Source organism: Deltaproteobacteria bacterium, assembly GCA_020845895.1.
GTDB lineage: Bacteria > Lernaellota > Lernaellaia > JACKCT01 > JACKCT01 > JADLEX01.
Map to the genome: position 1 here is coordinate 1 of JADLEX010000058.1, position 45,132 is coordinate 45,132.

Genomic DNA, 45,132 nt, shown 5'->3' on the forward strand with positions numbered 1-45,132 from the left:
ACAAGGACCTGTGGATGCTTCAGTCCGCCCTCAATGCGGGCGCGGAGCTTGACCGGAAAGAGGGCGTGGCGTAACCATGTTTAACCGAACCGCCGATCCACTTTCCACGGAGAATGGGACAGGCTCATGACGACCTATTCCCGCTGGGCAGCGCTTTTTCTTTTTACGTGTCTCGTGTCCGGTCCCTTCCTGGGCGGTTGCGGCGGCGGGGATGACGACGATTCGCCTTCATCGGACTTCGGCGAACCCGGTGATGACGACGCGCGGGACGATGACGTGGCCGATGACGATTCCACGGACGACGACGCGCTGGACGACGACACGACCGATGACGATTACGCGGACGACGACTCGCTCGACGACGACACGGCCGATGACGATACCGAGGATGACGATGCGGCCGACGACGATACGGGCCCTTGCGAACCCCGGCTTCATGCCTATGACGGATTTGAAGACTACCCCGTGGGCCTTTGGCGCGACCACGGCGACTGGCTGCTGGTGAGCGAGCAGGTCGAGGTGGAAAAGATCCGCCGCTTCGACTCGTCCCGGGGGTTGAAGGCGCTTCACGTCGGCGGGATGTGGCTCGCCGGGCTCGAAGACTCGAAATACATCTGGCAGGAGTTGATCGGATACGACCTTCCCACCGACACCTGCGATGTCTTCTGGATCGAGATCGACGGAAAGTCGTGGATCACCCCGGGCAACGGCGGCATCGCGGCATGCGTCGCGCCGCGGTTTGGCTACCCGGACAGCGACACGATCTGCGCCGGCACCGACATCCGTGCGTTTTGGACCAATTTCAAGCTGAAGATCGACAAGGTGAGCCGGACCGTGGACGTGTACGTGGACGACGAACTGCAGGGAACGACGGACATGGAGGCGGACTACCCCGTGTTCATGTTTCAGGGGGCGTCCGTCTGGGGCGGCTATTACGTCCCCCACATCGCCATGGACGAGTTTTCCATTTACGACGACGGCTACGAGCGCTGATCCGCATCGAGCCGCAGGCGGCCGCGCCACAAGCGGGAGCCCTCACCCCGGCTCGCGTTGCTCGCCACCCCTCTCCCGTCATGACGGGAGAGGGGCAGGGGTGAGGGCCGACGCCCGACTGTGCCTCGCCGAATCGCGTCGCTATAATCGCGGGCGATGGCGACCAACTCGACGATGACGCGCGTGCGGGCGCGGTTGCGCGGACTGTCCGCGCTCGGACTGCGTTTCCAGGTCATCGGGCTCATGACCGCGCTCACCGTGTTCCTCGTGCTCGCGCTGGGGAGCGTGTGGCTGCGTCTCATGGAACGCAACTTCGTGCGCATGAAATTCGAGACGGGCTCGGCCATTCACGCGTCGTTTCAGGCGATGATCGCGCTCGAATGGGAAGGGCGCACGAGCCTCGTCATCGGTGACGCGGACCGGCAGCGGCTGACCGAGATCGCGCTCAACTTCGCGAACCACAACACGCTCACCGAGATCTTCGTGGTGGACGCCGACCGCCGCATCGCCGGGCATGAGCGGTTCGATCTGCTGGGCGAACCGTACCACGACGAGGACTTCGACAAGGCTTTCGCCGGACTCACGATCGTCCACACCTTTTTGCCGTCGGACGCGGGCGGCGGCATCGATCCGGACGACCGCGTGCAGATCACCGCGCCGATTTTTTTGGGCAAGCACGTCGCGGGCGCGGTGCGTCTGGGCGTGCCGATGGGCGACGCGGCGGCGGCGCTGGCCGCCACGCGGCGCGTGCTGATTTTGTACACGATCCTCACGGCGATCCTGACGACGATCGTCGGCACGATCGCGCTGATGCGCCTCATCATCCGGCCCGTCTCGGAGCTCGCGGCGGCCACGGCGCGCATCACCGAGGGCGACTACGGCCACAAGATTCCCATCCGCTCCGAAAACGAAATCGGCGTGCTCGCCCGCGCGCTGGCCAATCTGCACCTCACGCTGCGCGACCGCGACCGCAAGGTCACCGAGCAGCGCACGCACCTGCGCAGCGCGGCCGAGCGGCTGGAGCGCGCCGAGGCCGAGGTGCTGCAGCAGGATCGTCTCGCGTATCTGGGGCGCGTGACGGCGGGGGTCGCGCACGAGGTCGGCAATCCGCTGGGCGCGATCAACAACTACCTCGGCGTGCTGTCGGGTTCGCCCGATCTGGCGGGCGAGGACGCGGAGATCGTCACGCGAATCCAGCGCGAGGTGGACCGCATCGACCGCATCATGCGCGAGCTGCTCGATTTTTCGCGCCCGCGCCGCGCGCAGCTCGTCCCGACGGATCTGGCCGAACTCGCGCGCGAGTGCGTGACGATTCTGCGCGACCAGCGGCAGGTGGACCGCGTAGCGCTCGACGTGTCGGAGCCACCCGCGCCGCTGCCCGAGGTGCAGGTCGATCGCGCGCAGCTCAAGCAGGTGCTGCTGAATGGGCTCATCAACGCACGCGACGCGATCGCGGCACGCGACGAGAGCGGATCGGGGCGCGTCGAGATCGCGTTCGAGGTCGCGCCGTTCACCGACACACTGCTGCTCGAATCGCGGCTGCCCGCGGCCGCGAACGGAGAGGACCGCGCGGCGTTTACCGATCTCGCGCGGCGCGGCATCGCGTTTTCGAGCCCGCCGCCGTTTGCGCGCGATGAGTCGCTCGTGATGGCGCACCTGCGCGACGACGGCCCCGGCCTCGGCGCCGAGCAGGCGCAGCGCGTGTTCGAGCCGTTCTTTACGACCAAGGAGCCGGGGCGCGGCACCGGGCTCGGACTGGCCATCTGCCAGCGAATCGTCGAGAATTTCGGCGGTGTGCTGCGTTTCGAGAGCCGCGACGCGGCGCGCGGCGCGCCGACGGGCACGGTGTTTTCGGTCGTGCTGCCGCTCGCGCGGCGCGAACGGGCACGTCCGGCGAATCTGAAGGACGACGTGCTCGCGATTCTGGGCGAACCGGAAGACGAACACACATCGGAATCGACGGGCGAACGTCCGTAACGGATCGAAGGAAATGACCAACAAGAACGGCCGGATTCTGGTGGTGGACGACGAGGAGCCGATGCGGCACAGCCTCGAAACGCTCCTGCGCCGACAGGGCTACGAAACGGTCTCGGCGACGGACGGGCAGGCGGGACTCGACACGCTCGAATCGGCGGGGCCCTTCGACGCGGTGCTGTGCGATTTGCGCATGCCGAACGTGGACGGCATGGAGTTCGTGCGCCGCGCGGTGGAATCCGGCCACGTCATGCCGATCGTCGTGATGAGCGCGTACGGCTCGATCGACAACGCGGTCGAGGCGATGCGCATGGGCGCGTACAGCTTCGTGTCCAAGCCATTCAAGCCGGGCGAGATCGCCGTGGTGCTCGGCAAGGCGCTCGCGCACGAGGCGCTGGTGGATGAAAACCGCCGCCTGCGCGAGGAGCAGCAACGGCAGAACACCTTCGAGGAGATGGTGGGGCGCGACGACCGGATGCGCGAGGTCTTCGACGCCGTCCAGAAGATCGCGCCGTACAAAACGAGCGTGCTCATCACCGGCGAATCGGGCACGGGCAAGGAACTCGTTGCGCGCTCGATCCACCGGCGGTCGGCGCGCGCGGGGGCGTTTGTCGCGGTGAACTGCGGGGCGATCCCCGAGAACCTGTTGGAATCGGAGCTGTTCGGCCACGTCAAGGGCGCGTTTACCGACGCGCGCTTCGACAAGGCGGGGCTGTTCGTCGAGGCCGACGGCGGCACGATGTTTCTCGACGAGATCGGCGAGATGCCCAAGCACCTGCAGGTGAAGCTGCTGCGCGCGCTGCAGGAGGAGGAAATCCGCCCGGTGGGTGGCGGGGTGTCGCGACTCGTGGACGTGCGCATCGTGGCGGCGACGCAGCTCCCTCCCGCGGACCTGGTGCGCGACACGCGGCTGCGCGAGGACCTTTATTACCGGCTCGCCGTGTTCCCGATCCACATTCCGCCGCTGCGCGACCGGCCGGGCGACATCCCGCTGCTCGTGGAGCACTTCGTGAAGGTGCATCGCGCCCGGATGGGGATCCGCGTGCAGGGCGTGCGCCAGAAGGCGTTGTCGGCGCTGATGGAATACAACTGGCCCGGCAACGTGCGGGAACTGGAGAACGTCATCGAGCGCGCGATGGTGCTCGCGGGTTCGGGGTACGTGGAGACCGAGCACCTGAGCGACGTGATCCGTCTGCGGCGCATCGTGAGCGACGCGGGGGTACCGGAACAGATGCCGCTCGCGGGCGGGGAGTTGTCGATCAAACAGAACTCGCGCTACCTGGAAGAGGTGGTCATCCGCAAGGCGCTGGCCAAAACGCGCGGCAACCGCACGACCGCGGCGAGGATGCTCGAGATCTCGCACCGGACGCTGCTGTACAAGATCCAAGAGTACCAGATCGACGACCTGTGACGGGTCCCGCGGCTCGAATCCGACCTCGACATGGGGAAAAGTCCCGCAAACGTGCTACGCAATAACTCACCCCGCTATGCAAAAAGATTCGGATTTTGGTGTTGCGCCCTGCATTTTCCCCTTGGAGATTGTGGAAAAATTCCCTACAATCACCGCACTTAGGTGAGGTGCGGGGTATCGGGGCACAGTTTTTGCTCAAAGCGCACGCGGAGGAATCTCATGATGTCTGACGACGAACGGAGCGAGCAGGTTCCCGGCAGCGCGGCGACCGCCGGAAAAAGCGGCGACGAGCGCGGCGGGATCATGCGCGGATTCAGCCTCATCGAGCTGCTCGTGGTCATCGCGATCATCTCGATACTCGTGGGCATCGGATTCCTCTCGATGCTGCACTACGGAATGGTCATCCGGGTCAATGCCTCGGCGCGGGACCTGGGCGGCCACATGCGGGTCGCGCGCGCGGAGGCGATCTCCAGCGGCACGCGCTATCTGTTCCGCTTCTCGCCGAGCCAGGCCTACCTCTACGGTCCCTCCAACGTCGGAGGCAACGGCTTCGCGGGATCGGTGAAGTCGAACCTGCTCCAGGAAGGCATCGTGTTCGGCGTGCTGTCGGCCTCGCCGGCGGTGCCCGGCCACCACTTTCCGCCGTGCGGAATCAACATTCACGGCGGCGGCGCGGCGGACTGCGCCACGCGAGACGTGCTGGTCAACCGCGACGGGACCTTCAACGTCGACGGCGTCGTGTACATGATTCCCGGTATCGACCAGGCCGGCACGGGCGTCCGCGACGATCGCCAACGCGCGGTGGACTGGTCGGCGTCGTCCGGCCGCGTGCGCGTCTGGCGTTACTTCGCGTCAATGCACGACTGGCGATAAGGAGGATGGCCTTGCGTCTTTCGACCCATCACGCCGCGGACCGTCGCCGGTCGAGCGGCTTTTCGCTCGTCGAAGTCATCGTGGCGATGTTCGTCCTCACGGTCGGCATCGCGGCGCTCATCCCGGCACTGAGCTTTAATATCAAGGCCAACCAGCGGGCGAAGTCGTACGGCATCGCCAACTTTCTGGCCGCGAAGCACATCGAAAAGATCCTGTCCTGGTCGCCTTATGAAAATCAAAGCGGCGTTTACGGGATCGAGTCGGACAACGCCGAGCTGTTCGGCAGTTTCCCGAATCAGATGACCCCCGGCGCGAACAACGTCTTCCAACTGACGTCCGAAGTCTTTCACAACGGCTACTCGGGCTCGACCGGCTGCAACGGCATCCGCTTCGCGTCGTCGGGCGGCTACTTCGCCGTGGATGAGGGCGAGTTGCTCACGGGGGCGGTGAATCAGGACGACTGTGCGTCGGGTTCTTACCGGGGCGAGGACTTCAAGATCGTGCGCGTCACGGTGAGCTGGGACGACCGTTTCGGCGGCCACAGCATCGAGCGTCAGGCGTACGTGACCAAGAACTGATCCGAGAACTGACGGGACCGCGGGTCCGCGCGCGAAGTCGATTCGCGACGCGAACGAAGGAGCGACAGATGGCGAAACGGCGCGATATGCGAACTTCGGCGAAGCGGACGGTGCGCGGGTTCGTGCATCCGCGGCGTGCGTCGGGGTACGCGCTGGTCTCGGCGATCCTCGTCATGTTTCTGATCACGCTTCTGGGCATTCTTGCGATGGTGGGGAGCACGAGCGAGCAAAAAGTGGTCGGCAACATCTCCGAGGAGATGCTCATGTCCACTTATGGCGAGCAGGGGCTCTCGCGCATCACCTCGCACCTTCATTACATGAACCAGGGTTTGTTCGGCGCGGTGCAGGGCGCGGATTTCGGCGACACCGCGACCCGTCAGGTTCTCAACCAGGTTCGCGCCCTCGACCTGTTCGGCTCCGGCGCGTCGCCTTCCCAGGATCAGAACTTCCGTATCGACGCATGGCTCGATCCGCAAAATTTCCAGGGCCCCTACGATCGAGGCACGTCGCGGCCCGTGGCCATCTCGGTCGTCGTGACGAACCTTCTGTCGGGCTTCACCAAGGCGTTTCGCGCGAAGGTGCAGCCGACCAGCATCTGGGATTTGGCGTACTTCTCGAAAAATCACATCCCCGAGGCCCGCGCGAGCTGGACCGCCGTGGAAAACTGCGCCGGGGATGCCTCGTCGTGGTACGGGTGCCAAGCGGTCTTTCACGAGGAAGACGGGATCATCGGCGACATCTATCTGCGCAACTCGAAGGTCAAGCCGGACAACGCGCGCTTTTTCGTGCGCGGCGCGCCCACGCTGCAGGGGCAGGTGAGCTGGAAGAACATCGAAGCGTTCGATTACGGCGACGGCGGCGCCTCGCTCAATCAGACCGCCGGCGGCAACACGTCCACGGCGGCGCTGCGAGCGGCGTGGGGCTTCCGCAGCTACGCCAAGGACATCGACATGTTCCCCATCGAGATGATAACGAACGGCGGCGACGCGCAGGGCTTTCGCGGTCGCGCCGATATCGTGCTGAAAAAGCGCACCAACCGCGTCTGGAAGATTGTCTTTCGTAACGACCTCGATGTGGATCAGGACGGCGATTACGAGCAGGATTCGGGCGTGTGGTCGCGTTACGACAACAAGATCGGTGCGAACGACGGTCAGCGCGACTCCAACGACCCCGGCGTCTTCCTGCTGTACAGCATCCCCTACACCACCGATCAGGATGTCCGCGCGGCGCACTGGGGCGATTCGATGTACCGCCGGCATCAGGCGATGACCGACGCGGACGTCGGCGGCGAGATCTGGTCGAGCGGCGCGGCGTGGAGTGGGACCGACGTCACGGGCCCCGGCAAGTGCTACGGCGTGCGTCACAACGGCGAAGCGCTTTTCGATATGAAGCCCGCGTTCGACCCCGAGGACATTCACTACGAAAACTCGTCCGTGGGATTCGACTTTCTCTTCACGCCGAGCGCGGGCGTTTCGCGTTCGACCTTCCCCGATGCGCTCGGTGGCTGCTCCGGGAACTCGACGGGCATCATCTACGTCGAGGGCGACGTGCTCGTCTCCGGCATCGTGGACGGCAACGTCACGATCGTGGCGGCGGGCAACATCATCCTCGACCACGAGGTGCAGTACGAGGAGCACCCGAAGACACAGATCTCGACCAACCCCAACGCGCCGATCGACATGCTGGGCCTTTTCGCCACCGGCAACATCATCATCCCGAACAGCTACCCCAACACGCTGCCGGACCCGTCGGTCTATCTGCTGCCCGACAAGGAGCCGCTGCGTTACATCTACTCCGACGACTGGAGCGACGCCGACACCTCGGTCGGCATCACGCTCTCCGGCCGCGGCAACTTCGATCACCCGTATCCGGGTGTCGCCGACGACGGAAACGAGGAGATCCACGCGGTGATGGTGAGTTTCGGGCGGCAGACGTGCACGTTCAGCGGCGTGACCGCCACGTGCGCCGAGCCGACGGAAGCCCAGCTTCGCAACTTCCGCACCGGCATTTACGCCCAGGCCCGCACCTCGGACAAGTTCTGGTATTCGAACCAGTTCTACGATTACGCGGGCGCGGGATTCAACTCGACCGGCAACGACTCGGGCTCGTTGACGATCTGGGGATCGATGATTCAGGAATGGCCGGGCCGAGTCGGGTACGACCACCCGACATCGAGCTGCACCGACGGCGTCGGCACCAACTGCCGCCACATGGGTCACGACATGGTGCTGTATCACGACGCCCGGCTGAAGTGGCAGCTCCCCGCCAACCCGTGGCACATGACGGATAACCCCAACGGCTCCATCCCCTTCGGCAATGCGTCGTGGGATGTCGTGGAATGGGAAAACATCGACCCGAGCGAAGCCTCCGTGGAGGTCTGGTGATGTCGATGCTGCCGATGAAGTCCTTGATGGCGGTTCTGCCGATCGGGCAAAGGAACAAGGGTCCTCGAATGATGCGCACGCACACGCTGACACCGCGGCTTTCCCGGAACGCTCAGAATCGCCGTCGGGTCGCCGGTCACGCCGGCTTCTCGATGGTCGAACTGCTCGTCGCGATCACGCTGACGGCGATTCTCGTCGCGGTGATCTACGCGCTGTTCGTATCATACGAGCGCGCGGTCATGACCGAGGAAGGCCGGATCGAAATCGCCCAGGGTTCGCGCGCCACGCTGTCGCGGCTCAAATCCGACATGGAACTCGTGGGTTCGAACGTCATGTTCGAAAAAGGCCAACCCGGCATGATCTACGCCGGGCCGTGGGAGATGATGTTCAACGGCGACGTGAGCGACACGCAGTTCGAGCTCACGAACGGCTCGACGTTGACGTATCCGTTCTCCGGCGGCGGCAAAACCTACACGGGCAAGTTCTACGACTCGCCGGCCGAGACCGTCCACTACTACATGTCGACGGGAACCTCCACCGCGTCGTCCGACATGGACTACTCCTCGCATACCGGGGATCGCGTCCTCGTCCGTCGTTTCAACGGCAATCCCAACAGCGAGGTCGCGGTCGGTTACGGCATGCTGCAGGACATCGACGGCAGCTCTCAGTATGCGTATCCCGACGGCGCGCGCGTCACACCGCTGTTTTCGTTCTGGGGCGATTTCGATTTCGACCCCGAGACGCCGCCCACTCTGTGGGGCGACTCGGACGGCAACGGTGCGCTGAGCGACGGTGAGATGCAGGCGCTCTATCAGGGGTCCTACTCGCACTCCTATGCGGGTCCATTCGGCTCGGTCAGCATCTCCGGCCTGGCACGCGGTGCGATGTATCTCAACAACGTGGCGGGCAGTCCATCCAACACGGAGGACGCGGACGGAGACGGCCAGCTCGACTACGGCGAGGATGTGAATCGCAACGGACGTCTCGACGTCAACTTGCTCGACTCGGCGATCACGCGCATCGATCTGAACGTGACGATGGTCGCGCAAAGGCAGGACAAGCAGGGCGCGGCCTTCATCCACAATTCTCCGTACAAGGAACACACGGTCCGCACGTCGGTCGATCCCCGCAACCTCGGCAAGCCGGTTGAGCGCGACTGCGCGGGCAACCCAGATCCGCCGACGGACGCGGTGGCCGCCGAGGAGGATTGCGGACGTGGCGTGTATGTGAGCTGGAACCAGTCGTCCGACGACGGCCTGAACGACAACGACGTGCTCTGGTACGAGATCTACCGTTCCACCAATGGCGGCACGCCGGCGTTCCACACCGTCGTGGCGGCGAATGGCGGCACCAACACCGCGGCGTGCGGCGGCAAGGATTACTGCTTCGTCGACGCGAACATCGAGCCCGGTGACACCTACATCTATTCGATCTACGCGGTGGACTGCGGCGATAACCACTCGACTGCCGTGACCACCGGTTCGACGACGCCCTCGCAGGAGCCCGTTCTGGAGCCGACAGATCTGACGGTCTGGGATTCCGGCTGTTACAAGAGTGCGCAGGACTTCGGCTCGATCACGCTTCGCTGGCACCGCTCGACGGGTTCCGGCGTGACTGAGTACTGGGTTTATCGATCCAACGGAAACGTCACGGACGAGATGATGTCGGTACCCATCGCCAAGATTTCGACCAGTCACGCGCAGCTCAACACGACCTGCTCGGCGGGAGCGACGTCGTACATCATGGCGGAATACCAGTGCCGCAACGCCAAGTACTATCGGTACAACGATTACTACGTCTGGCGCGACGAGCTCGACTCGCCGGGACGCAACGCGTCCTTGCCGCCCATCGATGGCGCGCAATTCGGCATCAAGACCGGCGGCTATAATCCGTCCTTCGACGAAAACAACATGATGCGTTACCAGTACGAAGTACGGGCCTACAACTCCAGCACCGAGTGCCTCTCCGATCCGCTCGATTACTTGAGCAACTGCGCTTACAACGAGGCCCAGTCCCTCAACTCCGAGGCGTCGAGCGACACGCCGAGTCGGTTCTCGCCCCCGTGGAATATCGAGATTCGCGACACGTCGCTCTACGACGGTTCCGACGTCGAGCCGGCGCTAACCGTTTCGTGGGACGCCTCGCCGAGCCAGTTTTGCGAAATCAGCGGCGCGGATGGGGATATTCCCGATCTGACGCGTTACTACGTCTACCGTTCCACAACCTATCTGGACTACGTGGTCGGAACCTGCCGTCTCCGCCACGCCTTGTTGAAAGAGGACGGCAGCGGCGTGATCGATGGGGGATTCCAGTTCTATTCCGCGGCGGGAATTCCCGCGAACGCCGTGGTGTTCAAGGGCGCGGCGGTCACGGCCGCGACGACGCTGAGCTACAGTTTCAAAGACCAGCAGTCGGCGCTTCAATCGGGGAATGCCTGGTACCTGAATATCGGCACCGAGGATCTCAAACCGGATACCGGGACGACGGTGGATTCGACCAACCACACGCTCAAGGTCATCGACCCGACGGTCGGCTATTGCTCGCCGTCCGAGTCGGTCTATGAGTACACGGTCGCCGCGGTCGCCACGAACGAAGGCGGAAACGGCGTTCCCCACCCGACGGATTGGTCCTTCGGTGCGGCATGCACCGAAAACGGCGTCTTCGACTGCGACTGCCCGGCGGTCATTCTGCCGCCATCCACTACCGAGTACTGCAACCTGCACGGCCCCATCACGGTCAACTGGACGTGGGATCAAGCACCGCCGTCGACTTCGACCATCAGACTGCTCGCCAAAGACGCGTTGAATCCGAATGCCGACTACTTCGTCGTCGACACCACGGTCTCCTGTACAGGCTCGAACTGTCTCGGCGACCACCAATACTCCGACCAGATCCCCGGCGTGACGTATGAGTACGCCGCCGAGGTGACGTGCCCTCTGCCCGAGGATTGCACGCGCATCGTCGACCTGAACCAGACCGAGGACGCAGGCTCGCCCTACGACTCGCACGTGTGCTTCAACAACGTGCCACCGGCGGGTTCGCCGTCGTGCCCGAGCGCCGTGGCGAACTGCGACACGGGCCTCACGTCGATCGAGCTGCGCGAGTGGCTCCAGAACTGCTCCACCACGGTGCAGACGAGCGAAAACGAGGTGTGGTGGAAGGTCGAGCGTTACTCCACCGACGATCCCAACGGCGCGTTCCCGACCAATCCCGAAAACGGCGATTGGGACGGCACCAAGTACACCGGTTACTGGCTGCGCGTCGGCGCGGGCGGCGCGTCCATCTGGCAGCCGTCCGGCTACGACTACTCGGCCTACGGCCTCGTCAACCTGCGCGGGCTGCTGAACCAGCAATACAGCGGCTCCGCGATGCGCTCGTACATGTTCTCGGAGTACCTGAACCCGACCCGCAAGTACAAATACGTCTTCACGATCATGGTCGAGCATCCGGCGGGCGGCGGGCACCCGAAACCCTCGTGCCAGCAGCCCTTCGGACCCAACGCCTACGGCACCGGCGGAGATCAGTGCGCGGGCGGTCTGTATCCGACGAACGACCCGTTCGTGGTCATCGTCGACTACATCAGCAAGGATCAGTGCTATCCGCCGACCGTCTCTCCGCAGGCCAGCAACGATGGCCCGGCGCTCAAGACCGCGGGTTATCCCTGGGAGACCGACACCTTCAACTGGACGGGCAACTGGGAGATTCTCGAAGAAGGCAGCAGCTTCGGCAAATATCGCCCATGGATGGGCCGCGAGTTCGTCTTCCTGCACTGGGAGCTCCACATCCACATCCCGTTGTCGTTTCTGGGCCTGCCCGACATCAACATCGACATCGTCTTCCACATCGGGTCCCACGTCTTCGAATACACGGCGGGCACCTACATCCGCACCGACTTCGACGGCCTGTTCGGTTCCGTCTTCCAGTGGCTCGCGGAGTGGCTCTTCGAGATCGGCTTCGACCTGTGCGACTGGTGTCTCGAAATCCTGCACGTCACGATCTTCTGCGTCACCGACTTCTGGTCGAGCTGTCACTCCGACCTGCTCCACCTGAAGCTGCTCAACATGCTGTGGTCGAACTTCAACACGGGCGTCTGCGCGGCGACCTCGCCGGGCGACAACCAGGAGATCGAAGGCGACATCATGATGCAGATGCACATGCGCACCGACTCGCAGGACATGCGTCTGAACCCGACGTTCCGCGGAAAGTTCCGGCCGTCCGACAACGGCTTCAACATGCTCCAGACCGAGCTCGACTTCCGCGACCCCAACGTGCTGCGTACGCGTGTGCAGTACACCTACGAGGAGGACGTCAAGGAGTTCACGACGGCGTCGCACACGATCACCAACGCCGAGGACGACGACTGGTGGTCGGTCTTCTATCTGATCTGCACCAACCATATGCCCACCTCGGCCTATTACAACGAGACCTTCGTCGCCATGTGGGCCAGGCCCGATAACGCGCAGACCTGGGACTGGTACAACCAGTGGTGGGTGAACCCGCCGCGCTTCACCTGGAGCACCTACGGGCGCACCACGGCGGGCATCGGTTCGATCGACATGTCGGGAACCATTCCGGCGGGTTGCTCGGGCTACTGCTCCAACACCGGCGGCGGCACGTACCGGTGCAACGACGGCGCGCCGCTCCGGTGCGTCGTGTACCAACAGGGCAAGGTCGGCGTTTGGGCGGATCCTTTCATCGACTTCGGCGATCAGGATTCGTACTACGACAACGTCCGGATCAACGCTTACTGCGGCAAGTGCCCGCCCGACAACATCGGCACGTGGCTCGCCACGGCGTTCACGCCGGAATCGCCGGAGGACATTCGGGTCACCAAGTTCGGCGATCTCTGATCGCGCGCATCGCTCACGCGGCGCCTCCTTCATGAATCACGTGGAGGAGGCGCCTTTTTTTGTACGGGCACCGTCGCAAATTGGGCGAATTTGGTGAAAAACGTCGGAAAAATACGTCCGGCGCAAAAAACCCCTTGAATTTTCGCCGGATTCCGCCGATTTTCGGAACGGACCCTTGGAGAACGGGCGAGGTGCGGCGACGGAACCGGCGCAGGGGGAAACGCGCGGTTCAAACGGTGGGTGGACCGGTCGCCAATACTTAAACCCGTTTTGGAACAACGTGGGGACAAGGTGCTCAAATTCAAGGGTTTTTTCGTTTAGCTGGGTCTGCGTGCGGAGGAAAAATCGGGCTTGACACTGACCGGTTTTTTCGTAATCATGCCGCATCGCCAGTGTGGGTAAGCCCGGTCGAATCTGAATGAGGAGCCTGCATGCTGTTTTCACGGGGGAAGAGCGTACTGGGCTTGGATATCGGCTCGAGTTCGATCAAGATTGCGGAACTCAAGGAAACCAAGACGGGCCTCCAACTCGCCAATTTCGGCGTCGAACCCCTCCCGCCCGAGTCCATCGTCGATTCGACGATCATGAACGCCCCCGCGGTCGTCGGTGCGATCCGCAAGCTCATCACGGCCAACCAGATCAAGACGCGCGACGTGGCGACCTCGGTGTCCGGCCACTCGGTCATCATCCGCAAGATCACGCTGCCCCTGATGACCGACGAGGAAATTGCGAGCAACATCCAGTGGGAAGCCGAGCAGTACATCCCCTTCGACATCAACGAAGTCAGCATCGACTACCAGCGCCTCGAGGCCGTCTCCGAGGACCAGGGCAGCCAGGACGTGCTGCTGGTCGCGGTCAAGAAGGAGATGGTCAACGACTACATGGCCGTGATCAACGAGGCGGGCCTGAACCCCGTGGTCATGGACGTGGACGCCTTCGCCGTCCAGAACATGTACGAGGTCAACTACGAGATGCAGCGCGGCAAGGTGATCGCGCTGGTCAACCTCGGCGCGGGCGTCATCAACATCAACATCGTGCGCAACGGCAACTCGGTGTTCACCCGCGACATGTCCATCGGCGGGAACCACTTCACCGAGGAGATCCAGAAGCAGCTCGGCGTGGGTCACGAGGAAGCCGAGCAGATCAAGGTCTCCGGCGGGCAGGGCGCGCAGGCCGATCAGATCAAGGGCATCATCGAGAACCTCAGTTCGGCGATCGCCCTGGAAACGCAGCGCAGCCTCGACTTCTTCATGGCCACCAGTTCGCTCGGCCATATCTCCAAGGTGTTCCTCTCGGGCGGCTGCGCCAAGAACGCGCGCATCACGCAGATCATCGAGAGCCAGATCGGGATTCCGGTCGAGGTGGTTGATCCCTTCAAGAACATCCAGATCAATCCGAACAAGTTCGACATGGACTTCATTCGGGACGTCGCGCCGGCGTGCGCGGTCGTCGTCGGGCTTGCGCTGCGAAGGACGGGCGACAAATGATCAAAGTCAACCTGCTTCCCGAGCAAAGGGCCAAGGGGAAGGGCCTCCGCAAAAAGGCCGGGGGCGCCGCGAAGCCGAAGATCGAGATCCCGGTCGCGTGGATCCTGATCGGCCTCGCCGCCGTGCTGGGAACCATGGTCGTGCTCGGCCTCGTCCAGTGGACGCGCGAGAAGAAGGCCGACTCGATCATGCAGGAGACGATGGCGGTCGACGCGCAGATCAAAAAGCTCGGCGGCGACATCCAGAAGCTCGAGGAATACAAGCGTCAGAAGGACGACCTCGAGAAGAAACTCAACGTCATCCTCCAGCTCAAGGTCGCGCAGAAGGGTCCCGTGCACGTGCTCGATCAGATCGCGAGCGCGGTGCCGCCCCGGCTGTGGATCCAGGAGTTCGCGGAAAACGGATCGTCGATGACGGTCGTGGGGACGACGACGGACCACCAGCAGATCTCGGCATTCATGGACAATCTGGAAAAGTCGCCGTTCTTCAGCGGCGTGGAGCTGACAAGCGCGATGATCGGCGCCGCCAAGGGCGCGACCCCGGCGAACGTGGACGCGGGCCAGACGCTCAAGAGCTTCCAGCTCAGCGCGGCGGTCCAGATTCCGAAAGACCTGAAGTGACGCGCGCGATGACGGGCCTTCTGAGGGCAAGGGGCTGATCGATGGCGAACTCGAAGAAGATTCTCATCGTCGTTTTCCTCGTGGCCGCGGTTTGCGCCGCGTATCTGTTTTTCTTTCTCCTGCCCAAGAACGACGAGATCAAGCAGCTCGAGGACACGCTCGACAAGCGTCAGGACGAGCTGGCCGAGAAGCAGCGCATCGCCAAGGACTTGGACATGTTCAACCGCCAGGTCACCGAATTGAACGAGCGCCTGCAGGAGTCGCTCAAGCAGCTTCCGGAAGACAAGGAAATCGCGGAAATCCTCCGCCTGCTGTCGCGTCTCGCCGGTATCTCCGGCATCGAGATGACGAATTTCACGGTGGGTGCCGAGGCTCCGAAGTCGATGTATTCCGAAGTGCCGATCGAGCTTCAACTCATCGGCGGCTTCCACAACATCGCGATCTTCTTCGACAAGATCGGCAAGCAGGAACGCATCATCAACATCTCCAACGTCAAGGTCGGGCAGCCCAAGGTCGTGAACGGCGAAACGGTCGTCACCACCACCTGCACGGCCACGGCGTTCCGGTTCATGGCGCAGCCGCCGCCTCCTCCTCCGGGCGAGGCCAAGAAGGCGCCCGAGGCCAAGAAAGAAGAAGAACCCAAACCCGGCGCCAAGAAGCCGGGTGCGAAATGAGCAACCACGGGCTGCCGGCCGGAACCACGGTTTCGGAACGCACGGAGTCGCCACGATGTCGTTGAGCGCGAAACAACGAAAGCACCTGGTCGCGACGACCCTGCTGGGTCTCGCCTGCCTCGGCCTTTGCGTCGTCGTCTCGGCGTGCGGCGGTTCGGATTCCGAGCCCGCGGACGATTCGGCCAAAGCCGCCGCGAAGGACGGCGGAAAGACCGAGACGAAGACCGCCGAGCCCGCGAAGCCCGAGTCCCTCCTCGACAAGGCGGAAGAGAAGATCGAGCAGGCCGTGGCGAAATCCGGTGAGATCAAGGTCGAGGACGTGCTCAAGAAGAGCGAGGAGGCCGAGAAGGGCCCGCTCGACGAGTACGCCTACGATCCCATCAACAAGGTCGATCCCTTCGCCGCCTCGACCACCGAGGCGGAACTGCCGGCATCGGGCGGCGCCGACGAAAACATCCTCACGAAATACGAGATCCGCTATTTCCGGCTGGTGGGCGTCGTGCACGACGAGGCCCAGCCCCGCGCCATTTTCGAGGACCCCAAAGGCAAGTCCTACGTCGTCGCGGTCGGCACGCCGATCGGACGCAACCTCGGCGTGATCGACGCGATCCTGAACGATTCGGTGATCGTGACCGAAAAGCGCGTCGTGCCCGGATCGGACGGCGTGATCGAGACGGTTCCCCTGAACATCAAGTTGCACCCCGAACGCGAGCAGGAAGGCACCGCCGCGTCGAAGTAAGGAGGGCTCGGATGCGTGGACCCCATCTGAATCGGATGACGCCGGCCTCGTGGATCGCCGCGATCCTGCTGGCCGCGTTTCTGTGCCCGGCCGTCGCCTCGGCGCAGGAAGAGGGCTACGTCCCGCTTTCGGGCGAGTTTGCCGAGAAGCAGTACTTCGGCAAGAAGATCACGATGGACTATCAGGACGCCGAGATCAAAAGCGTTCTGCGCGTGATCTCCGAGGTGTCGGGGATGAACATCGTGACCGGCGATGACGTCGTCGGCAAGGTCACGATCAAGCTGCAGAACGTGCCGTGGGACCAGGCGCTCGACGTCATCCTGCAGACCAAGAAGCTCGGCATGATCCAGGAAGGCAACATCATCCGGGTCGCGCCGCAGCAAACCCTGCAGGCCGAGAGCACGCAGAAGCTTGCCTCCGAGCAGTCCAAGCTCATGCTCGAGGAACTGCTGCTCGAGATGGTGCCGGTTTCCTACGCCAACGCCGACGACCTCGTGAACCCGCTGCGCACCGTGCTCTCCTCGCGCGGCTTCGTCGCCGTCGACAAGCGCACAAACGTCATCGTCATCAAGGACATCAAGCAGAATCTCGAACAGGCGAAAAAGCTGATCGTCAACCTCGACACGCAGACGCCGCAGGTCATGATTCAGGCGCGCATCGTCGAGGCGAACACCGACTTCACCCGCGAGCTGGGCGTCAAGTGGGGCGGTTACTACGTCGCCGACGCGGCCCACGGCAACTCCACGGGCATGACCTTCCCCAACAGCGTGCGCGTCACGGGCGCGAACGCGCTGGGCGAGTCCACGCAAAACACGACGACCGCGACGGTCGGCTCCTCGCGGGCCGGCTCGGCGATTTCGACCCTCAACAACGCGAACTACGTCGTGAACCTGCCGGCGCCCATCGGCCTCGGCGCGGGCGGCGGCGTGGGCATCACGATGGGCTCCATCAACGACGTCGTGGCCCTCGACCTGCAACTCTCGGCGATGGAAAACCGCGGTGAAGGTCGGGTCATCAGCCAGCCCAAGATCGTGACCCTCGACAACAAGAAGGCCAACATCACGTCGGGCGTGAGCATTCCGTTCCAGATCCGTCAGCAGGGCGAAACATCACTGTCGTTCATCGAGGCGAACCTCAACCTGATCGTCACGCCGCACGTCACCAACGACAAGAGCATCGTGATGGTCATCGAGATCGCGAAGAACGCGCCGAACACGTCGATCCCGACGTCCACGGGCGATCCGGCCATCGACAAAAAGGAAGCCAAGACCGAGACCCTCGTGCGCAACGGCGAGACCACCGTCATCGGCGGTATCTTCTCGTCCGAGGAAAGCCGCACCGAGCTGTCGGTTCCCTGGCTGTCCAAGATTCCGGTGCTCGGCTTCTTCTTCCGCGACCGCAAGCAGACGAACAAGCGGTCCGAGCTGTTGATCTTCATCACGCCGCGCATTGTCCAGGACAAGCCGGTCGTGTGACGAATCGGGCGGTCCGGCGCGACGCGCCGGGCGGCCTCGCGAGTGAAGCGTGAGATCTTTGACATGGAAAGGCGCTCCCCAACCGCACCTCGCTTGGTTTGACGCCGGGCCGCTGGAGCGGGCGCGAGATCATCTCGCGCGGGAGATTCGCCGGGAAGCCGCGGGCGGACGGGTCGTGATCGTCACGAGCCGAAACGTCCACCGGCTGTACCGCGAACGCTTTTTCGTTCCGCTCGCCCGGGCGCTCGACGCGCCCGAACCGGTTCGCCTGCCGGACGGCGAGGATCGAAAGGGCGTCGCCGAGTGGACTTCGATCTTTGAAAATCTGCTGGCCAATCGAATCGATCGTCGCGACGTGATCGTCGCGGTGGGCGGCGGCGTCCTCACCGACGTTGCGGGCTTCGCCGCGGCGACCTTCAAGCGCGGCCTCGCGTGGATCAGCGTGCCCACCACCCTCACGGGGCAGGTGGACGCCGCGATCGGCGGGAAGACCGCGGTGGATTTCGGCGCGGCGAAGAACATGATCGGGGCGTTCTGGCAACCGCGCGCGGTGGCGCTGATTCCGGCGTTTCTCGAAACGTTGCCGGATCGGGAGATCCGCTGCGGGCTCGCCGAGGTCGTCAAGACGGGCTTGGGGCTCGATGCGCGGTTCTTCCGCTGGATCGAGCGGCACGTCGACGATCTGCGAAATCGCGATCAAACCGCGCTCTCCCGCGTGGTGCGCGTGTGCGCAGCCGCGAAGCTGCGGGTCGTCGCCGACGATCCTCTGGATCAGGGCGGACGCGCCGTCCTGAATCTGGGTCACACCGTCGGGCACGCGGCCGAGGCCGCCGGAAATTTCCGGCGCTGGAACCACGGTGAGTGCGTGGCGACGGGGATGGTGGTGATGGCAAGGCTCGCCGAGCGACGGGGTTATTTGACCGTCGCGGCGCGAACGCGTTTGGAACGCTTGATCGACGAACTCGACCTGCTGCCGCGGCGTTTGCCGAAACCGGAAGAGGTCGAATCGTTCCTTATGCTCGACAAGAAGAAGATTGGCCGGCGGATTGTCGCCGTGATCCCGGGTCCGATCGGAGAATTCCGATTGGAACCGCTGGATCCGAGGGAGTTGGTGGAAGCTCGATACTGGTCCGGGTTCCGCAAGACCGGGAGGAAGGTCTCATGAGAAAGTGGTTCATTTTGGTCGCGTTCGCCATGGTTCTCGGTTCGCTCGCGATCGTGGCTTCGTGCGGCGAGACCGATCCGGCCCAAGCCCCGGCGGGTGCGGGGATCGAGTTTGTCGCTGAGACGGGCGATGGCGAGGCGGTGGTCTTCACGTTGGATTATGGGACTCACGAGATCTGTGGTATCGAAATCCCAGACTCCTGCCAGGAAGCGTTTTACGCCAGAATGGAGCAATACTGCGTCGAGCCACACATGCAAAGATATCCAGACAAGACGCAGGCCGTGGCTGAAGCAGAATGCAAAGATCGAACGGTGTGGTGCGATTATACGCTCACGCCGATCAGCGAAGGCAGTTCCGAAACGTTGGGCGCTTTGGCTGCGATTTTCGAGGAAGGGGAGTGCGGGTACTACGAGCAGATCCTCGTCGCGATCGTGAGTCGTTCGTCCGGTTCTTCGGCGAGTACAGACGTCGTCGCTGGAGTGCCGCTCAACGGCGTCGAAGTGCGTTGGGTGACACAGGGTCCGCTCTTCGAACTCTATGAGTTGTCGGATGTCCCGGGCGAAATCCCGCCACTCGCCAATCCCTATATGGATGAGACTGATGACCGGGGAATTACGGAACTGAAGGTCCGCTTCCCGCTTCCGATCGCGGCCGGTTCTCAGATCGATCGAATCGTGACGGTCGACATCGGCGTGGATGTGGCGTCTTACAAGTTTACGGTGACGACCGAAGAGGGCGACACCAGTACGGGCGACGACGACGACGCGACCGACGACGACGCGGGTTGATCGCTCGATAGACTCGAAAACACGGCGGGCGCCCCTCGGGGCGCCCGTTGACGTTGGAGGCCGATCATCGTCGGCCCGTTACTTCTCATTCTCCTTCGCGGTCCATCGCCGCCGGGCGTCCTCCAGCCGGTCCAGTGTGCCGACGTCCGAACTGAATCCCCGGACCACGTAGCCGCCGACGGACAGGCCCGCGGCGATCGCGGCCGCGATGGCGTCCGTCAGGTAGAATTCGCCGTTCGCGCTCGGCGCGAGGTCGGAGATGAAGTCGAAGACGCGGGCATCGAGCAGGCAGATCCCGCGTTTGTTCAAATTCGTCGTGCTCGTTCCCTTCGGCGGCTTCTCGATGATGCGTTCGACGCGCCCGTCGCCGTTCAGATACACCGCCGCGCCTTCCCACGGATCGTCGATCTCGTCGCACATGATCGACCAGTCGAACCCGCCGTCGAGATGAAACTCCAAAAACTCGGTGTAGTTGCGCGCGTCGAGCACGAAGATGTCGCCGTACGCGAGAAAAAACGGCGTCGTCTGAACAGACATTTCCGCCTGGGCGAGCGCGTGCGCGGTGCCTTTTGCCTCGCCCTGACGCACGAAACTCGTCGCCACGTCCCAGCGCTCGCCGTCGGCGAAGTACGCCTCGACCTTCGCGGCGAGCCAGCCCGTCACGAAGACGACGTTGTCCACGCCCGCGGAGACGAACCCTCGCAGCACGTGTTCCGCAAGGGGCCAAGGGCCCACGCTGACGAGCGCCTTGGGGATCGCCTTTGTCAGCGGACGCAGACGCGTCCCCGGTCCAGCCGCCAGAATGACCCCGTCCATCGGCGCGTGTCCGTCCTTTCAAGTCTCAATGAAACGGAAATTGCCGTTTGATTCTTATACCACATCGCGACGTTCCGAGAACCCGTTGGACACTCACCGGCGCTTGCGTTGCGCCGATCACTTTCGGCCGCCGCGCGCGCGGTCTAAGATCGAAGGGAATCGCAACGCGGGATCGGCGGGCCGGTGTCGATTGGAATCCAAAACCTCTGGCGGATGGGCTACGGCACGCTGGGCTGGCACGTGGCAGGGCGGCGGCGTCCGCTGAACGTCATGCTGTCGCTCACCGACCGCTGCACCTACCTGTGCAACTACTGCCAGATTCCGCTGCGCAAGAGCCGCGAGATGACGCTCGAAGAGCTTCGCACGCTCTTCGGCCAGATGCGCGAGGCGGGCGTGGCGCGCCTTGGCCTGTGGGGCGGTGAGCCGCTGGTGCGCAAGGACATCGCCGAGATCCTTCGAAGCGCGAAGGAGCACGGATTCTACATCAGCGTGGACACCAACGGGCAACTCGCGTCGAAGCGTCTAGACGCGGTGCCGTACGCGGATCACTTCGTCGTCTCGCTCGACGGTCGCGAGGACGCGCACGACCGCAACCGCGTCGCCGGCGCGCACGCGGGCGCGATCGAGGGAATCCGCCTGCTCGCCGGCCGCACGCGGCTGTGGACGATCACCGTGCTCACGCGACACAACCTCGGCGACATCGACTATGTGCTCGATCTCGCGCGCACGCACGGCTTTTTGGCCACGTTTCAGGTGCTGCACCACAACGAGGTGCTCGGGTACAACTCGGGCGATCTCGCGCCCGCGGACGACGATCTGCGCGGCGCGGTGGCGCGCCTGATCGACGCCAAGGAGCGCGGCGCGCCGATCGCGAACACGGCGCACTACCTGCGCTACCTGCGCGCGTGGCCCGACTACGCGAAGCCCATGAGCCGCGAGCGCGTCGGCTGGCTGCCGTGCGTCGCGGGGGATCTGTTCGCGAACATCGACACCAACGGCGACCTGTACCCCTGCTCGCTCACCGTGGGGCTGGTCCCGAAAAAGAACGTGCTCGAAGTGGGTTTCGCCGAGGCATTCCGCGCGACCTCGCGCATGGGCTGCGAGTCGTGCGATGCGTCGTGCTACGTGGAATACAACCACCTGCACGCGCTGCACCCCGGCGCGATCGCCGATTTCACCGGCGCGGTGGCGCTCAGGAAGACGGCCCCGGCGGCGCCATGACGCCAGCCAGCCGCGCCACGCACGCGGCCGGCAACTCGATCTCATCCCCGTCCCACGGCCGCTCCAGGGCGCGCACAGCCTCCGGATGCGCGAAATCGTTGCGCAGGTCGGGATGCGGCGCTGAGAGAATTTCGATCGAAGTCCAGCGCACTCCCGGCGCGTCGACGCGCACGCGCACCGGACCGTGCCAGCGCCGCTGCGCCACCACCGCACCGATGGCGTCGCCGTCGCGCGCGGCCCACGCCTCGACGGTCGGGATTGCGCCGGTCGGCGGGATCGCGCCCAGTTTGCGCGTCGAGAACGTCGGGCCGATCGGCGTGACCGCGAGGCGTTCGCCGCGCAGCGCGGCGGCGAACATGCGCATGACGTGCCAGAGCGGGGTGACGACGACGCGCGACGCGTCCGCGCGAATGAGGCCGAGCACGTTGATCGCCTGGGCGAGATTGGCCATGCCCACGACCTCGGCGTGCTCGACGATGGCGCCCGCCATGCCCGCGAGCGCCACGGCGTCGCGCATGCGCCACCACGTCTTGTAGGTCTGCAAGACCCACCACCACAGGTTCCACTCGTCGAGCGCGATGCGCACGCGCCCGGCGAGGCCCGCGTCGCGGATCTGCGCGGCGACGAAGCGGATCTTGCGGGCGACCTCGACGCCCGCCGCGCACAGGCTCGCGTGGTTAGCCGCGCCGCCGCCGATGGGCCGCGCGAGGTAGAGCGGATTGTTCATGCTCGGCAGGTAGACGTGCAGCGCCAGATACGCCATGCGCTCGCCGACTTCGCCGAGAACGACCGGGTTCCATTCGGGCCACAGATCGCACGTGCCCACCGCCACGGGCGTGATGGATGCATCCGCCTCGCTCATCGCGGCGTGGAATTCGCGGTAGCGCCCGGCATAGGTCTTCGCGTCGCAGTGCCCGATCGACCAGAAGCCGTAGGTCTCGTTGCCGATGCCCCACACGCGCACGCCGAGCGGATCGGTCGCGCCGTTTCGCGCGCGTTGCTCCGCCTCGGGGCCACGTGTTTGATTGCAGTACGCAACCCAATCGGCGGCTTCGCGCGGCGTGCCGCTGCCGAGGTTAATGTTGATGTAGGGCTCCGCGCCGAGATCGCGGCACAGCGCGACGAACTCGTGCGTGCCGAAAAGGTTGGGATCCTTCGGGCCGAGCAGCGGGCCGTAGCGCCCCCAGTATTTGTTGGGGCGCACGGGGCGATTCGACCCGACGCCGTCGCGCCAATGGTAGCCATCGGCGAAGAGTCCGCCGGGCCAACGCAGGATCGGCACGCCCATCTCGCGCATCCGGCGCACGATCTCGTCGCGCGGTCGTCCGGCGGCGTCGAGCAGGCCGCCGCGATACAGGCACGCGCCCAGGTTCTCGAGGAAATGGCCGAAGAGCCACGGCGAAATCGCGGGGCCGGGCGACTGTGGATCGATGCGAAGAGTGGCAAGCATGGCGGGCTCCGATGCGCGGCCATGATACGACCGGATGGAGGGAGGTCAACGCGACGCGAACGCTCAGACCTGCAGCGACTCGACAATGCGGCGGTACGACGCGTAGCGATCCGGCGCGAGACGGCCGTCCTTGACGGCGCGTGCGACGGCGCAGTTCGGCTCGCCCGCGTGCAGGCAATCGCGGTAGCGGCATTCGGCGGCGATCGCGGCGATGTCGGCGAAGGCGCGCACGACGTGCGTGGGCTCGACGCCGATGAGACTGAACTGACGCACCCCCGGCGTGTCGATCACGAAACCGTCGCCGAAGGGGTACGCGCGCGCGGTGGTGGTGGTCTGGCGGCCACGACCGGTGGTCGCGTTCATTTCCCCCACGACGATCGCGGACTCGGGCAGCAGGCGGGCCAGAATCGACGACTTACCCACGCCCGAGTGGCCGGAGAGCACGCTTGTGCCTTCGCGCATCAGCGCTGCGAGATCGTCCAGACCATCGCCGTGCGTCGCCGACACGCACACCACATCAACACCGTATGCTTCGTGGCGGCGGGCGAGGTCGATGACGCCCGGCTCGGCGCGGTCGATCTTGTTGAGCACGAGCACGAGCGGCAGCCCCATCACGGCGGCGAAGACCTGATAGCGGTCGGTGAAGCCGTCGCGATAGGGCGGGTCCGCGGCGGACTGCACGAGCACCACGCGATCGATGTTGGCGGCGAGGATCTGCGAGCGGGTCAGGTCGGCGCGGGCGAGCACGGCGAGGCGCGGCCGGATCTCGCGCACGAACTCGTCATCGCACACCACGATGTCGCCGGCGACCGCGGACAGATGTCGCGGAATCGGAAGGCGCACGGGCGCCTCCTGCTCGAAACGCACCAGGCACTGAATGCCGTAATTGGCGAGAACGCGTCCGGTTCGGGTGGGTTCGGAATCGACGGGTTCGGCACGGCGGCGCTTGCCCGCGCGGACGCCGCGATCATCGATCCGATCGACGAATTCGCCCGTGGGCTTTCGCGACCGTCCGCCCAACTACTCCGACCCGATTCCGGTGAGGCCGTACAGGTCCGCGAACTTCGTCATCCAGCCCATGACCTGCATGTCGCTGTCCATGTCCTGTCCGAGGTTGACCGTGGAGAACTCGTAGTAGGACGTGTCGCCCTCAACCCGGGCCAGTTTCTTCTTCTGCTCGTCGATCTTCTCAACGAAGGTGCGGTAGCGGTTCAGCGTCGCGGGGCTCTGCGCGAACGCCTCTTCGACGGGCTTTCCCTTCGCCTCGTCCTCGATCTTTTTCTTTTCGCCCTCGAAGAAGTCGATACGCCGCACGATGGCGTCGCGCTCGGACCGGTTCACGAATTTGAACTCGCCCTTCTTCGGCACGATGCGCAGCACGCCGACCTCGCGCCCGCGCGCGGGCACCTGCAGCACCGGCACGCCGGCCATGTCCTGCACATCCTGGCTGAAGATGCCGCTGTGATTGCCCGCGAGCACGAACGCGACGCCCTTCACCTTGTCGGCGAATTTGCGCGTCTCGTCCTTGTTCAGGTGCGCGAGCGCGACGACGAAGTCGGCCTTGCCCTTGAGTTCGGAGACCGCGGCGACGGCCGCCTCGATCGGGTCTTGGACCTCGTACCCCTGCGTATTCACCTTGATGCCGCGATAAATGAGGTCGCGCGACACGACGCCGAACAGGCCCACGCGGTAGCCGCCCGCCGAAACGACGATCGTCGTCGGTCCCACGGGTTTGCCGGATTTTTGATCGATCAGGTTCGCGGCAAGCCACGGGTACTTCGAGCGCTCGACCTGCTTCGCGAATTCCTCGCCGCCGAGGGCAAATTCCAGCGCGCCGGGCGCGGCCCCCGTGATCTTCATGTGGTTCATGACGTCGATGAAGAGGTTTGCGCGCGAGCGCTCCTGCGACAACTCGGCGGGGCCATAGCTCGGGTGTTCGTGAAACTGGTTGCCCACGTCCACGATGAGGAGGTCCGACGCCTTCTCGCGCAGCTTCGACGCGTAGAACGCGCGCTTGGCGAGGCCGCCCGACGGGTTCGCCTTGCAGCCGCACGGGGCGTATTCGCCGCGCACGTCGCCGCTGATCATGATCGTCACCGCGCCGCCCTCCTGCGCGTTCGAGGGCCCGCACGACGCGGCGAGCGCGACCAGCAAGCCCGCCGCGACGAGCGACGCAACCCGGGACATTCTCATTTTCCCTTCTCCCGGCCTGCCGCGAGGCCATTTTGAAGCCGCTCATGATAGGGAAAGTCCAGCCGCGTTGGCAACAACGCAAAGCCCACCGGCATGCGCGTGCACGCATTCGCCATCGCCGTCTCGATCTCCCACGCGGGAAAAAACGTCTTGGTCGCGGGATCGACGATCGGCAGCGCGAAGATCCACTTCTTGCCGTCGGCGTTGAGTTTTTGCGCCTCGATGTTGAGCCGCTCGAGCGCCTTCGGCCGATCCTGCGCGAGCAGCCCCTGCGCCGCCGCGAGTTCGCGCCACGGGGCGCGCACGACAAAGCCGTCCACACCGGTCGCGGCCAGCAGCGCCGCGTCCTGCGAACGGCGCGCCAGCGCGTCCGCGGGCGCGAGCAGCGAGAGCGCGTCGATCTCGATGAAGACCGGCAGCCCCGGCCGCGCGGCCTTGATCGCTTCGACGAGTCGGCGCACCACCACCGCCGCGCGCGCCGCCTTGACCTCGGCGAAGCGCGCGTAGGGTTCCGTCAGCTCAACTTCGGACGTTCCGTCCGTGCGCACAGCGAGCGCGCCGAAAAACTCGCGCGGCTCGTAGGTGAGCTGCGTCGCGGCGGTGAACGCGGCGAGCGCCGCCGGGCTCAGGCTCTCGGTTTCGCGCGAGGCGAGATCGGTCAGGATCACGCCGTCGACCGACGACGCGGCGAGATCGGCGGCGAGTGCCGCGAGCGCGTCCACGGCCTCGTCGTTGAAAAGGTCGAGACGCGATCCCGCGCGCGGCTCCTTCGCTTCGGCGTCCCACGCGCGGTCGGCCCATTCGGGTTTCGAGGCCGTCCACCACGGCGCAACGCCCACGGGCAGCGTCGCCAGCAGGCGCACCCGCGCCGAGCGCGCCGCGAGGCCCGCGCTCGACATCACGTCGGCCACCTGCGGGGCGTGCGTCGTGCGGAAATAGGCGCCCTCGCGTACCACGGGCTGCCCCGCCAGCGCATGCATCCCAACGCCGGGCCGCGTCGTCGCCGCGACGACCATCGTGTTCAGTCCCGCCGCCGCGAGCTGACCCGCCGCGCGCTTCGCCGTGTCCTCCGTCGCGAACGGCAACTCGTCGGCCCACGTCGCGAGATGGCGGATCGGATCGAGGCGCATTTCGGGCCGCGCGGCGGTGAGCGTGTGGCCGACCTTGGCCGTGCATTCGGCGAGCCGCGCCTTGGCGTCGCGCGCGTTGGTGCCCAGTGGGAATCGTTGCAGGTACAGCGCGTGCCAGCCTCCGCCGCGCTCGCAGTCGCCTTCGACGCGCCACGACTCGGCGGTCTTGTAGATCGCGTCCCGGGCGAAGGGCGACTCGGGATAGTTCGCGACGATGCGCGCAAACTTGTCGCGCGCTTCGTCGTACGCCTTCGCGTAATACGCGCGCACGCCGGCCTGATAGAGCGCGGCGGGGTCCTCGGCCGGCGCCGGCGCGGACGTCGGCGCGGGCGTCGCTTGCTGCGCGGAGATCGGCGTCGCGAACGCGGCAACGAGCAGGATGATCGTCAGAAAGCGGCGGGGCATGGCGGCGATGTTCCCACGAATGCGCCGATTCGCCAACGAGTTGGTCGCGGGGGTGGGTCAGTCAGCGCGCGGTCCTTCTGACCGAGGCAAAGTGGAGCAGAAAGCCTGCCCCGAGCGAAGCCCGCGGTGAGCGGAGTTGAGCCGGCGACGGTAATCCATTTCGGAGCCGAAAATAGTTCTTGACAAATATTTTAGTGACCCGCATGATCCATATCATGTCTGACTGCATGAAACCAAAAACGAATTCGAAGTCGATAGCCGAAGTCGAGTTTCGCTCCCCGACATGGACGAACGCCATGACTGGTTATTCCGCGCGCATTCTTCGTTGGCCCAAATCGACTTCGCGAACCGCTCACCCGAGCGACTCTCTCGCAGCCGCCGTAGCCGCTCTCGCCGAACTCGCGCGACGACCTTTCAAAAAGGGTTCGACTTCAGGGCGCGCGTCCATTCTGGCCATCGGTCTCGCGGTCTTCGCGCTCGCTGGCCTTCTTTCCCGCTCCGCCATCGCTCAAGAGCTCGATCGCGATTCCGCGCTTTATGCCGTTGAACATTGGAATAGTACTTGTTGCAATACTACCGAGTGCAAAACAGTCGAGTCTTGGTCTGAAATGGCTTCCGGGTGGTATAATGAAATTCGAAGCTTGGCCAATCACGGCAGCTTGGCATTCAAAGACAATTCACAGTATTACGTTGACGGGTCCTTGAAGCAAGACTGGTTCACCGACGAGGACCGCACCGCTTACGGAAATGACGTTAATTACATCGATAAATTTGACGCTGCCATTGTTGCGTTTCACGGCCATGTCGACGACGGGGCGGGAAATTGGCGTGGCTCGATGCGCGTGAAAAACGTTGACGATGAGTGCTTGCTTGAACCTGCGGAAATGCAATTAGGCGATGGTGATATGGAAAATCTTGTCATGTCGTCATGTCACTCTGGAACAAAATCAACTTTTGACTATTGGTCGAGCGGCTTTCGATGGGCGTTTTCCGGCGGATTACAGGAAGTGAACGGCTTCCACGGACTCATGTGGATTTCGACCGGATATACAGATGAATACGCCGATTTTGCCAGCGACGGATTCGATACAAACGTCGCGAGTGCTTGGCTGGACAATTTGTACAAATATCGTAGCGGAATCGATTCTCAGTGTCCTGTTTCTTTCGCTGGGGGCTCCACGCTCTGGGAGGGGTTGGGATACCTGACCGGATATGATTATACCGACTGGGGTTCTGACCCGGACGGATCGACATATTGGTCACGGACCGGAATCGCGGGTTGCAACCCCGAAGACGCGCCCGCGTGGTGAGACACGATGAAGGAGCCGACGATGGAATATTTGGATAAACGCATTGCTTGTGGTCGGGTTGAAACGGATTCCAATTCCTGTATTGTAAAATTACTCTGCTTGGTCTTGTTTTCTCTGCTTGTCTTCGGAGCGTTTTCAACGCCAGCCATGGGATCTGGTATTAGCGAAACAGACGACGATTCATTTTCTGACTTATTCAGCGAAATATTTGAAAAGACCTCGTCAGAAACGGCTCGTTTGCGCGACGCGATGGAGTCACCTGATTCACCAATGGGGAGCTCTGGCCTGTTTTCCAGAAATACCTGCGAAATGCTTTCCGAGGAATTTGACATCGTAGATTTGGAACGTATCTATGGCCGCGAAAGATTTCGATATCGCACAGAAAAGCGACTTTCGAAATGCGATGTTCTCCGAGGTTACTTTAGACTCATCGACCAATCCACTGACGTATCAAACATCGCCGAAGATCGACGAGCTATTTCCATTAACGACTATCGCGCATTTGACCATAATGGCCTGAATGACATTATTCTTAAATTTGGCTTGTCCGAGGAAGATTTCGATGTGATTATTTATGATTTGGTGACGTTGGAATCAGGGGTTGACGAAATAGTCGAATTTCGATCATTCTACGAGTATATGGTCACGGTGCCGCGAATCTACAATAGATTATTGCCCGTTCCAGACAGCTACATGCGATTCGCGTTTGACGACAGCAACAGGCTGAAACGAGCGTTAGTGAAATGGCCAAGCATTCAGATTGATTTTGGCGGTTATGCGAAATCGGACATCGAAATTGCGAGTGAAATATATGCATCGGTCATGGCATTTATGCCTAAGCCGGAGTTTAGTGAGATTAGAATTGAATCCATTATCGCGGAATCGATCTGCGGTGGAGCTTCGAATTATTATCCAGCGTTCAGAGTGGCAGTCGTGCAAAAAGGAAGCGCCGGTGTAGAATTCGATGTTGGTTATTATGATGAGACAGAAGACATTCAATGCGGAGACAGTTTATGAAAGCGAAAAGCGTAACAATGGCAAAAACCCTAATTGTACTATTCGCTTTCGTGCTTTTTGGCAGTTGCACCCAGAAAGATGAGGCCGACGACGACAACGGCGCGTGCGTTCCTTTAGGCCATTACCCTGACTCTTCGGAGTGGCCATATTTCAGTGAGTGCATGGAAAAGTCCGGCAGCATGGAAAAATCCGATGAGGGAAGTCCGTTTCCGTGCTCCGAGGAATTCGTTCTATTGTCTTGGGATGGAAATTCTATTTCGATTCGGCATGACTGTATACCCGGACAGTGCGGATGGAAGTTTGAGCACGAATTTCTCATTGATGACAGCACCATCACGTTGATTGAGAGAGACACCTCTACCGAGGTCGCGGGATGCAGTTGCAAATTTCGGGGAGCGTTTCACGAAAGTGTTGAGGCGGGAGTCTACGAATTTCGAATCATTGCTGATGCCGCCGCTTGGGGAGGCGAAGTCGCGACACGCCTCTCCGAACCGATCGAACTCACGGCATCGGAATCCGCGGAGTACTGCTTTCACATCGAGTATTGAGCGGAGTATCGGACGCGCACCGTTTCACCCGCCGCCCAGATAGGCGGTGCGGACGTTTTCGTCGGCGAGGAGCTGCGCCGACGGCCCTTCGAGCGTGATGCGGCCCGTCTCCATCACGTATCCCCGCTGCGCCAGATGCAGCGCGGCCTGCGCGTTTTGCTCGACCAGCAGGATCGTGACGCCCGACGCGGCGAGCTCGGCGATAACGCGGAAGATCTGCGCGACGATGAGCGGCGCGAGGCCGAGCGACGGTTCGTCGAGCAGCAGCAGGCGCGGTTTGGCCATGAGACCGCGCCCCACGGCCAGCATCTGCTGTTCGCCGCCCGAGAGCGTGCCCGCGGTCTGGCGGCGGCGCTCGGCCAGCACGGGGAAGAGGGCGAAGACGCGGTCGAGATCGGCGCGGATGCCCGCCGCGTCGCGCCGCGTGTACGCGCCCATGTCGAGGTTTTCGGCCACGGTCATCTTGGGGAACACGCGCCGCCCCTCGGGCACCTGCACGAGGCCCATGGCCACGATTTCGTGCTCGGGCGCGCGCGTAATGTCGCGGTCCTCGAAGACGATGCGCCCCGCGCCCGCGCGGATCAGGCCCGACACGCACTTGAGCGTCGTCGATTTGCCCGCGCCCTTCGACTTCATCCTCGGGGTGCGTCTGCGCAAGGACCCGGACGTGGCGGATCTGCCGCACATGACGCGCGAGTTCGACGAGATTGCGCCGGGCCTCGGCGTCGCGGAACGCACGTTGTCGGGCAAGCGCTACGTCGTCTGCTTCAACGCTGGAACTCAGGCCGCTGTTTCATCACAACGACGACACGCGGATCGGCCACATCGTCGCGTGCTTCCTCGCGCTGCGTTTGGAGGTCGATCTGCAGCGGCGGCTCGACGAGAAGAACATCGACACGTCGTAGCCGACGCTGATGCGGGAACTTGCGCGCGTGCAGGTCGTTCACCTCGAACTGGACGGGAAGGCGCGGCTCCCGCGGACGGACCTCGCCGGGTCCGCGCACGAGGCCATCGCCGCCGCGGGGATGCGTCCCCCGCCGCCCGTCACCTTGATGAAAGTATCCGAAACGTAGTGCCTAACCCGAGAGGTGTGCGCATAAGTACCTGAAATGGCGACGGATTCAAAATTTCACTGTCGAAAATGAGTTCGGGACGGCACGGAAAGGATGCTTGAAGTCACAGAGGTTGCTTTCGAAGGTGCACACTGGAAGCAGGTGACAGGCAATCTTTGGTAGAAGAGTGAAGGTCAAGACCTTCCCGGACCGTTTGAAATTACCAATCTGAGGACCAATACCTCGCTCGCTCCGGCGCGCGTCTTTCGACCTCACTCGGTCACAAAATCATGGGCGGGGGCGCCCGCGCCACACGACGCGACCGTTTTTACGCTCTTCGCTTTACTCACGCTTCGCGGCAAGATCCTTCACTTCGTTCAGGATGACAAGAGCGATCGGACGCTTCGCGCTGCTCGGATCAGGACTCGCATCGCTGCGCGCTGCATGTCCCCGGTCGTTGCTCAAAGCGCGTAAACGCGACAACATTGCCGCGCTCATGAAACGCCTCGTCGCACGCCGCCTGCTGCTCCTCATCCCCACCGCGTGGGGCGTGGCAACCCTCGTCTTTTTCCTGATTCACATGATCCCTGGCGACCCGGTCGAGGTCATGCTCGGCGAGACCGCCGCCGCCGCGGACAAGGATCTCCTGCGCACGCAGCTCGGGCTGAACGACCCCATGCCCGTGCAGTACGGCCGTTTTCTGACGGGCGTCGTGCGCGCCGATCTGGGTGAGAGTTTCTTCTACCGGGCACCCGTCGCAAGCATCATCGGCGCGCGGTGGACGGCCACGGCCAAACTCGCCGTCGCCGCGCTGCTGATCGCCATCGTGATCGCCCTGCCCGCCGGCATCTTCGCGGCGGTGCGTCACCGGACGTTTTTCGATCGCGCGACCATGATCGGCGCGCTCGTCGGCGTCGCCATGCCCAACTTCTGGCTCGGGCCGCTGCTGATCCTGATCTTCTCGATCGGTCTCGGCTGGTTGCCGGTGTCGGGCGACGAGAGCGCGGCGTCGATCGTGCTTCCCGCACTCACGCTGGGCCTCGGCATGGCGGCGATGCTCTCGCGCATGACGCGCTCGTCGATGCTCGAAGCGATGAACGAGGACTACGTCATGACCGCGCGCGCCAAGGGGTTGCCCGAGCGGACGGTGATCCTCAAACACGTGTTGCGCAACGCGCTGCTGCCGGTCATCACGATCCTCGGATTACAGGTCGGCGCGCTGCTGTCCGGCGCGATCATCACCGAAACGGTCTTCGCGTGGCCGGGGCTCGGCACGTTGCTCGTCGGCGCGATTCAGGCCCGCGACTACCCCGTGGTGCAGGGATGCGTGCTCGTCATCAGTGCGTCGTACGTCGTCGTCAATCTGCTCGTCGATCTCGCGTACGCCGTGGTCGATCCGCGGGTGCGTCTGGAGGGGCGATGAAGCGAAGCATGGCGGCGGTAATCGGACTCGCCCTGCTCGCGCTCCTCGCGCTGGCGGCCGTCCTTGCGCCGTTTGTCGCGCCGCACGCGCCGACCGCCATCAACCTCGACGCGGCTCTGTGCGTTCCCGGGGCCGGGCACCTGCTCGGTTGCGACGAACTGGGGCGCGACGTGTGGTCGCGACTGCTGTGGGGATCGCGCGCGTCGATGGCGGTGGGCATCTGCGCGGTGCTCGTGTCGATGACGATCGGCGTGTTGGTCGGCGCGGTCGCGGGGTACGCGGGCGGCGTCGTGGACGCGATCGTCATGCGCGGCATCGACATCCTGCTGGCCTTCCCCGGCATCCTGCTCGCGATCGCGGTGGCGGGCGTACTGGGGCCGTCGTTCGTCAACGTCATCATCGCGCTTTCCGTCTTGGGCTGGGTCGGTTACGCGCGGCTCGTGCGCGGGCAGGTGCTGTCGATCCGCGAGCGAGACTTCGTGCTGTCGGCGAGGTCAATCGGCGCATCGCCGTGGCGCATCGTGTGGCGGCATGTGTTGCCCGAGGTCGCCGCGCCGGTGGTCGTACAGGCGACCTTCGGTGTCGCGGGGGCGATCCTCGCCGAGGCGTCGCTGTCGTTCCTCGGGCTCGGCCCGCAGGACGTGCCCACGTGGGGCGCGATGCTCGCCGAGGGGCTCGACTACCTACTCACCGCCCCGAATCTGTCCGTATGGCCGGGCCTCGCGGTGCTCGTCACCGTGCTCGCGTTCAACATCGCCGGCGACGGTCTGCGCGACGCGTTGGATGTGAAGGCGGCGTAAGGGGAGGACGCCGATTGGCATTTCATCGACAAATCGTGACTTCGGCTCGCGAGTCCTTACGCGCGCTCCAGTTCGGTGCCGACCCGCAACCGTTCGAGATACCCCGCATAGCCGTACAGCCGGTCGCGGCGTCGACCGGTCTGCTCCGCCAGGATCCCCGCGTCCACGAGCGTGGCGATCGCCCGGGCGGCCGTCGGTTTCGTCGTCCCCAGAAGGTCGACGACGAGCGCGGTCGTGAGTACCGGGTGATCGGGAAGCATCTCGAATAGCCGGGCGCTCGCCGCACCCGCTCCGGGCGACTCGAGCGCGCGCAGCCGATCGCGCGCGATGAGTTCGTGCAGGTCGCGCGCCGTCGCCACGGCTTCGTCGGCGATCGCGCGGACACCTTCCAAAAAGAAGGCGATCCATCCCTCAAAGTCGCCGTCCGCGCGAACGGCGTCGAGCCGTCGGTAGTACTCGACGCGATTCCGCTTGAAGTGGAGGCTGAGATACAGCAGGGGTTGCGTGAGAATGCCCCAGTGCTCCAGCAGCAGCGACACGAGGAGACGGCCGATCCGTCCATTCCCGTCGAGATAAGGGTGGATGGACTCGAATTGAACGTGGACGAGTCCCGCGCGCACCAATGCGGGGATTGGGCTTTCGGAATGGATGAAGTTTTCGAGGTCGGCGAGCAGCGACCCGACGAGGTTCGGCGGCGGGGGCACGTACGCCGCATTGCCCGGGCGTGTGCCCCCGATCCAGTTCTGGCTTCGGCGTATGTGCCCCGGCGACTTGGCCTGCCCACGGGCTCCGGCCAAGAGGCGGCGATGCGTCTCGTTCAACAATCGCGTGGAAATCGGCAATCCCCGGGGATGGCGAATCTGTTCGCGCGCGTACTCGACCGCATCGAGATACGAACAGACCTCGCCGACGTCGAGCGGCGCGGCCTCCGCGCTTCCCGTCGCTTCGAACGTGAGCAGATCCATGAGCGTGGTCTGCGTGCCCTCGATCTGCGTCGAAACCACCGCCTCTTTTCGGACAAAAGAATAGAGGAACCAGTTCATCGACGGAACAAGGCCACCGACCAAATCCAGATTTGCGAGCGCGCTCGTGGCGTCGTCGAGCAACCGAATCGTCGGCGCGTCGAGATCGAGCGGGGGATCGCTCGGCGGCAGGGACGCGGGCACGAACGCCCTGACCGTCTCCCCCGCGAGCGAACTGGACTCGTATCGCCCGGTGACGCGTTTCATGTCCCGACTCCTTCCTGGTAAAGGATTCTTTCCCAACTCGAGTCGTTAGTAAAGACTTCTTTACTAACGACGATTTCGGTGCCGCGCGTGGGTGCCCGGCCTATCGCCTCGGCCTCTGGTCCCGCCGCCGCCGGGCCGCGTATAATCCGCCCTCGTTCGCCAAGGATCGCGGCACCTTTTCGGCAGGGAGAACCGGCGTGAGAGGACAGTCCAAAAAACAAACCGCACTCTGGGTTTTCGCGGCGACCCTGGTCGTCGCAGGGCTTTCGTGGGCGGGCGAACTCGAACCGCCGCTCGGCATGATCGCCCGCAGGCTCGTTCCCGATGCGATGATGCGCATTCCGCAGCTCATCCCCGCGTTTGAACAAAAAGACGGCTCGTGGATGGTCCCGGTCATGATCCGCACGAGCGGCGATGCCGACCTGCTCGAAGACGAACTGCGCGAAGCCGGCGTTGCCGTCGGGCGCGCGGTCGGACCGGTCGTGACGGCGACCGTCGATTCGCGGTTGCTGGAGGATGTCTCCGCGCGGCCGGACGTCGCCATGGTCGAACTCGCGTGGCCGGTGCGCCCTCTGCTCGACATCTCCGCGCCGCTGATCGAGGCCGACCGCGTGTGGGAGGAGTTCGCCCTGCGCGGCGAGGGCGCGGTGGTGGGCGTGGTCGATACCGGTACGGCGTGGAATCACCCCGACTTCTACGATCCCGACAACGGCGAGAGCCGCATCGAATGGCTGTGGGATCAATCGCTGCGTCCCGAGGGCGACGAAAACGGCCCCGCCGATTACCCCTACGGCATCGAGTACACGCGCGACGAACTCACGACGGCGTTCGCGACCGGCGATCCCGATGCCCTGCGTACGTCGGACGACGTGGGCCACGGCACGCACGTGCTGGGCACGGCGGGCGGCAACGGCGCGGCAACGGGCAACGGGTATCCCGCCGGGCGATACGTGGGCATCGCGCCGGCGGCGCATCTGGTCGCCGTCAAGGCGAACCTCATCGCGAGTTTCGTGCTCGACGGCGTCGCCTATGTGTTCGAGCGCGCGGAAGAACTCGGTTTGCCCGCGGTCGTGAATCTTTCGCTGGGAACGCACCTCGGCGCGCACGACGGCACGAGCGGCCTCGATCAGGGCGTGGCGGCAATGGCCGGGCCGGGGCGCATCATCGTGGCCGGCGCGGGCAACGAGCAGCACATGGGCTATCACGCGCGCGTGACGCTCGCCGAGGGCGAGACGACGACCGTGACATTTCTCGTCGGCGCGCACGACGCACACGACCTCATTCCCGACATCCTCGCCATCGCGGCCTACCCGCCGCAGGATTCCGATTACACGTTCAAGGTCACGAGCCCGGGCGGCGAGGAACTGGAGTCGGGGCCGCACCAGCCGGGATCGGCGATCACGCCGGACGGCATCTGGCTGCTCGACAACGCATTTTTGTTTCGCGGCAACGACCTGAACGGGCTCGCGACGACGCTGATCGCCCTCGTCGGCAATCCGCTGACGGCGGGCGAAACACGCAACCTGCTCGCACCGGGCGAGTGGACGATCGAGATCACCGCGAACGACATCGACGGAACCGAGACGATCGATCTGTGGATCATGGCGTCACTGATGAACGGACAGCAGCAGTGCTGCACGACATTCGACGAGGGACTCGACGAGGGATTCATGGTCGCGTCGCCCGCCAGCTCGGACGGCGCGATCGCCGTGGGCGCGTACTACTCGCGATTCACGTGGACGAATGAGAGCGGCGACGAGACGGGCTACGGCGTGGACTACACGCTCGGCGACCTGGCGTTTTTCAGCAACCACGGTCCTCGCCCCGACGGCGTGCGGAAACCCGAGATCGTCGCGCCGGGGTTCGGCATCGCGGCGGCGGTGTCGCACGGGAGCGAGATCGCGGGCGCGTACGCGGGACAGATCGTCGAGGACGGCGAACACATCGTGCTGCAGGGCACGAGCATGGCGTCGCCGCATGTGGCGGGCGCGACGGCGCTGCTTCTCTCCGAGCATCCCGACGCGACGCCGGACGACATCCGCGCGTGGTTGGCCGCGGGCGCGATCACGGACGAGTTTACGGGCGAGGTCCCGAACGACGCCTGGGGATTCGGAAAGCTCGACATTTATCGGTCGCTCTTGGCGTCGAATGAATCCGACGACGACGATGACGATTTCGATGACGATGACGACGCCGACGACGATACGGATGACGATGCGGATGATGACGTCTTGGATGACGACCCTTCGACAGGCTCAGGGCCGGGCGACGACGACGATGACGGATGCGGGTGCTGAATCAGACTCGAAATGAAGGATTGTGACATGCGAATTCGATGGATCGCGGCTGCTCTGATGCTCATGATCGTCTCGCCCGCATTTTCCGCGCATGCGGACTTCGCCGAGCTTCGCGCGCTCGCGCTCACCGCGCATCTGCCGCAGATGCTGCGTCTGACGTGGAACAAGGATCGGTACGTGGACGACATGGACCAGTCCGGACAGCTCGCGCGGCTGGGAATCACGCGCGAACAGGCGGGCGAGTTGTGGGACATCCTCGCAGCGCGCGTCGGCGTGGTGCCGCCCTTCAAGCTCCGTCGGAGCGGCGGCAAAGCCGCGCCGGTCGGCCCGATCCGCTACGCCGCGGAGTTCGAACCGCAGACCGAGCTATGGATGCGCTGGCCCGTCGGACAAGGCGGAATTCTGCCCACCTATGACGGCATGATCGGCGCGGTCGGGGACGAAATGACGGTGCGCGTGATCGTTGCCTGCGCATCGCAGGAAAACACCGCGCGAACGCACCTCGCGAATGAGGGCATCGACGACGCGAACGTGGTGTTTTCGTATTGGCCGACGGACACGATCTGGACGCGCGACTACGGCCCGGTCTTCGTCGGACTCGGCGAAACGGCGCCGCAAACCGAGGCGATCATCGACATGAGCTATTCGCGCCCGTGGCGCACCAATGACGACCAGATTCCGGACGCGGCCGGTGTGCTCACGGGCGCATCGGTGTACGAAACGGATTTTGTGGAAGACGGCGGAAACCTGCTCACGGACGGGCAAGGCACGTGCTTCGCCACGTCGTACATGTTCGACAACAATCCGGGCTGGACACTGGACGAGATGGAACAGTGGTTCGCCGACTATCTCGGCTGCGCGCAGCTCATCATGCCCGAGCCACTCGTGAGCGAGGGCACCGGTCACATCGACATGTTCATCAAGGTGATCGGGCCGCACACGGTGATGGTGGGCGAGGCCGAGGCGGGCGACATCAACCAACAGCGGCTTGACGACGCGGCGGACCTGATCGCGGGCGCGACGGCGCTCGACGGCACACCCTTTGAGGTCGTGCGTATCCCGCAGGTGACGGACACGACGTTCCCACTTTATCCCACGTTTTACACCTACACGAACGGCCTGCTTGCGGGCGAAACCGCGATGGTCCCCCTCTACAACCGCGCCGAGGACGACGACGCGCTCGCGGTGTACGAGACGGCGTTTCCCGATCGCGATGCGGTGCAGGTGGATGCCGAGGAAGTCATTCAGTCCGGCGGCGCGCTGCACTGCGTGACGATGGAGCGGCAGGACTACACTGTCGAATCGGACGATGACGATGACGCCGACGACGATGCCGCGGACGACGACGCCGACGATGACATGAGCGACGACGATTCGGGGGATGACGACACAGGCGATGACGACTTGTCGGACGACGACGCGGACGATGACGGCGACGATAGCGGCGACGATGACGTCGCGGCGGATTCCGGCGATGACGACGACGACGGGTGCGGTTGCTGAGAAGCCGGGGCGCTCAGTGAGCGTCTGACGTCGGTTCCGCCGGAGTCCCGGATTCCGCGGCGGGCGCTGTCATCGGCGAGTTCGGGTCCGGCGCGGGACCGCCCGGGGCGATCGCGGGCGCGAGCGGATTTTCGAACATCAGGTCCTCGCCCTCGTCGGTGAGACCGGGGACGGGTTCCTCGAGCGCGACGAGAATCGACACGCGGCGATTGCGCGGGTCGAGCGGGTCCATGTCCGGAAGCGGACGGCGGTCGGCGAGCGCGCGCACCTCTCGGATGCGCTCTTCGGTCGCGCCGAGGCCCAGCATCAGACGGCGCAGCGCGTTGCCGCGATCGGCCGAGAGCTCCCAGTTGGTATATCCCGCGCCCGCCGAGTAGGGCTTCGCGTCGGTGTGGCCCTCGACGACGACGGGTTGCGACGTCTTGACGATCTCGGGCATCACTTCGCGCAGCACCTTGCGAAGGGCGGGTTTGGGGTTCGCCTTGCCGGAGTCGAAAAACGTGCCGCCCTGCTGCTCGCGCAGCTCGATGCGCAAGCCCTCGTCGGTCATGCGCACGCTGATCGCCTTCGACACCTCGGCGAGCTTCGGGTTTGCCTTGATCGCCTCGGCGATTTTTTCGCCCGCGTCGCGCAACTTCTTCGCCGCCGCGCCGTTGCCCTCGCCGCCGGGACCGCCGCCGGATTTCTGCTTCGGGTCGCCGGGCTTCGGTGTCGCCTCGTTCGTCAGCGCCTCGGCGAAACGCTCGCCCGAGCCTTCACCTTTCGATCCGACGCCGACGTTCGGCATCTTGTCCATGATGCCGACCCCCATGTTGTCGAGCGTGCCCTTGCTGGGCTGCACCACGGGCACACCGCGAGGATCGGTGAAATACGCGGCAACGGAATTCTTGACTTCGGGTCCCTGCGACAGGATCCAAAGGACCATGAACAGCGCCATCATGGCCGTGACAAAGTCGGCGTAGGCGACCTTCCACGCACCGCCGTGGTGGCCGCCGTGGCGCTTGATGATCTTCTTCGGTCGAAGCTTGAGTTCACCGTCGTCGGCCATGGCTTACTTGCCCTTCCCGCCCTTCAGGAACTCTTCCATCGCGTTGAACGACGGACGGTCGTGCGTGGGGATGTCGTGCCGGGCGCTCTCGCAGGTCATGAGCGGGTTGCCGCCGCGGGCGATGCCCACCACACCGGCCTTGGCGACGCGCAGCAGTTGCAGCGCGTGATGGCGTTCGTGCTTGATCGCGCTCGCCAGAGGGCTGACGAATCCGTACGCGAGCAACACGCCCAGAAAGGTTCCGACCAGCGCCGCCGCGACGTGCTTTCCCACCGACGCCGAGTCGCCGCCGATCGAGTTCATCGTGATGATGATGCCGAGCACCGCCGCGACGATACCCAGGCCGGGCAGCGCGTCGGCGACCGTCGCGACCACGGCGCCGGGCTCCTCGGCCTCGTGCTCGCGAATCTCGAACTCGGCCTCGAGCATCTCCATCATGTCCTCGATGGGCGTGCCCAGCAGGACGAGGCGCAGCGAGTCGACCAGAAAATTCATCAGGTCCTCGTGATGGGCGAGGCGGCCGAGAATCTCGCTTTTCGTGGGATTTTCGACGTGCTTTTCCATCGCGAGCAGGCCCTCGGCGCGCACGAGCGAAGCGAGGTCGAAGATAACCTTGAGCACGTCGAGGAAGGTCTGCGCGTGGGACGTGGACTTGATCGCGGCCTTGAGCGACGCCCCGATGACTTTGAGCGTTCGCGTGGGGGTTCCGATCACCAGACCGCCCAGCGCGGCGCCGACAATGATGACGAATTCGGCGGGCTGGAACAACACGCCCATGGAGCCGTGGGCCATCATGTATCCGCCGATGACGCACGCGATCACAATGCCGATTCCGACGAAAATCGTCACACGTCCACCTCTTTAGCGGCTACGCCCATGTCCTTATCGGCGAAATGGGCAGAAGCCTTGAATGCGGCCCGAGGCTTGAGGCTTGGGGCGCCCGCCTTTCCAACGACCAAAAACCAAGAACCATCAACCCCTATTGCTTGAACGGATACTTCGTGAACGACACCCATCCGATCGTCATGACGCCCGCGGCCAGCACCGGCGCGGCGATGATGCCCCAGGGCCGATCGGCGGTCGCGCCGAGCCAGAGATTGAGCATGGGAACGATGGCGTACGCGAGCGCCGACGCGGGTTTGGAGATCAGGCCCTCCATGCCGTTGTACATGGCCTCGCGGCGATAGCCGGTCAGGCGCGCGTCCTCGTCAATGACGTCGGAGAGCAGCGGCCGCTGGAGAACGAAAATGACGCTGACCGGGAACGCGCACAGCGCGAGCGTGACGACGGCGTGCGCGAAACTGATCCACGACGGCGACATCGGCTTGCCGATCGCCGACGCAATCAGGTTGACGAACCAGCCGAAAAACGGCGCGTGGCGCACCATCGCGAACATCAGCATCGCGACGGTGAACCAGATCATGCCGAGCAGATAGATGCCCTTTTTTCCGCGATTCTCCGCGAGTTTCGACACCAGCGGGAACAGGAAACCGGCGCCCAGCACGATGACGCCCTGCAGGATGCCCGCGAGACCCTCGGACAAGCCCATGATGACGACGACCATGAAGGGCATCGACGCGAGCAGAATGTCCACGGTCATGCGGATCGCCGCGGAGCAGATGACGTACGGTTTGAAGCTGCTGTTTTTGAAGGTCTCGCGGATGCTCTCGGCGAAGTGGAAATCGACGACGACGCGGCTTTCCTTTTTCGTCTCGCGCACCAGCGTAATCGCCGCGTAGAACGACGCCGCGAAGATGAAGCCGATGATGATTCCCGAGACCTGGAACCCGTTGGCCAGGCGGATCGGCCCGATGCCGAGGCCCTCGCTGAAGGCGCTGATCATGAGACCAAGGCCAAGGCTCCCGATCACGGTGCCGGCGACGTCGCTGTACGCCATGAACTCGGAGACGACGATGCGCTCCTTCACCGACGGCGTGATCTCGGGCAGCAGCGCGAGATACGGGATGACGACGCCGGTGTAGAGGAACCAGAACGCGGTGTGCGAAGCGAGCAGCCACAGGCAGTTGGCGTTGAAATCCATGCCCGCGAGGCGGAACCACACCTCGCCCATGCCGTCGGGATTCGGTGGGAACCAGATGCCGATCGAAAAGAACGCGAGCAGCGGCGTGCCGATGACGATCCATGGAATGCGCCGTCCCCAGCGCGTCACCCATTTGTCCGACAGGTGCCCGACGATGGGTTCGGCGAGGGCTTCGAGGAAGCGCGGCAGAAATCCGCCCAGCGACATCGCCGCCGCGGACACGAGCATGATGGGCGCCGAGCCCTCGCCCGCGCTCGGGCGACCCGTGTAATAGTAGATCAGCCACGACGAAATCAGCGCCGGCGAGAGCGAGACGGACATCTGGCCGAGCGAATACGTCAGTTTTTGGGAAAAGTTCAGGTAGGACCGGTCCTCATCGCGTTCGGGCGTTTCGCCCGGGGCGGCGGCGTGATCCATGGAAACCTTCTGGTAAGGGCACGAGCGGTTCGAGGTTTCTTAGCACGCGCGCCGGGCGCGGACAATCGGCCCGACCTAGCAGCCGCAGCCGCCGGTTTCTCCCTCGTCAAAGTCCGATTCCGCACCATCGTCGGTCGGCGGGTCGTCGTCTTCGGGATGCCCGGAATCGTCGTCGTCGCCCTCCCCGTCCGAATCGACCGGAGTGCGCGCAAAGAATCCCGACGCGGTCCAACCCCACCCGGAATCGGTCTCGCCCACCAGAACCATCGAATAGAATCCGGGATGCGGCGGCGTCCAGGTGAGCACGCGGCCGACGATCGTCGCTCCGGGTAGGCCGAACACGGTCCACTCCACGCCGGCGGGAAGCTCCACGGTGTGTTCGCGCCCGGACGAAAGGCGATCGAAGAGGGCACCCGGCAAGGGCGGCGCGTGGAATTCGATGTCGGGAATTTCGGCGGAGACGAGTTTTTGCCGGATCGTCCAGGCCACCAGGAAACTCGTCTGATAGCGGTCGTGCAGAACGGCCTTTTTGAGCAACGCGTCCGCGAGGTCGAGTTCGGTCCCATCGGGTTCGCCCGCGAGTACCGACGCATACCAGTTCATCAGGTGCAACAGGCCGTAGCCCTCGTGCGTGGCGCGGTCGGCGGGAATCCACACGTCGTCGACCAAAGCCTCTTCGAGACCGCTGTGGTGAAGGTCGTTTTTCAGCGTCGCCATGCGTGCGGCCTCGCGCGCGACGCTCGCCCCCGCGGCCCGGATCTCGGGGCCCGAGCCGGTCTTCGCCGCCAGGTGGATCGCATCGGCCACGGCGTTGAGACGCAGGTTGCGCGGAAAATCGATGCCGCCGAAGCCCGCGTCGTTGTTGCCATAGAACGTGTTCTGCACATCGACGAGCAGACGCTGATCGAATTCGTCCGACGCTTCAAACCGTGCCGCGCGCTCGATCATCCGCGTGTGGTCGTACCCCTGCGGATCTTCGAGATACGCACCGTATCCCGTCATCACGAGGCGCTCGGCCGCGCCGAGGAACATCGCATTCGCTCCAAAGCCCGCGATCGAATCGCGCAAGTCCGGCGCGCGCATCTGCATCGGCGCGAGCGTCAGACGCCCCATGAAGGCATCCCCGCCGTCGATGGCGAACTGATTGTCCCAGAATCCCGGTGCGCGCCCGACGAGGGCCGCGGGCCACTCGAAGTACGACCCGTCGAGCAACTGGCCGTTCGTCGGCGCGCCCCAGCACAGCACCACGTCGGGATCGGTCGCGCCCATCGCCGTCCAGTAAGCCTCGCCGCCGGGCCATTCGTCCATGTGCTCGGGCCGCTTGGCGAGCGGGTTCACCCACATCGCGATCGCCTCGCCGTACTCCGCCTCCAGCGTCTGTTTGACGAAGTTCACAAGATCGGCGTGCGCCGCGCCCAGCGCACCGTTCACCGGCACGCCGATGTCGTTTTCGATATCGTCGAACATCAGCATGAAATGGCGGAACCCGCCGTCGGCGAAATCGCGCAGCTTGCCCAGCAGCAACTCGCGCTCGGCGGCGTCATAGAGCGCCATGTCCTTGCCCGGCGCGATCGCGTAATACACATCGACGCCGAGCCGCGCGCCCAGATCGCGCAGTTCAAAAAACGCGCGCATTTCGGCGCTCGTGTACGGCTCGCGCCAGGCATCCCGATGCTTCTCGTCGTCCTTGGGCGCATGCATGTAAGCGCCGAGACCGAGGCGTGCGAGATGAATCAGCATCGCGCGACGCTCCGCGTGCGACCAGGGTGTGCCGTAGAATCCCTCGATCACGCCGCCCGTCCCGAACGTCGCGGCAATTCGCCCCGGCACGGGCACGAATCGCGGCTCGCCGCGTTGTCCGTCTTCGGCGATCGGCACGAGAACGGCCAGTGCGTTTTCATCCGGCTTCGGCCCTTCCCAGGCGTCGCGGCGAAACGTGCGTTCGATGAGCGTATTCTCGGTGAGCGGCGTGCCCGCTTCGTCCACGTAGTGAACTTCGACGTGCGAGGTCAGCGTGTTCAGATCGTGGCGGATCAGCACGCCCTGTCGCTCGATCTCCTCGACGACTCCGACGGCGAGCGCCGGCTTTTCGTTCACCGCGGCCGCGTAAATGTGCAGTTCCGTCAGCTCCGCGGGACCGGCGTCCTCAAACCGCACCGTCAGGCAGTACGCGCGTTCTTCGGTCGAGAACTCGAGCGGCTTGGAAAAGTCGTTCCACGGAATTTTCTCCACCGACGGTCCGCCGCACCATCGATCGAGACGCACCACCGCGGCCTTTGCGGGCGCGGTCGCCCATTCCCCGTAGATGCGGGCGATGCGAGGCGCGGTCGCCATGCGCGGGGCGAAATCGAACTGGAGCCACGACTCGCCGACGAGCGGCGTCTTCCAACCGGTGCGCGCGACACCGTCGCGCACGGTGTACGGCGCGTCGTCGGTCTCGCGCTCCCAGAGATGCAGGAATTTGGGATAGGTGCCCGACGCGGTCACCCGCGCATGGGGAGCGAGGTCGAACCCCTGCGCCGACGCGAGACCGGGAATCAGGCACGCGAAAACCGCGACAATCGAGAACGCAAACCGCGAATACATGGCCGGCCTCAAGCACAAAACCGGAATATCATCGAATCGAGTCTACCACAGAATCGCGCCGATTCAACGGGCTGCCGCGCAAAAAACACCCGAATTCCCTGCGGTGAACGATCAGTCCTCGACCGACTTCACCAGGGTCGGATTCGGCCCCTCGTGGCGCGCGAGCAAATACAAAAAGTCCGACAGCCGGTTCATCCACACGATGATGTGCCGGTTGTCGATCACGCCGTCGCGAAACAGGCCGACGATCAGCCGCTCGCAGCGCCGGGCCTGTGTCTTGGCGAGGTCGATGTGCGCCGACGCGACGCAGTCCCCCGAGATGATGAAGTCCGTCGGCTGCGCCACGCGGTCCTCCAGCTCCTCGCGCATCGCGTCGATCTTCGCCACCGCCGCGTCGTCGATGCGCGCCGTGAGCTTGCCGATCTTTTCCTTCGACGTCGCGAGCTCGGCGTTGATCCTGAACAGCGTTTTCTGAAGGATCGCGAGCGTGCGCCGCGTGTCGTCGTGCTGCGCGTGGGCGCGGGCAAGGCCGAGCATCGCCTCGAGCATGTCCACCTCGCCGTACACGGTCGGGCGCTCGGAGTTCTTGTAGACGCGCTCGCCCGAGTACAGGCTCGTCAGCCCCTCGTCGCCGG

At 64.2% G+C, this 45,132-nt stretch carries 36 protein-coding genes; 22 read left to right on the top strand and 14 right to left on the bottom strand.

Annotated elements, in window-relative coordinates; genetic code table 11:
• Positions 1-126: 126 nt before the first annotated feature.
• The 14 genes from IT350_08190 (at position 127) to IT350_08255 (ending at position 20,011) form a co-directional block, all read left to right on the top strand.
• Positions 127-993: a hypothetical protein gene (locus tag IT350_08190; GenBank protein MCC6158019.1), complete on the top strand. Its 867-nt coding sequence runs from the start codon at positions 127-129 to the stop codon at positions 991-993.
• A gap of 174 nt (positions 994-1,167) precedes the next feature.
• Positions 1,168-2,970 carry a HAMP domain-containing protein gene (locus IT350_08195; GenBank protein MCC6158020.1) on the top strand — a complete coding sequence of 601 codons (1,803 nt, stop codon included), beginning with the start codon at positions 1,168-1,170 and terminating at the stop codon, positions 2,968-2,970.
• Between the two features lie 13 nt (positions 2,971-2,983).
• Complete coding sequence (locus IT350_08200; protein ID MCC6158021.1) at positions 2,984-4,378, top strand: sigma-54-dependent Fis family transcriptional regulator; 1,395 nt, start codon at positions 2,984-2,986, stop codon at positions 4,376-4,378.
• A gap of 219 nt (positions 4,379-4,597) precedes the next feature.
• On the top strand, positions 4,598-5,251 hold the full coding sequence (locus tag IT350_08205; GenBank protein ID MCC6158022.1) for a prepilin-type N-terminal cleavage/methylation domain-containing protein: 654 nt from the start codon (positions 4,598-4,600) through the stop codon (positions 5,249-5,251).
• An 11-nt stretch (positions 5,252-5,262) separates the two neighbouring features.
• Positions 5,263-5,829: a prepilin-type N-terminal cleavage/methylation domain-containing protein gene (locus IT350_08210; protein MCC6158023.1), complete on the top strand. Its 567-nt coding sequence runs from the start codon at positions 5,263-5,265 to the stop codon at positions 5,827-5,829.
• Positions 5,830-5,897: 68 nt separating this feature from the next.
• The gene (locus tag IT350_08215; GenBank protein MCC6158024.1) at positions 5,898-8,213 is read left to right on the top strand and encodes a pilus assembly PilX N-terminal domain-containing protein; all 2,316 of its coding nucleotides are present in this window, start codon (positions 5,898-5,900) and stop codon (positions 8,211-8,213) included.
• Positions 8,213-13,063 (top strand): prepilin-type N-terminal cleavage/methylation domain-containing protein, encoded by a 4,851-nt coding sequence (locus IT350_08220; protein MCC6158025.1) that lies wholly within the window; start codon positions 8,213-8,215, stop codon positions 13,061-13,063. Before IT350_08215 ends, IT350_08220 begins: the two co-directional genes overlap by 1 nt.
• Positions 13,064-13,494: 431 nt before the next feature.
• Positions 13,495-14,550 carry a type IV pilus assembly protein PilM gene (gene pilM, locus IT350_08225; GenBank protein MCC6158026.1) on the top strand — a complete coding sequence of 352 codons (1,056 nt, stop codon included), beginning with the start codon at positions 13,495-13,497 and terminating at the stop codon, positions 14,548-14,550.
• Positions 14,547-15,170, top strand: a complete 624-nt coding sequence (locus IT350_08230) for a PilN domain-containing protein (protein ID MCC6158027.1) — start codon at positions 14,547-14,549, stop codon at positions 15,168-15,170. The genes pilM and IT350_08230 overlap by 4 nt, the downstream gene beginning before the upstream one ends.
• A gap of 41 nt (positions 15,171-15,211) precedes the next feature.
• Positions 15,212-15,844, top strand: a complete 633-nt coding sequence (gene pilO / locus IT350_08235; protein MCC6158028.1) for a type 4a pilus biogenesis protein PilO — start codon at positions 15,212-15,214, stop codon at positions 15,842-15,844.
• A gap of 55 nt (positions 15,845-15,899) precedes the next feature.
• Positions 15,900-16,583, top strand: a complete 684-nt coding sequence (locus tag IT350_08240; GenBank protein ID MCC6158029.1) for a pilus assembly protein PilP — start codon at positions 15,900-15,902, stop codon at positions 16,581-16,583.
• Positions 16,584-16,594: 11 nt separating this feature from the next.
• Positions 16,595-18,058, top strand: coding sequence for a type IV pilus secretin PilQ (gene pilQ / locus IT350_08245; protein ID MCC6158030.1), 1,464 nt, complete (start codon positions 16,595-16,597; stop codon positions 18,056-18,058).
• A 49-nt stretch (positions 18,059-18,107) separates the two neighbouring features.
• Positions 18,108-19,223, top strand: a complete 1,116-nt coding sequence (gene aroB / locus IT350_08250; GenBank protein ID MCC6158031.1) for a 3-dehydroquinate synthase — start codon at positions 18,108-18,110, stop codon at positions 19,221-19,223.
• Positions 19,220-20,011, top strand: a complete 792-nt coding sequence (locus IT350_08255) for a hypothetical protein (GenBank protein MCC6158032.1) — start codon at positions 19,220-19,222, stop codon at positions 20,009-20,011. Before aroB ends, IT350_08255 begins: the two co-directional genes overlap by 4 nt.
• A gap of 78 nt (positions 20,012-20,089) precedes the next feature.
• Here IT350_08255 and IT350_08260 read toward each other — a convergent pair whose 3' ends face one another.
• Entirely contained in the window at positions 20,090-20,827 is a 738-nt protein-coding gene (locus IT350_08260) for a nucleotidyltransferase family protein (protein ID MCC6158033.1), read from the bottom strand.
• 183 nt (positions 20,828-21,010) lie between these two features.
• On the opposite strand from IT350_08260, the gene IT350_08265 reads away from it, so the two are divergent.
• On the top strand, positions 21,011-22,048 hold the full coding sequence (locus IT350_08265; GenBank protein MCC6158034.1) for a radical SAM protein: 1,038 nt from the start codon (positions 21,011-21,013) through the stop codon (positions 22,046-22,048).
• Here the strand turns inward: IT350_08265 and IT350_08270 are convergent.
• The 4 genes from IT350_08270 to IT350_08285 all read right to left on the bottom strand — a co-directional run bounded on the left by IT350_08270 (position 22,020) and on the right by IT350_08285 (position 27,226).
• Positions 22,020-23,498 (bottom strand): hypothetical protein, encoded by a 1,479-nt coding sequence (locus IT350_08270; protein ID MCC6158035.1) that lies wholly within the window; start codon positions 23,496-23,498, stop codon positions 22,020-22,022. The genes IT350_08265 and IT350_08270 overlap by 29 nt on opposite strands.
• Before the next feature lie 63 nt (positions 23,499-23,561).
• Positions 23,562-24,518 (bottom strand): ribosome small subunit-dependent GTPase A, encoded by a 957-nt coding sequence (rsgA, locus tag IT350_08275; protein MCC6158036.1) that lies wholly within the window; start codon positions 24,516-24,518, stop codon positions 23,562-23,564.
• Positions 24,519-25,691 carry a hypothetical protein gene (locus tag IT350_08280; GenBank protein MCC6158037.1) on the bottom strand — a complete coding sequence of 391 codons (1,173 nt, stop codon included), beginning with the start codon at positions 25,689-25,691 and terminating at the stop codon, positions 24,519-24,521.
• Positions 25,688-27,226, bottom strand: a complete 1,539-nt coding sequence (locus tag IT350_08285) for a hypothetical protein (protein ID MCC6158038.1) — start codon at positions 27,224-27,226, stop codon at positions 25,688-25,690. Before IT350_08285 ends, IT350_08280 begins: the two co-directional genes overlap by 4 nt.
• 296 nt (positions 27,227-27,522) lie before the next feature.
• On the opposite strand from IT350_08285, the gene IT350_08290 reads away from it, so the two are divergent.
• The 3 genes from IT350_08290 to IT350_08300 are packed head-to-tail and all read left to right on the top strand — an operon-like array spanning position 27,523 to position 30,101.
• On the top strand, positions 27,523-28,536 hold the full coding sequence (locus tag IT350_08290) for a hypothetical protein (protein MCC6158039.1): 1,014 nt from the start codon (positions 27,523-27,525) through the stop codon (positions 28,534-28,536).
• Positions 28,537-28,557: 21 nt separating this feature from the next.
• Positions 28,558-29,553: a hypothetical protein gene (locus IT350_08295; GenBank protein ID MCC6158040.1), complete on the top strand. Its 996-nt coding sequence runs from the start codon at positions 28,558-28,560 to the stop codon at positions 29,551-29,553.
• The gene (locus tag IT350_08300) at positions 29,550-30,101 is read left to right on the top strand and encodes a hypothetical protein (GenBank protein MCC6158041.1); all 552 of its coding nucleotides are present in this window, start codon (positions 29,550-29,552) and stop codon (positions 30,099-30,101) included. The genes IT350_08295 and IT350_08300 overlap by 4 nt, the downstream gene beginning before the upstream one ends.
• Before the next feature lie 24 nt (positions 30,102-30,125).
• Here the strand turns inward: IT350_08300 and IT350_08305 are convergent, their stop codons facing one another.
• The 3 genes from IT350_08305 to IT350_08315 form a co-directional block, all read right to left on the bottom strand.
• Positions 30,126-30,737, bottom strand: coding sequence for an ABC transporter ATP-binding protein (locus IT350_08305; protein ID MCC6158042.1), 612 nt, complete (start codon positions 30,735-30,737; stop codon positions 30,126-30,128).
• Between the two features lie 131 nt (positions 30,738-30,868).
• Positions 30,869-31,105, bottom strand: coding sequence for a hypothetical protein (locus IT350_08310; protein MCC6158043.1), 237 nt, complete (start codon positions 31,103-31,105; stop codon positions 30,869-30,871).
• A 390-nt stretch (positions 31,106-31,495) separates the two neighbouring features.
• Positions 31,496-31,651, bottom strand: a complete 156-nt coding sequence (locus tag IT350_08315) for a hypothetical protein (GenBank protein ID MCC6158044.1) — start codon at positions 31,649-31,651, stop codon at positions 31,496-31,498.
• On the opposite strand from IT350_08315, the gene IT350_08320 reads away from it, so the two are divergent.
• Both IT350_08320 and IT350_08325 read left to right on the top strand, forming a co-directional pair.
• Positions 31,650-32,576, top strand: coding sequence for an ABC transporter permease (locus IT350_08320; GenBank protein ID MCC6158045.1), 927 nt, complete (start codon positions 31,650-31,652; stop codon positions 32,574-32,576). The genes IT350_08315 and IT350_08320 overlap by 2 nt on opposite strands.
• Entirely contained in the window at positions 32,573-33,376 is an 804-nt protein-coding gene (locus IT350_08325) for an ABC transporter permease (protein ID MCC6158046.1), read from the top strand. The genes IT350_08320 and IT350_08325 overlap by 4 nt, the downstream gene beginning before the upstream one ends.
• A 56-nt stretch (positions 33,377-33,432) precedes the next feature.
• On the opposite strand, the gene IT350_08330 is transcribed toward IT350_08325, so the two are convergent.
• Positions 33,433-34,605, bottom strand: a complete 1,173-nt coding sequence (locus IT350_08330; GenBank protein ID MCC6158047.1) for a Fic family protein — start codon at positions 34,603-34,605, stop codon at positions 33,433-33,435.
• A gap of 197 nt (positions 34,606-34,802) precedes the next feature.
• Between IT350_08330 and IT350_08335 the strand changes: the two genes are divergently transcribed.
• Together IT350_08335 and IT350_08340 are read left to right on the top strand one after the other, a co-directional pair.
• A complete protein-coding gene (locus tag IT350_08335; GenBank protein MCC6158048.1) occupies positions 34,803-36,902 on the top strand; it encodes a S8 family serine peptidase in 2,100 nt (699 codons plus the stop codon).
• Between the two features lie 27 nt (positions 36,903-36,929).
• Positions 36,930-38,405: an agmatine deiminase family protein gene (locus tag IT350_08340; GenBank protein MCC6158049.1), complete on the top strand. Its 1,476-nt coding sequence runs from the start codon at positions 36,930-36,932 to the stop codon at positions 38,403-38,405.
• Positions 38,406-38,418: 13 nt separating this feature from the next.
• Here the strand turns inward: IT350_08340 and IT350_08345 are convergent, their stop codons facing one another.
• From IT350_08345 to IT350_08365, 5 genes are all read right to left on the bottom strand, one after another.
• Complete coding sequence (locus IT350_08345; protein MCC6158050.1) at positions 38,419-39,453, bottom strand: OmpA family protein; 1,035 nt, start codon at positions 39,451-39,453, stop codon at positions 38,419-38,421.
• A 3-nt stretch (positions 39,454-39,456) separates the two neighbouring features.
• Positions 39,457-40,302 carry a flagellar motor stator protein MotA gene (gene motA, locus IT350_08350; GenBank protein ID MCC6158051.1) on the bottom strand — a complete coding sequence of 282 codons (846 nt, stop codon included), beginning with the start codon at positions 40,300-40,302 and terminating at the stop codon, positions 39,457-39,459.
• Positions 40,303-40,432: 130 nt separating this feature from the next.
• Positions 40,433-41,911, bottom strand: a complete 1,479-nt coding sequence (locus IT350_08355; GenBank protein MCC6158052.1) for an MFS transporter — start codon at positions 41,909-41,911, stop codon at positions 40,433-40,435.
• A 75-nt stretch (positions 41,912-41,986) separates the two neighbouring features.
• Complete coding sequence (locus IT350_08360; GenBank protein MCC6158053.1) at positions 41,987-44,497, bottom strand: beta-N-acetylglucosaminidase domain-containing protein; 2,511 nt, start codon at positions 44,495-44,497, stop codon at positions 41,987-41,989.
• Between the two features lie 111 nt (positions 44,498-44,608).
• A partial coding sequence (locus tag IT350_08365) for a cob(I)yrinic acid a,c-diamide adenosyltransferase (protein ID MCC6158054.1) occupies positions 44,609-45,132 on the bottom strand: 524 nt, incomplete at its 5' end.

What these genes read in the sequence shown, in the direction of transcription:
- IT350_08190 (MCC6158019.1), top strand. Translation starts at nt 127, where the DNA reads ATGACGACCTATTCCCGCTGGGCAGCGCTTTTTCTTTTTACGTGTCTC.
- IT350_08195 (MCC6158020.1), top strand. Translation starts at nt 1,168, where the DNA reads ATGACGCGCGTGCGGGCGCGGTTGCGCGGACTGTCCGCGCTCGGACTG.
- IT350_08200 (MCC6158021.1), top strand. Translation starts at nt 2,984, where the DNA reads ATGACCAACAAGAACGGCCGGATTCTGGTGGTGGACGACGAGGAGCCG.
- IT350_08205 (MCC6158022.1), top strand. Translation starts at nt 4,598, where the DNA reads ATGATGTCTGACGACGAACGGAGCGAGCAGGTTCCCGGCAGCGCGGCG.
- IT350_08215 (MCC6158024.1), top strand. Translation starts at nt 5,898, where the DNA reads ATGGCGAAACGGCGCGATATGCGAACTTCGGCGAAGCGGACGGTGCGC.
- IT350_08220 (MCC6158025.1), top strand. Translation starts at nt 8,213, where the DNA reads ATGTCGATGCTGCCGATGAAGTCCTTGATGGCGGTTCTGCCGATCGGG.
- pilM (MCC6158026.1), top strand. Translation starts at nt 13,495, where the DNA reads ATGCTGTTTTCACGGGGGAAGAGCGTACTGGGCTTGGATATCGGCTCG.
- IT350_08230 (MCC6158027.1), top strand. Translation starts at nt 14,547, where the DNA reads ATGATCAAAGTCAACCTGCTTCCCGAGCAAAGGGCCAAGGGGAAGGGC.
- pilO (MCC6158028.1), top strand. Translation starts at nt 15,212, where the DNA reads ATGGCGAACTCGAAGAAGATTCTCATCGTCGTTTTCCTCGTGGCCGCG.
- IT350_08240 (MCC6158029.1), top strand. Translation starts at nt 15,900, where the DNA reads ATGTCGTTGAGCGCGAAACAACGAAAGCACCTGGTCGCGACGACCCTG.
- pilQ (MCC6158030.1), top strand. Translation starts at nt 16,595, where the DNA reads ATGCGTGGACCCCATCTGAATCGGATGACGCCGGCCTCGTGGATCGCC.
- IT350_08255 (MCC6158032.1), top strand. Translation starts at nt 19,220, where the DNA reads ATGAGAAAGTGGTTCATTTTGGTCGCGTTCGCCATGGTTCTCGGTTCG.
- IT350_08260 (MCC6158033.1), bottom strand. Translation starts at nt 20,827, where the DNA reads ATGGACGGGGTCATTCTGGCGGCTGGACCGGGGACGCGTCTGCGTCCG.
- IT350_08270 (MCC6158035.1), bottom strand. Translation starts at nt 23,498, where the DNA reads ATGCTTGCCACTCTTCGCATCGATCCACAGTCGCCCGGCCCCGCGATT.
- IT350_08280 (MCC6158037.1), bottom strand. Translation starts at nt 25,691, where the DNA reads ATGAGAATGTCCCGGGTTGCGTCGCTCGTCGCGGCGGGCTTGCTGGTC.
- IT350_08285 (MCC6158038.1), bottom strand. Translation starts at nt 27,226, where the DNA reads ATGCCCCGCCGCTTTCTGACGATCATCCTGCTCGTTGCCGCGTTCGCG.
- IT350_08290 (MCC6158039.1), top strand. Translation starts at nt 27,523, where the DNA reads ATGACTGGTTATTCCGCGCGCATTCTTCGTTGGCCCAAATCGACTTCG.
- IT350_08295 (MCC6158040.1), top strand. Translation starts at nt 28,558, where the DNA reads ATGGAATATTTGGATAAACGCATTGCTTGTGGTCGGGTTGAAACGGAT.
- IT350_08300 (MCC6158041.1), top strand. Translation starts at nt 29,550, where the DNA reads ATGAAAGCGAAAAGCGTAACAATGGCAAAAACCCTAATTGTACTATTC.
- IT350_08305 (MCC6158042.1), bottom strand. Translation starts at nt 30,737, where the DNA reads ATGAAGTCGAAGGGCGCGGGCAAATCGACGACGCTCAAGTGCGTGTCG.
- IT350_08320 (MCC6158045.1), top strand. Translation starts at nt 31,650, where the DNA reads ATGAAACGCCTCGTCGCACGCCGCCTGCTGCTCCTCATCCCCACCGCG.
- IT350_08315 (MCC6158044.1), bottom strand. Translation starts at nt 31,651, where the DNA reads ATGAGCGCGGCAATGTTGTCGCGTTTACGCGCTTTGAGCAACGACCGG.
- IT350_08325 (MCC6158046.1), top strand. Translation starts at nt 32,573, where the DNA reads ATGAAGCGAAGCATGGCGGCGGTAATCGGACTCGCCCTGCTCGCGCTC.
- IT350_08330 (MCC6158047.1), bottom strand. Translation starts at nt 34,605, where the DNA reads ATGAAACGCGTCACCGGGCGATACGAGTCCAGTTCGCTCGCGGGGGAG.
- IT350_08340 (MCC6158049.1), top strand. Translation starts at nt 36,930, where the DNA reads ATGCGAATTCGATGGATCGCGGCTGCTCTGATGCTCATGATCGTCTCG.
- IT350_08345 (MCC6158050.1), bottom strand. Translation starts at nt 39,453, where the DNA reads ATGGCCGACGACGGTGAACTCAAGCTTCGACCGAAGAAGATCATCAAG.
- IT350_08355 (MCC6158052.1), bottom strand. Translation starts at nt 41,911, where the DNA reads ATGGATCACGCCGCCGCCCCGGGCGAAACGCCCGAACGCGATGAGGAC.
- IT350_08360 (MCC6158053.1), bottom strand. Translation starts at nt 44,497, where the DNA reads ATGTATTCGCGGTTTGCGTTCTCGATTGTCGCGGTTTTCGCGTGCCTG.